The organism is Dechloromonas sp. ZY10 (assembly GCF_041378895.1).
Lineage (GTDB): Bacteria > Pseudomonadota > Gammaproteobacteria > Burkholderiales > Rhodocyclaceae > Azonexus > Azonexus aquae.
On record NZ_CP144212.1, the window covers coordinates 2173471 to 2231141 of the forward strand.

The following is a 57671-nucleotide window of genomic DNA, read 5'->3' on the forward strand; positions in this document are numbered from 1 at the left end:
ACGACGAACTTTACGGCGAACTGTGCCGCAGCGACCGGGAGCGCAAGATTCCCATCGAACACCGCCCCCTCCCCGGGGCCGACGCGGTACTGCGCGACTGGGCCGCAACGCCCGGACGGGTGGATTATTGAACTCACGCAGGCCGATTGCTGGGTTTTTTATCGAAAATCACGGTCGACCGTGAAAATCCGGCAAAAACACTCCTCGCCTCCCCGCCCCGTTTTTTGTAACTGACCGATGCGCCGCTTCCTGAAGAACCGCCTGCCCGACCCCGGCTCAATTGCCGAGAATCCCTGGCTGCGCCCATTCCGCAATTCGCTGCTGCATCCTCGGCTGTGGCACCTGAACCGCCATTCCGCCGCCGGCGCGGTTGCCACCGGGCTGGCCTGCGGGCTGATTCCCGGCCCTTTCCAGATGCTTGGCGCCGCCCTGTGCGCGGTCGCCTTTCGTGTCAATCTGCCCCTGGCGCTGTTCGTCACCCTATATACCAACCCGCTGACCATCGTCCCGCTATACCTGCTCGCCTACCAACTCGGCCGGCTGGCGCTGTTTGATGGCAACGGTTTTGTCATCCCGCCGGAACCCCGGCTGCTGCATCTGCTCGACTGGTCGCGCGACCTGCTGCACTGGATGCTCGGGGTCGGCAAGCCGCTTGGCCTCGGTCTGCTCTTGCTGGCGGCACTGCTCGCCGGCAGCGGCTATCTGCTCACTCGCGCCGCCTGGCGCTACCACCTGATCCGCCAGTGGCGTAAACGCCAACGGCGCCCGTAACAGGCGCCGTTGGTAGCCAAACTCCCGACCGCAAACTCCCTCAGGTACGGAAGCGTGCTACCTCGCTGCTGAGGGTCTCGGCCATCTGCCGCAGGCTGTCGGCAGTAGAGGCATTGGCACCGGCCGCAGCATTGTTTTCCTCTGCCATCTGGGCAATGCTCTCGACATTGCGAGCAATATCGGTGCTGGCAGTTGCCTGCTCGCGCAGCGAAATCGAAATTTCGGAGACCGCTGCCACCACCTGCTGCGACTGAGTCTGGACCTGGGCGATGGTCGCACCGGCTTCCTTGGCTTGCTCGACCCCGGCGGCAACGTCATCGACCCCGGCCTTCATGCTGACCACGGCAGTTTGCGTGCCTTGCTGGATCGCGGCAATCATCTCGGCAATTTCCTGGGTCGACTTTGTCGTCCGCTCAGCCAGCTTGCGCACCTCGTCGGCCACCACCGCAAAGCCGCGTCCGGATTCACCCGCCCGCGCAGCCTCGATCGCGGCATTGAGCGCCAGCAGGTTGGTCTGATCGGCAATATCCTTGATCGTGCCGACGATGGCAGAAATCTGTTCCGACTGCTGACCAAGGGATTCGACCGCAGCGGCCGAGGCATTGACGGTATGCGCGATGCTTTCGATCCGGCTGACCACCGCGCCGACCAGGCGAGCGCCGCGCCCGGCGACGGCGTCCGACTCGGTCGAGGCGCCTTGGGCCTGCTGGGCATTGCTGGCAATGTTGTCGATCCCGGTCGTCATTTCCTCGATGGCTGCCGCCATTGACGATGCCGAGTCGCTCTGCGCCCCGGTACTGCTCGAAATCTGCTCGCTCGACGAGGCCAACTGCTCGGCCGTCTCGCGCAAGCGATCGGCATCGCTCTTGATCCGCGCCAGCAGCGAACGCAAGGCTTGCGCCATCTGGTTGAAATCCTCGCCGGCCGCGTGCAGCTCGTCACGACCATCGGTGGAAAACTCGACGGTCATGTCGCCGGCCGCCATCCGGCGAGCGCCGCCGGAGAAGACTTCGATCGTCGCAATCACCGAGTAATAAGTGCCGACACCGAAATAGCCGACCACCAGCACCACGACAAAAGCCATCATGACGTTGAAGGTAAGCGAACGCTCGGCAGCCTGCTTGCGCAGCTTGAGCTGATGCTCGAACTGCGGGATCAGGGTCTCGAACATCACCTTGTAGCCGAGATCGATGATCTTCGTCGTCAGACCGAAGTATTCTTGCGGGTTGGTTTCGAATTTCTCACCCAGAATATCCTCGCGGACCAGTGTGAAAATCTTTTCCGCTCCGTCCGAAAACTCCTTGGCCGGCGCCGTCAGCGTGCCCTGCAGGGCCGGCGCGAAACGTGCGACCTTTTCGATATTCATGTTCTGCGCGCGTAGCGTTGCCTGCATCTGGGCAAGGGTCGCAGTCATGTCGATCCGCATCTGCGGCGCCAGCTCTTTCTTGGTCAGCACACCGGTGCCGCGTGCCCGGGTAATCCCCAGCGGCTCAAGCATTGCCGGCATTTTGCCGACCACGGTATCCATGAAATAGTAGGTATCCATCGCCGGATCGAGCGTCAGCGAAGTTTCATCGGCCAGCGTGACCATGAACACCAATACCTTGTCGATCATCTGGCTGTGGCGCTTGATGTTTTCCGGCGGCGTCCAGCTCAACCCCTGGGCGCGGATCGCCTCCCAATCGTCGCGAATCGCCTTCCACGCCGGCATTTCGCGCAGCACCGAGGACAGTGCGGCATCGGTCGCCAGCACGGCGTCAGCGACTTCCTTCTCCTTCGCCGCACGCTTTTCCTTCATCGCCTCGTTGCCGTTCAGCACGCCCGAGGAGAGGCCGCGATGCTGCTGCATGAACTGGACCATCTTGTTCATCGGCTTGAGCATCTGCAAGCCGTTGAGTTCGGCCTGAGCGGTTTCAATATCGCGGCTGAGGTTAACGAAGATGGTAAACAGCAGAGCCAGCATCACCACCCCGATCGCTGCGCCAAGCACCATGAATTTGGCAGGGTAGCGCAACCGGTTCATCAGGCCGATGGCAGGGCTGAACAGGGTTCTCATTTTTTCCTCACAGCGTCATTGAATGGCAATTTAGTTGATTTTAGCATTTTCAAGATACTACCAAGGTGATAACCATGCTATAGATCAAACTGCCCATCCGTTAAGTGCATTACTCGGTCGGCACGCTCGGCCAAACGCCGATCATGGGTCACCATCACCAGGCTACTGCCCTGCTCTCGGACCCGCTCCAGAAAGATGCCGAAAACGATGTCTGCGGTCTGACTATCGAGGTTGCCGGTTGGTTCATCGGCCAGCAGGCAGGAGGGACGGCACACCAGCGCCCGGGCAATCGCCGCCCGTTGCCGCTCGCCCCCGGAAAGCTCTCCCGGGCGATGTTCCAGACGATGCCCCAGCCCCACCGCACGCAAGGTTTCAGCCGCCTGCGCCAAGGCCTCTTCGCGCTGACAGCGGCGGATCAGCAGGGGCATTGCGACGTTTTCCAGCGCGGAAAACTCGGCAAGCAGATGATGAAACTGGTAAACAAAGCCCAAGTGGCGGTTGCGCCATTGCCCACGGTCAACCTCGCTCAAAGCCGAAAATGCCTGTCCCTGCAAATGGACCTCGCCGGCGCTCGGCGCGTCGAGACCGCCAAGCAAGTGCAGCAAGGTGCTTTTGCCCGAGCCCGAAGCGCCGACAATCGCGACGATCTCACCGGCATTGACCGTCAAATCGATTGCTGACAATACCGGCACCTCGAGCCCGCCGCCGCGAAACACCTTGCTCAGGCCACGTGCCTGCAACACCGGTACGGCCAGCACTGCCGTTTGCTCCAATCGATCATTCATAGCGCAGCGCCTCCGCCGGATTGACCCGGGCTGCACGCCAGCTCGGGTAAAGCGTCGCCAGCAGCGACAACACGAACGCAATCACGGTCACGCCCCAGACGTCGCCCCATTGCAGGTCAGACGGCAGTTCGGAAATGTAATAAACCTCCTTCGACAGGAAATGGATACCCAAGACCCGTTCGATGAAAGGGACGACCACGTCGATATTCAGCGCCAGCGCAACGCCGCCGGCGACCCCCATCCCCAGGCCGATGAAGCCGACCAGCGCCCCCTGCACGACAAACACCGCCATGATCGAGCCGGGACTGGCACCGAGCGTGCGCAGGATGGCAATGTCGGCCTGTTTGTCAGTCACCGCCATCACCAGAGTCGATACCAGATTGAAAGCGGCAACCGCAACGATCAGCGAGAGGATGATGAACATCATCTTTTTCTCGATCGCGACGGCGCGGAAGAAATTGGCGTGACTCCGGGTCCAGTCGCTGAGATAGGCATCAGCATTGATCATCCGCGCCAGTTCGCGGGTAATCCGCGGTGCCTCGAACAGATCGTCGACCTTGAGCCTGACCCCGCTGACCTGTTCGCCCAGCTGGTAGAGTTTCTGCGCATCGGCCAGATGGATCAGCGCCAGACCGGAATCGTATTCGTGCATCCCGACTTCGAAGATACCAACGACCTTGAAGGACTTCAGCCGGGGCACCACGCCGGCCGGCGTCACTGTGCCCTGCGGCGCGATCAACGTCACCTTGTCGCCAACGAAGACCTTGAGTGCCTGCGCCAGGTCGGCACCGAGGACAACGCCGAACTCCCCGGCCTTCAAATCGTCGAGGCTGCCGTTCCTGACCGTCTTGCGAAAATCGGCCACTTTATCCTCCAGGTCCGGCTCGATCCCGCGTACCAGGGCACCGCGCACCCCGCCCTCGACCGAGAACATCGCCTGTGACTGGACGAAGGGGGCGCTGGCACGTACCTCGGGATGTTTCGCCGCCTGGGCTGCAACCTGCGGCCAGTCGGGCAGACCGCCGTCCATGCCGGTAATCTGGATATGCGATGCAACCCCGAGGATGCGGGTGCGCAACTCCTTCTGAAAACCGTTCATTACCGACAGCACGACGATCAGCGCGGCAACCCCGAGGCCGATCCCGAGCATCGAAATCAGCGAAATGAAGGAAATGAAATGATTACGGCGCTTGGCGCGGGTATAGCGCAGGCCGATCAAGAGTTCGTAAGGCAGAGCCATGCGGCGGCGGGAGCAAAAAAAACGCTATGGTACACTCATTGGCCGAAGCGCTCCGGGCTGGCTGCCGCCGGCTCTCAACTGTTGCCGAAAAAGCAGTCAGCACATCGGCCGCGCTCACCTGTCTCACCGCATCCGACTTTCCCTGGTTACGTACCGTGTCATCCAACACCCCCGCCCGCCTGACCCTGATTGTTCCCGAGCTGCTCTGGCCCGAGCCGGCCGACCAGATGGCTTACGCCGGGCTGGAACGGGCTACCGCTGCCGGCTGGCTGCTCGCCCGCAGCCCCCTCGATCACGGCCCGCGCCGCTCTTTCGAAGCCGCGCTGGCGGCGGCCTTCGGCCTCGATGACCCGGCCCTGGCGGGATTCCGCCGACGCGGCGAAAGCGCCGCCCCCATGCCGCAGGCCGATCAACGCTGGCTGTGCGCCGACCCGGTCCATTTGCGCTTTCATCATGAAAGAATCGTGCTTGCCGACGCCGGCGCTTTCGCTCTCGAAATCGACGAAGCCGAGGCCATGGTCGACGACCTCAATCGCGAATTTGCCGAGGTCGGGGAATTTCACGCCGCCACCGCTCGCCGTTGGTATTTGCGCCTGAAGCAGCCGGTCAGCCACCGCAGCCAGCCGCTATCGGCCGTCGCCGGCCGCCGGGTGGACGGCGAACTGCCCGCCGAGGAAGCCGCATTGAGCCGCTGGCTCAACGAAGTGCAGATGTTCCTCCATCTTCACCCGGTCAATGAACGCCGCCAGCGCCAGGGCCAGCCGGCCATCAACAGCCTCTGGCTGTGGGGCGACGGCAGCCAGCAGACGCCGCCGCAGGGCCGTTTCGACCGCGTCTGGTGCGCCAGCGACAGTTCGCCGCTGGCCGCCGGCCTGGCCCAAGCCGCCGGCTGCCCGGTGGGAACCGACTTGCCCGAACCGGAGCAACTGATCGAGCACGCCCGCCGGGGTGAGCGCCAATTGCTGGTGCTCGATACGCTGCTGGCGCCGGTGCTTTACGAAAACAGCGAAGAGTGGAACCAGGCCTGGCACCAGCTCGATCGGCAGTGGTTTGCCACCGTCCGCACCCAGCTGGGCAAGGCTTTCTCTACGGTCGACCTGCTCGCCCCGACCATTTTCGGCGAACTGCGCTGGCATTTCAGTGGCGGCGAACGCTGGAAATTCTGGTCCGGCAGTCGCGATCTCGGCGCCCTGGCCCGCCAGTTGGCCGGACCGGAGATCGCGGCACGCTGAGATTCCAGCCACCCGCTTGCTTTCCCCTCTGTTTTACCCGTCCGTTGCAGCAGCTGCCCCCCTCGTTTTGCTTCATCACCCGCAAGGATCGCCGTGACCCGACTTGTCACCCGTAACAGCCCGCCGCGCACTGCCTGGCAACTCGAACAACAAGGCGTGCCGCCGCTGCTCGCCCGCCTCTATGCCGCACGTGGCGTCAGCGACCGCAGCGAGCTCGATTACGAACTCAAGTCGCTGCTGCCACCGGCCACGCTGACCCATGCCACCGATGCTGCCGTGCTGCTGGCCGACGCGATCGAAGCCGAAGCCAGGCTACTGATCGTCGGCGATTACGATTGCGACGGCGCCACGGCCACCGCCGTCGGCATGCGCGGTCTGCGCCTGCTCGGCGCCGAAGTCGATTTCCTGGTCCCGGACCGCTTCAAGTTCGGCTACGGACTGTCGCCGGAAATCGTCGACCTTGCCGCCGAGCAATCACCGGACATGATCGTCACCGTCGATAACGGCATCGCCAGCCTCGCCGGCGTCGCCCGCGCCCAGGAACTGGGCATGGCGGTGCTGATCACCGACCACCACTTGCCCGGCGATGAATTGCCGACTGCCGACTGCATCGTCAACCCCAACCAGCCCGGCTGCGACTTTCCCTCCAAGTGCATCGCCGGGGTCGGCGTGATGTTCTACGTGATGCTCGCGCTGCGCGCCGAACTGCGCACACGCGGCTGGTTTGCCGAGCGCCCTGAACCCAATTTCGCCAGCCTGCTCGACCTGGTTGCGCTCGGCACCGTGGCCGACGTGGTCAAGCTCGACCGCAACAACCGCATCCTGGTCAGCCAGGGCCTCAAGCGCATGCGCGCCGGCCAGATGCAGCCGGGCATTGCCGCGCTGTTCAAAGCCGCTGGCCGCGATGCCGGCCGCGCCACCGCCTTTGACCTCGGCTTTCTCCTCGGCCCCCGGTTGAACGCCGCCGGCCGCCTGGCCGACATGCGCCTGGGCATCGAATGCCTGATTACGGATGATCCGGCGCGAGCGCTGAATATTGCCCAGGAACTTGACCAACTCAACCGCGAACGCCGCGAAATCGAATCGGGCATGCAGGAACAGGCACTGATCCTGCTTGAACGCCTGGACCCCGACGATCCGGCTCCCGGCATCGCGCTGTTCGACCCGGACTGGCACGAAGGCGTGGTCGGCATCCTCGCCTCGCGGATCAAGGAAAAACTGCACCGCCCGGTGTTTGCCTTTGCCCGTGGCGAGGGCGGCATCGTCAAGGGCTCGGGCCGTTCGATTCCCGGCCTGCACCTGCGCGACGCACTCGATCTCGTCGCCAAGCGCGCCCCCGGTCTGCTGCTGCGTTTTGGCGGCCATGCGATGGCGGCCGGCGCAACCCTGGCCGAAGAGGATTTCCCGCGTTTCCAGTCGCTCTTTGCCGAGATCGCCGGCGAATTGCTGGCCCCCGCCGACCTCACCCGTACCCTGGAAACCGACGGCCCGCTCGAAGGCGGCTACATTTCGCTGGAAACCGCCCGCCTGCTCGAAAATCAGGTCTGGGGCCAGGGCTTCCCGGCGCCGCTGTTCCTCGACCAGTTCGAAGTCGAGCAGCAGCGCATCCTCAAGGACAAGCACCTCAAGCTGCGACTGCGCAAGGGCAACACCCGGATCGACGCAATCCAGTTCAACTACCTGCAGCAACCCGGTGCCCAAGCCCGGATCGCCTATCGGCTGGCAATCAACGAATATCAGGGTGTCGAAAGCCCGCAACTGATGATCGAGTATCTTGAATGAACGCTCCGCGCCGCCCCAAACCGCCGGTATCCCGGGTCAAGGCCGGCCCGGCCACGGCAGCCGCCGTCCGCCCCGATCTCCCGGCCCTCGCTGCCAGCTATCAGACCGCTGCCGTGATTCCCCACTGTACCCGCTGCACCCGGCCGTGCTGCAAGCTCGATGCGCTGGTGCTCGACCTCGACTGGCGCCAGGTCAAGACCCTGTGGCGGATTGAGGAAGCCCGCCCGGACTTCGACCGCCGCCTGCGCGCCGGCCAAGGGCCGAACGAAATCCGCGAGGCTCAGGGGCGCTATTACGTGCACACCAAGCCCTGCCCGGCTTATGACCAGAATGCCGGCATCTGCCGCGTCTATGGCCAGGACATCAAGCCGGTCGGCTGTTCGGATTTTCCAGTGTATGAAGACGAAGGCGAAGTCATCGCCGATCTGCGCTGCGAGGCGGTCGATCTCGACGCGCTCTGCGAGCACCTGCGCACCGCCGCCGGCCCGGCTTACCGGCTGCAGCAGCGCGCCGACCCGGACTTTCCCTTCCTGGTCACGCTGTCGTTGAAGAAAGCCGGGACGCGCCGCCGCTAAAGGCTTTTTTGCGGTTTATCACGGTCGACCGTGATAAACCGCAAAAATCACACTACCCGCTGCCTGCTTCAGCCGCCCCCCGGATGTGCGTTGAGATAGGCTGCCAGCGCTTCGACCGGCAGCGGCCGGGCAAACAGGTAACCCTGGAATTCCTCGCACCCGAGCGCATTGAGCACCGCCTGTTGCGACGGCCGCTCGACCCCCTCGGCCACCACCCGCAAACCCAGGCTGTGCGCCAGCGAAACGATGGCGCGGGTGATCGCGGTCGCTTCGGCGTCGCCGTCGCATTCGAGAACGAAGGAACGGTCGACCTTGAGGATGTCGATGGGAAAGCGCTTGAGGTAAGCCAGCGAAGAGTAGCCGGTACCAAAGTCGTCGATCGCGATGTCCACCCCCATCGCCTTGAGTTCGTGCAGTACCGCCAGCGAGCGTTGCACGTCACCCATCAGCATCCCCTCGGTAATTTCCAGTTCGAGGTTCTGCGGCGGCAGGCCGGCCTCGTCCAGCACCGAGCGGACCAGCGCCGCCAGATCACGCTCGCGGAACAGCCGTGGCGAGATATTCACCGCCACCCGCAGGTCGAGGTGCCCAGCCTTGCGCCAGTTGGCCGCCTCGTGGCAGGCCGCGCGCAGCACGAACCAGGTCAGCTGGCCGATCAGCCCGGTTTCCTCGGCCAACGGAATGAAACGCACCGGTGAAACGCTGCCGAATTCCTCGCTATCCCAGCGCACCAGCGCCTCGAAGCCGACGGCCCGGCCCAGGGCATTGACCTTGGGCTGGTAGACCACGTACAGATCTTCGTTGCCGACCGCCTTGCGCAAGGCCGACTCGAGCGCCAGCCGGTCGCGCGCCGCCGAGTTGAGCGCCGAGGTGTAGAACTGGAACTGCCCCTTACCCAGCCGCTTGGCGTGGTTCACCGCCGCATCTGCATGACGCAGCAGGCTTTCCATTTCCTCACCATCGTCGGGAAAGACGCTGACACCAATACTGCAATCAACCTGCAGTTCATGCCCTTCCAGTTCGAAGGGTTCGGCAATCGCCGACTTCAAGCGCTGCAATACCTGCAAGCCATCGCTCTGGCCATCGTAATCGCCGAGAATCAGCACGAATTCGTCGCCGCCATAGCGGGCCACCGTATCGGTATCGCGCAGACAGGCACGCAACCGCTGGGCAATCTCGACCAGCAGGCGGTCACCCGCACCATGGCCAAGGCTGTCATTGACGAACTTGAAGTTGTCCAGGTCGATGAAGGCGACGCCGCCACGCCGCCCCTGCCGGCGGGCACGCAGGACCGCCTGATGCAGGCGATCCTGCAGCAGGTTGCGGTTGGGCAAGCCAGTCAGCGGATCGTGGGTGGCCTGGTATTCAAGCTCGCGACGCGCCCGGTAACGCTCGGTAATATCCTCGACCGTGCCTTCGTAGTACAAGGCCTCGCCGTCCTGGTCATAAACGATGTGCGCGTTTTCCGAGATCCAGATGCGGCTGCCATCGCAGCGGTACACCTCGGATTCGAAATCAACCACCCGACCGGTCGCCACAATCCGCCGCTTGAACTCCTCGCGGCGTTCCGGATCGACATATAGCCGGCGCGCAATGTCCGACAGCCCGGCAATCAGGTCAGACGCGCTGGCGTAGCCGTAGAGCCTGGCCAGCGCACGGTTGGCGGCAAGATAGGCCCCATCAATCGAGGTCTGGAACATGCCGATCACCGAATCCTCGAAAATACTGCGATACCGCAACTCGGCATCGGCCAGCTGGCGTTCACGCATGACCTGCTCGGTCACCTCTTCGATAAAGCCTTCGAGTACATGCTCGCCCGATTCGTCTGCAACCACCGTGCCGCGTTCGAGCACCCATTTTTCGCTGCCGTCACGGTGAAAAATCCGGTATTGCACGCGATAACGCCCGGATGCCTCGAGTGCGGCACAAACTGCCTGCCGCACCTTGACCCGGTCCTCCGGGTGGGTGATCGCTTCGAGCGAAGTCAGCTGGCTGTATTCCAGTTCCTCCGGCGTATAACCGGTGAGTACCCGGCAGCCATCGCTGACAAAGTGAAAGGTCCAGTTTTCGTCAATCGCCGAGCGATAGACCATCCCTTCAAGGTTATCCACCAGCACCTGCAGCACCCGCCCGGAATCGATTCTGGACCAGGCCGAACGGCGCCGCAGGCGCGGTGCAAAGGCGGGGCGACAAAGCAGCTTCCCGGCGACCATCTGTTTCTCCCAGCGATATATATTGTTCTTCATCAATTCAGGACCGGCACATCCTGATGTGCATCGAGCCAGGATTGTCCGGCATGGAGCAGGCTCTCGCCGCTGCCGTCCATCCACGAAAAGACCAGGTCGATTGCCCGTGTCGCCAGTGCAAAATACTGCTCCGGCGGCAACTCGACTCGTCCGCTCAGCAACTCCTCGCGAATCCCGAGCAACATCCGCTGTACCGCCTGCCGCGCACTTTCCGCGCGACTGCCACTTTCCCCGGCCAGTGCCGACTGCAGCAGCGACTCGGCACGGCTGACCAGAAATACCAGACGGACCCGGGCGACCGGCGAGCAACGCCCCTGGGCAGCAACTCCGGCCCCGACTGCCCGCGCCTGCCCAAGGCACTCGCTCAATGCCGGCAAGCGGCTGGCGTAGTTCCGGGCCAGCCGCTGCAAACCGGCATCGGGAAATAACGGTTCGACCCGCGCTTCGCCCACGGCGGCAAGCCACGACAGCGGCCGTTCCAGCAACTCGCTGTGGCGGGCAATGCTTTGCTCCGGGGTATGACCGGCCAGTCCGTCGCGCAGTTTCTCCCAACGGAAGCGAAATAATTGCAGTTCGTTGGGCGTCAGGCAGGGATGTGCCTGCAGGCTCTCACGCTGTGCCAATTCGCGCAGGCGGGGCAGCAATTCGTCAATCTGCCGTGCTTTTTCCTCAAGCCGCCGCTTGAAGCCAGCATCCCCTGACAACCAGGCGGAAGACATTCCCCGATGCTGCTGCAGGCTGGCGATCAGATTGAGGAGAATTTCGCAGGCGGCCAGATTGGCCGACAGCGACTGCGCGGCAAGCAGCCAGCGACGGCGCCGCTGCACCAGGAAATAGACAAGGATCAGGGCAGCAAACAGGGCAGCCATTCCCGGCATCATCCATTGCATGATCGACCTCCGTTATTCGTAATCAAAATCGTTGAGCACCACGTTCAACTGCCGTGCCAACTCATCGAGGTAACGCGACAATTCGCTGTTGGCATGCACCAGATGCTCGTTATCATCGGCCAGTCGGGCCACCTGCTCGATCGCCCGGGCAATGCTGTGGGCCGCCTCGCTTTGCTCACGAACGGCCGCCGCAATATCGCGAATCAGGATCCGGGTCTCGCCAGCACTGCCTTCGGCCGCTTGTAACTCGGCGACCGCCTCCGCCGCCGCCTGCATACTCTCGGCAGCCTCTTTCGCAGTGGCATGCATGGCCCGTTCCATCACCTCGACTTCATGCCGGACGCTCGCAATCCGCTGCCCGATTTCACCGGTAGCCTGCCCTGTCCGCTCCGCCAGCTTGCGCACCTCATCGGCCACCACGGCAAAACCGCGCCCCTGCTCTCCGGCACGTGCCGCCTCGATTGCGGCGTTGAGCGCCAGCAGATTGGTCTGCCCGGCAATTTCGGCGATCAAATCGACAATCGAAGTGATTTCCTGCGAACGCTCCCCGAGTCTTTGCGCACCGCTGGCGGTCGCGTCGACGGTAGCCGCCAGTTGCTGCAAGCCGCCGGCCAGGGTCGTCACTCGCCCGGCAGCCGCCTGAGCCTGGACGCCTGACCGTTCGGCCACAGTCGCTGCACCCTGAGCGCTGTCGCTGGTCATTCCGAGGCTGACGGTCAATTGCTCAAGCGTTGCCGAGGATGACAAAGTCACGTCCCGCTGAGCGCGGACCCCATCATCGCCGCCGCTGGCATTGGCCCGGCCCTCGCCAGCGACGCTGTGGATTTCCTGGGCCATCCGCGCCAGCCCCAGCAGCATCCCGCACAAGGACCGTGCCATGCCATCCAGCCGCTCCCCCAGAGGTGCCAGTGCCAGGCAAGCCTCGCGGTTGATCCGCTGGCTGAGGCGCCCCTCGGACAAGGCCAGGGCGAGTTGATCGATGGCCAGACAGGCCCGCTCAAAACCACGCTGCATGCGCCAGGCCAAAGCGGCGGAGAGCAGCAGCAAGATTGCCCCGGTCAACAACAGCGACCACTCGGGACTGGCCGCCCAGGGCCGTGCCGCGCCGGCCAAGGCGCCTCCGGCCACGGCCAGCGAAGCAATCAGCAGGGCCTGCCCACGCTGACGGTGCAGGCAATCAAGCAGGGCGGGCGTCAAAGGATGGGATACGGACTCCTTGCTCATCACTCTCTCCCGGACTGGCATCCAACTTAAACATGGAATGAAATCAGCAAAATCCCTGCCATCTTCGATGGTTTTTATTTTTATCGTTTAAATTCATTTTGTTAGAGAACAAACAAAGGATCCGGAAAATTTTCAACAGGGATAATTTCACGATATGGAATCGAATATTCACTAATTTGGTGCATTCCCGCAGGACTTGTTGCTGCACCGCATCATCGTTGTGCAACGCAACAGCAGCCCCGGCCCCGGCTATAATTCGCGCCATTGCAACGCTTTAGTCACGGAACGAACATGGAAGCCGAACAACTCAATGCCATCTCCAACCAGCTCGACGACCTGGCGCAGCGCGCCGCCGAGCTACGGAGGTATCTTTGACTACGATCACAAGCGCGAACGCCTGACGCTGCTGTCGAAGGAAATGGAAGATCCCAAGATCTGGGATGAGCCGAAACGCGCCCAGGACATGGGCCGAGAGAAAAAATCGCTGGAAGACATCGTCCTCGTCCTCGAAGCGGTCGATGCCGGGATCAAGGACGGCCGCGAGTTGTTCGAGATGGGCCGCGAGGAAAACGACGACGATACGCTGCACGCCGTCGAGGCCGACTGCGCCGAGATCGAAAAGAAGATTGCCACCCTCGAATTCCGCCGGATGTTCAACAACCCGGCCGACCCGTCGAACTGCTTCCTCGAAATCCAGGCCGGTGCCGGCGGTACCGAAGCCCAGGACTGGGCCTCGATGCTGTTGCGCATGTACCTGAAATTCGGCGAAAAGAAGGGGTTCACCGTGGAAGTCATGGAAGAGTCCGAAGGCGACGTCGCCGGCATCAAGAGCGCCACGGTCAAGCTGTCCGGCGACTATGCCTACGGCACCCTGCGCACCGAAACCGGCATCCACCGCCTGGTGCGCAAGTCGCCGTTTGACTCCAACGCCCGCCGCCATACCAGTTTCACCTCGGTCTTCGTCTTCCCGGAAGTCGATGAGTCGATCGAAATCGCGATCAACCCGGCCGACGTACGCACCGACACCTACCGCGCCTCTGGCGCTGGCGGTCAGCACATCAACAAGACCGATTCTGCGGTGCGTCTGACCCACATCCCGACCGGCATCGTCGTCCAGTGCCAGAACGACCGTTCGCAGCACCGCAACCGCGACGAGGCCTGGTCAATGCTGCGCGCCCGCCTCTACGAACACGAGTTGCGCAAGCAGCAGGCCGAACAGCAGAAGCTCGAAGATGCCAAGTCGGACATCGGCTGGGGTCACCAGATCCGTTCCTACGTGCTCGACCAGAGCCGGATCAAGGATCTGCGCACCAACTACGAAGTCGGCAACACCCAGGCGGTGCTCGACGGCGACCTCGATGCCTTCATCGAGGCCAGCCTGAAGCAGGGCGTCTGAGCGAACGCCCACGAAGAGAACAAAGGGCGCCTTGCGGCGCCCTTTGTGTGTTTACCCCGGCAAACGGAATGCGTGGCGGTAGCGGGCCCGGCAGCGGCCCAAGCAGTCGAGCATGGTTGGCGATGAAAAATCGATTTCCAGCAACTCGCAGGCCAGCGGATTGATGCGGATCACCCGGTTGTTCGGCGACTCGGGAAGATCGAGCGCCCGGGTCAGTACCTCGGCGATCATCACCACAGCCTGCAAGCGGCTCTCCGGAGCATCGTCATCGTGATGCGTGGCGATTGCCCGCAACACCCCTTCCGGCAGATTCCAATGCTCGGCCAGCAGACAGCCGATCAGGCAATGATCGTAACCGAAGGCAGCCCGCTCATGCTCGATCAGCCGGCCATCGACTGCCGCCTGCTCGGCAACCGCGCGATATGCCTCGGGATCCAGAACATGGAAGCAGAGTTGGCCGATGTCGTGCAGGATGCCAGCGATGTAGGCATCCTCGAGCGACAGATCGTGCAGTGCCGCAAGCTCCTGCGCGACAATGGCAACCGCCAGCGAATGGGCATAGAAAAACGGGGTACTGCCTGCCGCCGCCTGGACAAAACGGTTCATTCCCGCACCAACCACAATCTGGCGTACCCGATTGAGACCGATCAGCGAAGCAGCGGCAAACGGGTCGCTAAGATCAGCCTGCAGACGGAGACGGCGCACATGATTGGCAACCGACAGGATCTGCCCGGCAATTACCGCATCGTTACGCGCCACCCGGGCCAGGGTTTCAATCGAGAGGTCATCATCGCGCAACAATTCGAGCATCTGCTGGACCACGCGGGGAAACGGTGGCAGCGCCGCTGCAAGACGGGGTACTTCAAGTGACAGGTCGGCCTGACTCAGCATAGACAGGGTCCCAGCTGGCGCAGTGCGGCGAGCAACTCAATACAACCCCGATCCTCCGGCTCACCGCCAAAGATCTGTTGCAGGCGTTGCTGGTATGCGGCCTCGGCAGTCGCCCATTCGGCATCGCCAGGACAGGCTTCAAGGACAGCCACGCACTCCACTCCCCGCGCGATCAACTGGGTAATGGTGCTCTCGGTCAACGTTGCACCGGCCCCGATCAGCAAGGTGGCACGACTGCCGTGCGCAGCCCGGGCCGGACGGGCGAGAACCATGCCGGCCTGCAGTTCGGTGACGGCCCGCCAGCAAAAATGCGCGGGCCCTTCCTGCTCGTCGTTCATCCCTCTACCCTTGGCGTCAACCAGTTGACAGAAAACGTTAATTTAACGCAAACACCATTATCCCGGATGACTTTTTAAGATTTTGCATGTTTTCAGTGACCAGTTACTGATAACGCAGCGCCTCGATCGGATCGAGCCGTGCCGCCTTGCGAGCCGGATACCAACCGAAGAACACCCCGACCGCAGCAGCGACACTGAATGCCACCAGCGCCGAACTGCCGGAAATCACCACCACCATGCCGCTCAGCAAGTTGATCAGCAAGGCGCCGCCCAGGCCGAGCAGCAGGCCGATCAGGCAACCGGCAAGCGAAATGATGATCGCCTCCAGCAGGAACTGGGTCAGAATATCGCGCTCGCGGGCACCAATAGCCATCCGGATGCCGATTTCCCGGGTCCGCTCGGTCACCGAAACAAGCATGATGTTCATGATCCCGATGCCGCCGACCAGCAGCGAAATCGAGGCAATCGCGCCAAGCAGGATCGACATCGTCCGCGTCGTTTCAGCTTCCGATTCAGCCGCTGCCGACAAGTTGCGCATGAAAAAATCGTCCGGCTGTCCGTCACGTAGACGATGCCGCTGACGCAGCAAGGCGGTTACGGCATCCATGGTTTTCTGCATATTTTCGCCGTGATCCGCCTGGACCATGATCATCCGTACCGAGCCCAGGAACGGCGTACCGAAAACCTTGCGCTGAGCAGTGCTGAGCGGGACGATTACGGTATCGTCCTGGTCGCGGCCATCCAGGTTCTGCCCCTTGCTGCCGAGCACGCCGATCACCACAAAGGGATTTTGCTGGATACGCATGGTCTTGCCGACCGGATCTTCTTCGCCAAACAGGTTATCGGCGACGGTCTTGCCGATCAGCGCGACCCGGGTTGCCGAGCGCACATCGGAGTCGGCAAAGGCCGCGCCATTGACGATGCTCCAGGCGCGCGCAGCAAGATATTCCGGTGTCGTCCCGATCACCTGCGCGCTCCAGTTTTGCGCGCCGTAGACAAGTTGCCGGGTTCCCTGATGGGTCGGTGCAACATTGACCACGCCTTCGAGTTCGGCTATCGCATCAGCATCGGCAAGATTGAGGGTTGGCGCACCGGCTGAGCCGCTGCGCACGCCCGAGGTGGTAAACGAGCCGGAGAGGACAATGAACAGGTTGGAGCCCATGGTGCTGATCGTCTGCTGTACCGCATACTGCGCCCCCTGACCGATTGCCAGCATAATTACCACGGCGCCAACCCCGATCACCATGCCGAGCATGGTCAGGGCCGTACGCAGCCGGTTGGCCCCCATCGCCTGCCAGGCTTCGGAGAGCATTGCGCGAATCATCGCCCCCTCCGCCAAGTGCTGTTTCGGGCTGCGTTCACGGTCGACCGTGAAATTGGCAAAAAAAGCTGCTTCATGCGCCGACCTCCTGCTCGCTGCGCTCGTCGCTGACCATCCGGCCATCGCGGAAACGCACCTGGCGCCGGGCATGCGCGGCAATATCGGGTTCGTGCGTCACCAGTACGATGGTGATGCCTTCGCGGTTGAGTTCACCGAACAGGCGCATGATTTCTTCGCTGGTCTGGCTATCGAGGTTGCCGGTTGGCTCGTCGGCAAGCAGCAATTGCGGCCGGTTCACCAGCGCCCGGGCAATCGCCACCCGCTGTTGCTGACCGCCGGAAATCCGGCTGGGCAAGGAATCGGCGTAGCGCCCAAGGCCGACCCTGGCCAATAATTCGGCGGCACGCGCCCGGCGAACCGGCTTCTCGATCCCGGCATACACCAGCGGTAGCGCAACATTGTCGAGCAGGCTCATGCGCGGCAACAGGTTGAACCCCTGAAAGACAAACCCCAGCAACTGGTTGCGCAACTCGGCCAGATGTTCGCGATCAAGTTGAGCGACGTTCTTACCGGCCAGGTAATAGTCGCCGGCACTCGGCGTATCGAGGCAGCCGAGCAGGTTCATGAAGGTCGACTTGCCCGAACCGGAAGGCCCCATGATCGCGATGTAGTCCCCCGCTTCGACCGCCAGATCAACCCCCTGCAGCGCAGTGAAATCACCGGCTGCGGTACGGTAGGACTTGGCCAGCCCGGCCACGCGGATCACCGGCTGCACGCCCATCAGAACATTCTCATGCCAAGCGACGAGGGCTTCTTGCTGGCCCCGTTCTCGCCGACGATGACCCGGTCGCCCGGCTTGAGTTCGCCGCCGATCACTTCGGTATTGCGGTTGTCGGTGATTCCGAGTTGCACGGCGACCGGCCGGATTTCATCGCCGAGCAGAACCTGAACGGTCCCCTGCTGGCCATCGCCGCGCTTGCCCTTGCGCCCCGCTGCCCCGCCGCCTTTGGCGGCGTCGCCCGCCGCCGGCTTGTCGGCATCTGGCCTGACATCGTCCGGCAACTTGAAGCGCAGCGCCGCATTCGGCACCAGCAGCACATCCTCGCGCCGGGCCACGGCAATATTGACGTAAGCAGTCATCCCCGGCAGCAATACCTGCTCGGGATTGGCCACGGTAATCCGCACGTTGTAGGTGACGACATTCTGCTGATTGGTCGGATTCAGGCGAATCTGCTGAACTTCGCCGGTGAAATTCCGGTTAGGAAAGGCGTCGACCGTGAATCTGGCCTTCTGCCCCTCGCGGATATTGCCGATGTCGGCTTCGGCAAAGCTGGTGTCGATCCGCATCTCCGAGAGGTCCTGGGCAATCTTGATCAGCACCGGGGTCTGGAAGCTGGCGGCCACGGTCTGCCCGAGATCGACAACCCGGTCCACGACGACGCCTGAGACCGGCGAACGAATCACCGTATTGCCATGGTTGACCTTGTCCTTCTGCCACTGCGCACGGGCCAGAGCGAGCTGGGCCCGCGCCGACTTGAGCGCCTGCTGCGACTGCTCGAATTCCTGCCGCGATACGTACTCCTGCGCGTACAGCGACTGCATCCGGGTAGCGTTGGCTTGTGCCAGCTCAAGCGCCGCCTCGGCATTGGCAACCCCCGCCTCGCTCTGCTTGGCCTGGGCTGCAAGCAAGGCATCGTCGAGTTCGAGCAAGGCCTGTCCGGCACTGACCTTATCGTTAAAATCAACATAGAGCTTGCGTACCGTCCCCGACACCTGGGTACCGACATTGACCAGTACCACCGGGTTCAGGGTGCCGTTGGCCGAAACGCTTTGCACCACCTCGCCACGTTCGACCGTCTGGCTACGAAACCGCTGCTCCGGACGGCCGGCCTCGCGCTGCTTCTGATACCAGCCAGCCGCGACCAAGAATCCCACGGTCAACAGCGAAAAAATCACGATTTTGCTTTTTGCTTTCATCACCATCCCTGCTCACCTGCAGCCGTCGCCAGCCACCCCGGCTCCAGTCGCCCCAGCGCCTGGGCCAGGCTTGCCCGTTGCACATTCCAGTCAAGTTCGCTCTGAATCCGCTGCTGCCGGGCGCTGGCCTCGGCCGCCTGCGCCGTCAGCAAATCAAGTACCGTCCCCACCCCGGCCTGGTAGCGCCCAAGCGCGACCCGCGCCGACTGCTCGGCACTTGCCAGCAGATCGCCACTTGCCTGCCAGGCCTGGGTGGCTGTCTGCAAACCGTGCCAAGCCTTCCACACGTCCAGCGCGACCTGGTTCGACTGGCGTTCCTGCTGCGCCTGCCGCAAGTCGCGCTGGGCTTCGGCCTGACGGACCCGCCAGGTATGCTCGAAGCCGGTAAACAACGGTACGCTCAGGGTCAGCCCCAGGCTGCTGACCTGCGTCTCGCGCCCGGCCAGCGACTGCCACTGCGGCCCGGCCCCCAGGCTCAGAGCAGGGCGGCCCTGGGCCCGAGCGGCGGCAACGGCTGCTTCTGCCGCCTGCACCTGCGCCTGGGCGGCCAGCAAGTCGGGACGGCGCCGCTGCGCCTCATCGATCAGGCGTTCGACATCGGCGCTGAAATCAGCCATGGGTGGCAGCGCCGCCAGTGGTGCCAGCATCAGGGGCTGGCTCGCGGAAAAACCAAGAGCATTGGCCAGCGTCCCACGTGCTGTCCGCGCTTCACCCTCGCTACGAATTCGCGCCAGCGTCGCCTGTGAACGCGCAGTCTGGGCCAACAGGCGGTCGGCCGGGGTAGCGCTGCCAGCGCGATACCGCGCCTCGGCCGCTTCCAGGCTGCGGCTTGCGGCTTTTTCGGCCAGCAAGGCGGCCGCCTGAGCCGCCTGCGTTGCCTGAGTGTTGTAATACGCCTGGACCGCAGCCAGGAACACGCCCTGCAGCGTCGCATCGCGGCTGGCTAGAGCCGCCGCCAGCAACTGCCGGGCATTTTCCTCGTTGGCCGCACGCAAGCCGAAGTCGTAGACCAGCCAGCTGAGACTAAGCTCAGCACTGCGCAGTTCGCTGTCAATACCGCCGCTACGCCGCTCTTGCCAACTGCCACGAGCATCAAGGCGGGGGCGCCAAGCCGCTTCACTGATCCCCAGTTGGGCCGCCTGCCCCCGGGCCTGCGCCCAGTATTCGCGGGTCAGAGGATGCCGGCACAGGGCCAGATCGACAGCTTCGGCCACGGTCAACGCGCGAGCCTCGGGACTTTTCCCACAAGCCGGCAAAGGGGGGAGCTCGGTCGCGGATACGTTGGCCGGCAGCCAGTTCAAGCCGAGCCCGACAACCAGTAAAACCCCCAGCGAATAATTAGCTTTCATCAATCGAACCCAAATCTCGGCCCGGATGCGGGCTACGCCGATAAACCCCGGATTTCTCAGGATCCGCCATCTAAGCTGCACCGTACAACCCCGGCCTCAATTTCTCGGGCTGGCCCCAAAACCCGAAATATCCCGGTCATCAGGCAAGCCGACCAGACTCATGCTGGCCAAGCCGCCAAACAGGTTATCCACCTTCTGGAAAAAATTGTCTGCCCGATAAAATGGGCTGACATGCTGCCACAACCGATAGCCGGCGGCGCGCAAGAGATCGGCACTGCGCACGGCATCCTCGGCGTTATCGGCATTCACGACCACGACGGGCTGCTGACCGGCAAGCAAGCGGCGCGCCCCGGCCAGTACTTCCGCCACGCAGCCCGGCGTATCAATCAGCAGGCAATCGATGGCGCCCCAAGCCTCGCCATCCAGGGCAATGCTGCGCACCATCTTGCGCCAGTCGTGCAAGGGCAACGGCTTGAGCATGCCGAAGTTACCACCCTCGTTACGGAATACCGGCTCCTCGACTTCAATCGCTCCCGGTAGCGGCGCCGCCTGAGCATGGACTACCCGCAGGTTATCGATCTGGTTGAGCGCCAGATTGGCATGCAGCAGATCGACCATCCGCCGCGACTGCTCGACGGCCGTAACCATCCCCTCGGCACCCACCAGGCGGGACAAGGGAATGGCATGCGCCCCGAAACCGGCCCCGACCTCTACAACATGCGCACCGGGAGAAAAGAGCCCGGCCAGCAACTGCAACAAGCCTTCGGTCCACTCTCCGTATTCGATCATGGATTTGGCGATATAGGCGTCATGTCGCGGCAACAGGAAATTTCCATGCCGACAGGCGTGCACCGCGAGCGAGTGAATCTCGTGAGCCGAACGCGGCGGCACCGGCTGGGTCAGACTCTGCTCAATCGCAGCCACCGATTCGTTGCGCTTGCGGTCGATCAGCATCGCATTGAAGTTAACACCGATCGCCCCCTGAAACTGTGCCAGGCTACGCACTCTGCCCATGCCGTATTTTTCAATTTCAATCAGCGCCTCCGGGTCTGCCGTCCGCTCGATCTCAAGAACATGGCGAATCCGGTTATAGGAGGCCCGGTTGATCTGCGACCATCCGGCCTTGTCGTCATCCCAGTGGCGTGGTGCGGCCTTGCGTTCGTAGTAGTGATGAATGACGCATTGATTAGGGGTGTAACCATCCCAGCCATGCGTGTAGTAACGCGCCGCATGCGTCACTTCTTCGCCGATGAAATAGATGTAGGGATCGTAAGGCACCTCAACGAACATCTCGCGCCGCCCGAACAGATAACCACCGGCCACCAGATGCGAAGGCAACGGTCGAGGCATGTCGAGCAACACCGAATTCATCGACATCACCCGTTCGAAGAACTTGACCGGAGTCAGGCGCGGGGTATTGAACCGGCGGTCATCCGGCGGCTCGTAACCAGCGGGGTAAGTGGATAGAAAAGCCTTGGGATTGCCGGTCTGCCGCCACATGTCGATCATCTGGACATCCCAGCCCGGAGCAAACCGCATGTGCGAATCGATCAGCAGGACAAACTCCTGCTCCCCAAGCAGCGACAGGGCCTTGGCCTTGGCCCAGCAAGCTCCTCGGGCATCCGCCAAGGCAACTTCGATCACCTGCACCTGTTCCGGACGCGGACAGGGTTCGCAGAAGCAGTCCTGATCCTGCTCAGGATCGAACTGCCAGCAGATTCCGACCTCGATACGCTCAGGAAAACTGGCTGCTACAAACAGATCCTTCAAGGTCCATTGGCATTCACGATCACGATAACTGGCAATGGCGACAAAAATACGTTCCATGGATATTCACTTTCCAGCCCGGGCTGAGAATCTGGCGGGACGCCGGCATTTCCGCCGCAGCGACCGGCACTCCTGCGATAATACAGGATCACCCGCCACCAACACCCGCAGGCGCATGCCCTGCCGACACTGCAGAATCCAGTCTCCATGAAATTTGGCCGCGCCATCACTTGGGAAGAGGTACTCGACACCTGGCGAAAAACCCCGGGGAGAACAGTTCCCAACCCCGACGTCTGGGAAGAACTGCCCAGCGGCTGCGCCTGGTTCGAATGTGAAGTCGAGGCAGTCGATATCGAGCGCATGTATGTGATCGGCTCATACGACTGGAGCGAAATTTTCGCCAGCTTTTCGCTTGCAGAAATTGCCCGGCACCCGCGCCAGGAAAGCGACCCCTACCGCCACATCGACAAGATTCGCGGAATCACCGCTGCCTACTTGTCCGGAATATCGCTCAAACCACCGATTCTCACTGCTTTTTCGGGCCAGGGGCCGTTTGTCGTGATTGAGGGCAATCATCGCTGCATTGCCCTGCTTCGACTCGAACAACTGATCGGCAGCCGTGTGCTGCTTGGCTGCCACCCGAAGATGGCCAGCGATTTTTTCTGGTTTCGCTCAGCCTTGAACAAAAGCGCGGCGTCCTAGCACCGGCAAGCCATCACCGATTACGACTCCGGCAATTGTTCGCAGGACCAGACGCCGAGCATTTTGTCTCCACCTTCGTAGTAGCTGAGCAAAGGGGGTGGCAGACAGAATGGGGGCGCCTGCAGATTAACCGGATGCCAATACCCGGTAGTCAGCCAACGATTCCTACTCTCTGCCTGCTGGCTGGTACTTGCGAACAGGTAACGAGCACCACTCTTGCGAAACTTCTCGAGCACCAGCATCGCAGCATCGAGCGAGAGATGCGACAGACAGTCGCGACACAGGACGGCATCGCTCTCCGGCAGCATTTCGGTGACCAGATCGGCCTCCGAGAAAAACATGTTGTTCCGGTTCCGATGCCGTTGCCGCAACTCTGCCACCAGCTCCGGAACAATGTCGAACCCCAGATACAAGCGTAAGCCTGGTGCCAGATGCTGCATCCAGTTGAGATCCCCGCAGCCCGCATCGGCAAGAATACGAATGCCGAGGAAACGCCAGGTCTGTTCCAGCCAGCTGCGCAAGCCGGCTGTTGCCGCCAGGGTCGAGCCGTGACCGGAGCGGGTTTCCTCACACCCCCATAAGTTACGGCGCCAGATGTCGGAAAAAATTCTCTGCCGCGCCGATAGCTGCGGCTCGATATCGGCTGCCGCAGCGGGCGCCATGGCAGGAGACCGGAGGTGCAACCGGGCGGAAAAATCCAGCCCGGAAAACTGCTCGTACTCAGACAATGAATGCGCACGCCCCAAAGAATACCGCTCGATTTCAATCAGGCTCTCCGTGCTACCGGCCCCAGCCTGTTGCAGCAGATAGGCAATGCGCTCCCTTGCCATGCGGTTGATTTCGCTCCAGTTTCCCTGATCTTTCCAGTGTCGAGGACGCTCTGGCTGCGGGCCATAGTTGTGGAAGGCAACCGCCTGATTGGGCTGACGAATATCCCAACCATGCGTCCACAAGCGAACGGCGAGCATGATTTCCTCACCTTCGAAGTACAAGTATGGATCGTAGGGAACCTCCACCATGCACTGCGCCGGTCCGAAAAGCATGCCGGCGCTGATGAAGGCGCTGCGAGCCGGAATTGAAGGTGCTTGTTCCAGTGCAGAGAGGGTTGAATTCAAAGTCAACACACCGTGGATATCGAACCCCTTGGGCCGCATTGTCACCAGTTGCTCGGCAGAAAACTGATCCGGCGGAGTAAATGCCAATGGGTAGGTCGACAATACGGTTCGTGGCTCCGGGCACAAACGCAGCATCGCCAATAAACGCTCGTCCCAGCCGGGAACCATACGCATATGGCTGTCAATCTGGAAGTAATAATCCTCTCCGCGATATAGCGTCTGTACCCTGGCTCTGGCCCAGCAGGCTCCCCGACTTTCTGCTGCGTGCACCTCAAGCACCCGAATCTGCCCCGGGTAAGCGTCCTGCAAATCAGCAGGGACACCGCAATCGGGATCATCGGCCGGAGAACGTTGCAGACAAATGCCAAGCCTCAGCCTGGCCGGATGGACAGCCTGCTCAAACAGGCTGCGAACGGTATTTCCGAGATCCGGATCGCGATAACTGGCAATAGACACGAAGATCGTCGGTCGCAGTGTTTCCATGCAACGAAATCCTGATGAAACCTGGCAAAAAAGACGCCTCCTTGCGGAGGCGTCTGATGACTTATGAATACTACCCGGTCTAAACAGGCATTACCACTGGATTTTATCGATGTTATCGAAGGTGATATCACCGTTTTCCGTATGGATCACACCGGCTTTGCCATTGGTATCGAAGATGCCGTGCTCGCTGGCATTGACCACCTGCTGCCCTTCAACCTCCAGCGTCCAAGCACCGGATTGCAACGAGGCCGCCGGACCTCCACCGATGTCGATCTCGATGACGTCGGTCCAAGCCCCCTTCCCGCCATCCACCGTTACATCACCTTCGAAATCACGGAAGAGGAAAGTATCGTTGCCATCCCCACCGTGCAGTTCGACATCGGTAAAGCTTCCGGCAAAAGTGTCATTGCCGGCTCGACCATACAGCGTGGCATCCTCAAAGGTTCCATCAAGGCTAACCGGTCGGATATCCGTGCTGCTACCGATATCGGGCTTGCTCCAGTTGAGATCATCCTCTGCAACCACCTGGACATTCCTACCGCCAAAAGTGGTGCCGCCGCCAGTCAGATAAGGGGAAAGCCCTTCGCTGGATGGGGTGATCTGGTGACCGTCCGCATCATAGAACCGGGTTCCGGCCTTGATGTAGTAATCGTTCACTTCACCACCATAAAGGCGCTCGACTTCTGCAACATAACCTTCCGGGTGCGCCGGATTCTTGATATCACCTCCGTAGCAATCGATCTTGACGGCCAAAACACTACCATCGGCCTTCTCGACCAACATCAGAACATTGGAAATGGCATACGGAATCTGCGTTGCCGTCGCAGGCATTGCATCGTCATCGATAATCGTTGTCACCACCGCAGTCTTGTCGTAACTGACCAGATCGTAGCTACCCGCATTGCTCCAGTCATTACCCAGCTTAAGCGTGAACTGCTCGTTACTGTCGGCATGCGCATCATCAATCACATTGATCCTGAAGGTGCTGCCCACCGTAGCCTTGAGCGTTGCTGCCGAGGCATAGTCAACCCCTAGGGTCGCGCTATTTCCAGCCCCTCCGACCTCGACAGTGACCGTTCCACCGGGCTGGCTCGCCAGCGGGTGACCAGCGGCATCCACGGCAAGAACCACATAACTGCCGGTGCTCGGGAAGACGCACGACTCACCCTGCTCAGCAAGGGTATTGGCATGCACGTACTTGCCATCAACCACCGCAAACAGTTGCAGATTAGCGCTGAGTTCAATCGGCGCATCCTTGCCGTCAATGTTGATCGTCAGCGTGCTGTCAACGCTGTCTCCATCCTTGTCGATCACCTTGTAGCTAAATGTATGCGTCAAATCCTGACCATTAGCCAACAGCACCTTGGTCTCCGGATTAAGCACAAACTTGTAGCCACCCTGCGCATCAACCTCCAGTGTCCCGTACGGATTCGAAAGGTCACCCCAGACAATTCCGCCCAGACCATCTGCTCCAGGCTTCGCACACACCGTGCCGCTCAACGATTCGGTTTCTGCGGTCGACTGAATGCTGCCGTAAATACCAAAGGTATTGTTTGCACCTTCGTTGGTATAGATCGTCTTAACGAAATTACCTGCGGCATCCTTGAAACCCTCAAGGTGGAAGGTATATTCCCGTCCCTCGATATTCACAACGACGTTGTCCTGCGGCAGCTTGATGATGTCTCGCGACTTCATCGCATCGCCACTGTTCGGTGTTTCAGTGTGATCGAGCAACAGATCCAGCGTGACCGGAACCACATTCGTCACCCCGTTGATCTCAACCTCGAGATCCAGCTTCAGGTGTACCGTGTCCAGCTGCGAACTGCTGGAAGTAATCGTCCAATTGTTGTGCGTGAAGTCGGCCAGTTTGAATACACTGCCCGCATCCACTTCAGCCCCCTGACCGGAAGCAAAGCTCGGGTTATCCACCAGCGTATAGCCTGATTGCTGTTGGTCTGGAGAGGCTTTCGTGCCCCAACTGAGCTTATCAACATAGGTATCCGCATCCGTATTCGTCGCCGTCACCTGACCGGTGCCGTTCTCGAATGCTGGACTGGTAAACCCTGCCTTCAGGTTTTTCACCACGATGTGGTCAAGTTCAACTTCCATCGTCCGCGAAGGCGTACATGCGACCGGTCGATCATCTTCCACCGTCACCGTCAGGCTGCCACTGCTGGTCGCCTTGCCATCACTTGCGACAATTCCTACGTTGAACGACACGGCATCTTCGCTACCCGTATTCGGATGATCAATCGGTGCCGACTGCTTGACCTGATAATTACCCTGATCGTCAATCGTGATTCGCATCACTTCGGTTCCAGCAGCCTTGCCTACCAGCAACTGCGAACCCTGCCCCTCCCAAACAACCGTCACGCCGCCCGAACTCAGGCTGCCGACCGGTTGATTCAGGCTCAATGCCACGGCATCGCCATCAGCATCCGAGAAAGTCACGACACCGGAAACCGTAGTCACATCGGTCGTATCGGGATTACCGGTTGCATCCTTGATCCCGCCAGCCAATCCTTCGTCCGAAACATGGACGGCCGCTGATCCAACCTTCGGGCCCACGTTGATTCCGTTGCTGCTCTCGTCAACAATCGTTGTCGTGACCTGACCACTGTACTTTACCGTATCGTACTGCCCGGCCTGACTCCAGTCGTTGCTCAGCGACAGCGAGAATTGCTCCTTCGCTTCGGCAACCATATCCCCAACGGCAGAGATGCTGAAGGTCGTCCCAACTGTGGCCTTCACCGTTGCCGCCGAAGCATAGTCGCTACCCAGTGCTGCCGTATCACCTGCACCACCGACTTTTACCGTAACCGTTCCGCCAGGCTGTGTCGTCAGCGGTTGGCCAGCACCATCAACTGCCAGTACCACATAGCTACCAGTGCTTGGCAAACCGCCTGACACCCCGGGCTCCGCAATCGCATTGGCATTCACATACTTGCCATCAACCACCGCAAACAGCTGCAGATTAGCGCTGAGTTCAATCGGCGCATCCTTGCCGTCAATGTTGATCGTCAGCGTGCTGTCAACGCTGTCTCCATCCTTGTCGATCACCTTGTAGCTAAATGTGTGCGTCAAATCCTGACCATTAGCCAACAGCACCTTGGTCTCCGGATTAAGCACAAACTTGTAGCCACCCTGCGCATCAACCTCCAGTGTCCCGTACGGATTCGAAAGGTCACCCCAGACAATTCCGCCCAGACCATCTGCTCCAGGCTTCGCACACACCGTGCCGCTCAACGATTCGGTTTCTGCGGTCGACTGAATGCTGCCGTAAATACCAAAGGTATTGTTTGCACCTTCGTTGGTATAGATCGTCTTAACGAAATTACCTGCGGCATCCTTGAAACCCTCAAGGTGGAAGGTATATTCCCGTCCCTCGATATTCACAACGACGTTGTCCTGCGGCAGCTTGATGATGTCTCGCGACTTCATCGCATCGCCACTGTTCGGTGTTTCAGTGTGATCGAGCAACAGATCCAGCGTGACCGGAACCACATTCGTCACCCCGTTGATCTCAACCTCGAGATCCAGCTTCAGGTGTACCGTGTCCAGCTGCGAACTGCTGGAAGTAATCGTCCAATTGTTGTGCGTGAAGTCGGCCAGTTTGAATACACTGCCCGCATCCACTTCAGCCCCCTGACCGGAAGCAAAGCTCGGGTTATCCACCAGCGTATAGCCTGATTGCTGTTGGTCTGGAGAGGCTTTCGTGCCCCAACTGAGCTTATCAACATAGGTATCCGCATCCGTATTCGTCGCCGTCACCTGACCGGTGCCGTTCTCGAATGCTGGACTGGTAAACCCTGCCTTCAGGTTTTTCACCACGATGTGGTCAAGTTCAACTTCCATCGTCCGCGAAGGCGTACATGCGACCGGTCGATCATCTTCCACCGTCACCGTCAGGCTGCCACTGCTGGTCGCCTTGCCATCACTTGCGACAATTCCTACGTTGAACGACACGGCATCTTCGCTACCCGTATTCGGATGATCAATCGGTGCCGACTGCTTGACCTGATAATTACCCTGATCGTCAATCGTGATTCGCATCACTTCGGTTCCAGCAGCCTTGCCTACCAGCAACTGCGAACCCTGCCCCTCCCAAACAACCGTCACGCCGCCCGAACTCAGGCTGCCGACCGGTTGATTCAGGCTCAATGCCACGGCATCGCCATCAGCATCCGAGAAAGTCACGACACCGGAAACCGTAGTCACATCGGTCGTATCGGGATTACCGGTTGCATCCTTGATCCCGCCAGCCAATCCTTCGTCCGAAACATGGACGGCCGCTGATCCAACCTTCGGGCCCACGTTGATTCCGTTGCTGCTCTCGTCAACAATCGTTGTCGTGACCTGACCACTGTACTTTACCGTATCGTACTGCCCGGCCTGACTCCAGTCGTTGCTCAGCGACAGCGAGAATTGCTCCTTCGCTTCGGCAACCATATCCCCAACGGCAGAGATGCTGAAGGTCGTCCCAACTGTGGCCTTCACCGTTGCCGCCGAAGCATAGTCGCTACCCAGTGCTGCCGTATCACCTGCACCACCGACTTTTACCGTAACCGTTCCGCCAGGCTGTGTCGTCAGCGGTTGGCCAGCACCATCGACTGCCAGTACCACATAGCTACCAGTGCTTGGCAAACCGCCTGACACCCCGGGCTCCGCAATCGCATTGGCATTCACATACTTGCCATCAACCACCGCAAACAGCTGCAGATTCGCCTGCGTCGGAACAGAGGCATAACTGGAGTCCATGTTGATCGTCAAAGTGGCATCCGAGCGGTCGCCATCCTTATCCAGGATCACATAATGGAATTGATCGTCGGCCACGCCAACTGCGTCGTATTTAACTCCTTTGACAAAATAGTCACTGCTATCCGCCGCATTAATCGCAGGATTTGCATAGGGTTTGGACGTAAAGACGAGGTATTGGAAATTCCCGCCATTGGCCAGTTCGATCGTCGCAAAACCTTGATGCTCGTTGTAGTACTCGACCGTCGAAGCATTGAGGGTTCCAGAACCGACAAGTTTCCCTGAAGAGTCAAATGCCTCCCAGCGTCCCTGCTCACTATCGCCAGCAACACCGCCATTGTCGTTTTTGTAGAGATTACTCAGTTCAACGACTGCTTTATTGGCTGATGTCTTGAGATCGACTGCCAAGGCCTCACTGGTTCCAGTCTTGCTGTCGTAGTTGATCTGCTCAGGAACAGGCATGTTGTTCTGAGTTCCAACGACGCCAAGACCACTCCCTTGGTGACTGACTGCGACATTGCTGTTGGCAAGATTCAGAGAACCATCCGCATTGGTATAACTTCTGCCAAAACTGAAGGCCTTCAGATCCACCGCCCCCCAACCAGCCTGTTCCGATACCGTATGCGTAGATACTGGCGGGTTGGTCACCTCATAGGTATAGCTACCATCGCGATAGACATGCAATACACCGTGATCACCAGCGATCTCAAGGTATTGCTTGCCATTTGCATCGACTTTTACATCAGCAGGATTATCAAAGCTGACCTGATGTCCGTTATGACTGACATCGACCAATTGGGCCTTGACATCCGGCCCCTGGCTATCCTGAACCAAATCTGCATCGGCATCGCCAGCGCCGGTAATCACATTTCCTACTGTAACGGCACCATCACGAGCCTCTACGTGATCAAGGTCGTCAAGTGCATCAGGAGCACCATCAAGAAGGTTGATTGACTGCTTGGCATAGAACAACTGGTCGCTACCTGCAGCTTTTGCGGCGTAGGTAAACCCTTCGCCGGCAAGCGAATCGGTCGCAGAGTGATCAGCACTTGCGGGAGGCAAGTACGTCCATGTCCCATCGGCATTGACTGTCAGAGCCCCTCCGTGCTCAGTCGTCACGGTTTCACCCGCGAGCGCCGTCGCAGTAGCACCTCCTTGGGCGGCGTACTGGAAGGACACGACTTCTGGATGAGTACCAAGGTGATCGTTATCTAGGACGTTACCAGTCAAACCAACCGAAGCACCTTCCTGTACCTGGGCCGCACTATCGTCGACTGCAGCGGAAGGCTCTGGCGTCGTCTCAGGCTTCGTCGTCTCAGGCTTCGTCGTCTCAGGCTTCGTCGTCTCAGGCTTCGTCGTCTCAGGCTTGGTCGTCTCAGGCTTGGTCGTCTCAGGCTTGGTCGTCTCAGGCTTCGTCGTCTCAGGCTTCGTCGTCTCAGGCTTGGTCGTCTCAGGCTTCGTCGTCTCAGGCTTGGTCGTCTCAGGCTTCGTCGTCTCAGGCTTGGTCGTCTCAGGCTTCGTCGTCTCAGGCTTGGTCGTCTCAGGCTTCGTCGTCTCAGGCTTCGTCGTCTCAGGCTTCGTCGTCTCAGGCTTCGTCGTCTCAGGCTTCGTCGTCTCAGGCTTCGTCGTCTCAGGCTTGGTCGTCTCAGGCTTGGTCGTCTCAGGCTTCGTCGTCTCAGGCTTCGTCGTCTCAGGCTTGGTCGTCTCAGGCTTCGTCGTCTCAGGCTTCGTCGTCTCAGGCTTCGTCGTCTCAGGCTTGGTCGTCTCAGGCTTGGTCGTCTCAGGCTTGGTCGTCTCAGGCTTGGTCGTCTCAGGCTTGGTCGTCTCAGGCTTCGTCGTCTCAGGCTTCGTCGTCTCAGGCTTGGTCGTCTCAGGCTTGGTCGTCTCAGGCTTGGTCGTCTCAGGCTTGGTCGTCTCAGGCTTCGTCGTCGTTGGGGTCGGCGTTGGAGTCTCAGTGACCGTCGGAGTCGGCGTCGGGGTCTCGGTGACCGTCGGCGTGGGCGTCGGAGTCTCGGTGACCGTCGGCGTGGGCGTCGGGGTTTCGGTGACCGTCGGCGTGGGCGTCGGGGTTTCGGTGACTGTCGGAGTCGGCGTCGGGGTTTCGGTAACCGTCGGCGTGGGCGTCGGGGTCTCAGTGACCGTCGGGGTCGGCGTCGGGGTCTCGGTGACCGTCGGGGTCGGCGTCGGAGTTTCGGTGACCGTCGGCGTGGGCGTCGGGGTCTCGGTGACCGTCGGAGTCGGCGTCGGAGTCTCGGTGACCGTCGGCGTGGGCGTCGGGGTCTCAGTGACCGTCGGGGTCGGCGTCGGGGTCTCGGTGACCGTCGGGGTCGGCGTCGGGGTCTCAGTGACCGTCGGAGTCGGCGTCGGAGTTTCAGTGACCGTCGGGGTCGGCGTCGGGGTCTCGGTGACCGTCGGCGTGGGCGTCGGGGTTTCGGTGACCGTCGGCGTGGGCGTCGGGGTCTCAGTGACCGTCGGAGTCGGCGTCGGGGTCTCAGTGACCGTCGGGGTCGGCGTCGGAGTCTCGGTGACCGTCGGGGTCGGCGTCGGAGTCTCGGTGACCGTCGGGGTCGGCGTCGGGGTTTCGGTAACCGTCGGCGTGGGCGTCGGAGTCTCGGTGACCGTCGGCGTGGGCGTCGGAGTTTCGGTGACCGTCGGGGTCGGCGTCGGGGTTTCGGTAACCGTCGGCGTGGGCGTCGGGGTCTCGGTGACCGTCGGAGTCGGCGTCGGAGTCTCGGTGACCGTCGGCGTGGGCGTCGGAGTTTCGGTGACCGTCGGGGTCGGCGTCGGGGTCGGCGTCGGGGTCTCAGTGACCGTCGGGGTCGGCGTCGGAGTCTCGGTGACCGTCGGGGTCGGCGTCGGGGTTTCGGTAACCGTCGGCGTGGGCGTCGGGGTCTCAGTGACCGTCGGAGTCGGCGTCGGGGTCTCAGTGACCGTCGGGGTCGGCGTCGGAGTCTCGGTGACCGTCGGCGTGGGCGTCGGAGTTTCGGTGACCGTCGGCGTGGGCGTCGGAGTTTCGGTGACCGTCGGGGTCGGCGTCGGGGTTTCGGTGACCGTCGGCTTCGGGGCATCAGTAGCCGGGGGCGTGGGCGTTATGCTTGGCCCTACCGGAGGATTCGCTTGGGCAGTTGTCTGTACAGCATTACCAAGATCCTGCGCCGACACAACCTCGGGCGTATTTTCCGGTTCCCCTTCAGCAGGCAAAGGGACTACTGTTTCGAATACCCTAGGATCTCTTTCAGGACCATTCCTTGGCGGCTCGTTCTGAAAATCGATCTCGGCCGCTGGTAGCGGCTGATCCACCAATGGCACGGGAATTTGCGCGCCAGCGGATCCATCATCAAAAATCGGAGGCCGCTTGCCAGCCTCTACGCCAGTAGGGTCAATGGCCAAGCCTTCGTCCGGAATCACAAACGGATCAACCACCCCCGCCCTGGTTCCATCCTCAAGGTAGCCCGTATCAGTCTGGAGGTTTTCCAGCCCGCTGTCTTCCGCTGCGGAAGGCGCCTTGATTACATCATCAACAGACTCGGCAGCCTTCCCCTCCTGGCGGCTAAGCACCGTCATCTCGTCAAACAGCAGCGACTCCTGCTGAGTGTTATTTTGTGACGTGAAATCGTTTTGTTGATGTTGTTCGGCCATGATCGTAGTCCCTGAGCGCAATACTCGATACGCTCATGCTAAGACACAGCCGCACAACACCAAAGACAGCCGAAAGTTATAGCCCTTACTAACCTATCGCTCGTGGAAAGAGCGGGACATTGAATCCACCAAAGGCTTGGTCAGATAAGCCATGAAAGTCTTCTTGCCTGTAATGACCTCGGCCTCAATACTCATCCCCGGCTGCAAAGGGTAGCGCCCAGGTTGCGAGCCAACATACGACTTATCGAGACTGACCCAGGCACGATAGTAAGTCTTGTTGTCACGATTATCCTCGGCAGTCACGCTTGAGGCTGAAATGCGCTCCAACTTTCCCGTAGCGTAGCCAAAACGGGTGTAATCGTAGCTGCTGACCCGCATATTCACCGTCTGACCGGTGCGAACATGCCCAATGTCCTTGGGAGAGATCCTGACCTCCGCCTCCAACGGTGCATCGTCAGGAACGATCTGCATCAGCAATGCACCCGGCTGAATTACCTGGCCCACCGTCTGCACCTTGAGATCCTGTATGTAGCCTCGGTGCGGAGCCTTTACCACCAGACGGTCGACCCGAGCCTGAAGGCGCAGGATCGACTCCTCGACCTCCGCGATTTCTGCGCGCACGCTGCCCAACTCCGAAAAGGCCTCGCGCTGCAATTGATTGAGGGTATCGGCACGCCGATTGCGAAACTCGGCCAATTCCTGGCGGACCACATTGATTTCTTCGTTGATACGGGCCACTTCACCGTCTGCGGTAATTTGCGCCCGCTTGGTTTCAAGCAAGACGGTACGATTGACCAGGCGACGCGACGCCAAATCTTCGCGCATGTTGGTCAATTCCGCAGTGATTTTCTGCTGCTCCCGAGCAGCCTTCAGGGCCTCTTCCAGCTGCGCCAACCGGCGGGTACGCTGCTCAATCTGGCGATCCTGAATCGAAGTGGTGGAATCCCTGGCCGCTTGCTGTGCACGGAAAGCATCCTGCTGCCCGGCCAATAGCTGAGCAAAACCATTGCCGGAATCGGAAAACTGGGGTTTGCGCCCCTCGGCGAATGCCTCAAGGCGTTCCGCACGCAAAGACAGCGCAGTGCGCCGCGCCTCCATCTGCGCCAAGTCGGCATTGGCCTGAGAACCATCGATCTTCAGCAGAACCTGCCCGGCCTGTACCAAACTTCGTTCCTGGACCGCGATTTCCGAAACGACGCCACCATCCATATGCTGAACCACCTTGATTTTACCGACCGGCAAAATCTCTCCCGGGGCTCTGGCGACTTCGGTAATCTCGGTGACTGCGGCCCACAGGATGAAAGCGCTGACGGTAACCGCCGCAACGCTGAGCAAAGGACGAACAAAGGAGGGGACCACCTCCTCCTCGATCTGCGCGGTCTCAGACAGCAAGCGACGCTCGCGGCTGCCCAAGGCTGCTTTACCCTGCATTTTTTCCGGATTGTTCTGTTGTTTCTTGAAAATCATTTGCCCGCTCCCATCGAGAGCTTTCCTTTGACACTATCGTAATTCCCCATTGCGACAATGGAGCCCTGATTCATGACCACCACCATATCCGCCAAGCGCATATGACTAGGACGATGTGAAACGATGAGCAATGTTGCCCGCCCTCGCAACCACTCAATGCAATGCTGGAGATAAGCTTCACCCACATCGTCCAGCCCGGTACCCGGCTCATCAAGCATGACCACCGGTGCCGGCCGCAGAATTGTTCTGGCCAGTACCAGACGCTGCTTGAAGCCGTTCGGAAGCTGATCAGCCCGACTGCTCGCAATCCGGGTGTTTAATCCTTCCGGCAAAGCCTCGATATCTGAACGCAAGCCCGTCATTTCGATTGCCCAGACCAACTCCTCGTCCGTCGCTGCGGGATTCGACAAGCGGAGGTTTTGCGCCACTGTCCCATAGAACAATTCACACTGCTGGGGCATGTAGCTGATCTGACTACGCAAGTCGCTGATCTGCATCTGGCGAATATCAACGCTATCGAGTCTGATTGTCCCTGCTTGCGGAACAAAGGCACGCGTCAGCAATTTAAGCAGGGAGGACTTGCCGGATGCGTTGGGTCCCGTAATCACCACCACCTGCCCCGGTTCGACATCAAAGCTCACCCCCAGCAAAGCAGGATCGGCATCGGTGGTGTAACGGAAAGAGACTCGTGAATAGCTGATGCTACCCTGGGTAGGAGGTCGGATGGTTTGCCGGACTCCGGTATCGTGTTCGGCCTGCATCCGCATCAATGCCTCGACCTGCTGCATGCTTGAACGGATCTTGATCAACGAGGTGGCGGCCGAGAAGAAATTCTGCATTGGACCGGTCAGGCGCCAAACCAGCATCATGGTGGCAATCATGACACCACCGGTAACAACCCCTTCAATCGTCATGTAGGCAGCCGTCGCCAGAGTCCCCAAGCCAGTCGCCGTTCCCAACGCCTGGCTGATGCCGCTGATCCGAGCCTGGGACTGAGCATCGCGATAATTTTCCTTGACCGCCCTGGCACTCAGTTGCCGGAAGCGCTCCAGCCAAACCTCACGACACCCTACTGAGCGGATGGTCCGGATTTGCGAAACGGTTTCGTTCAAGAACTCCGAACGAGCGGTTACCGCATGCGTGGAAACATTCAGCAAACGCTGCTGGGTGGTATGACTGAACCAGGCCAACCCGGCAAACATCATGCCGGTTATGAAAACAACAATCAGCGCCTGCGGACAGAGAATGGCGATTGCAACCAAAATCACAATATTGGCCGGCATGTCAAAAGCCATCACCGAAAGGGGCCCGAGGAAGAACTCCCGCAAGCTTTCGAAGCTGCGAATACGGCTGACCTGTTTGTTCACCGAGGCACCTTCGGTTGCAGCCACCGGCAAATTGATAATCTTGCGGAAGACGCTGGTTCCCACAACAAACTCTGTCCTGCCTCCGACATAGGCACTGACCTCACCCTTCAAACGACAAAGAACGAAGTCGAGGACGAGAACCAGCAACACCCCCAACAGCAGATAGAACAACATTTCCGTATCCTGCGTCGGCAAGACATGGTCGAAAATGCTTTTTACAAACAAGGGCGGAGCCAATGCCAAAATCGTGTTGAACACGGTCAACACGAAGGCGAGCAAAATATGCTTGCGGAACCGGAACAGCAGATTCCCAAACCAGGAGCCGCCGACCGCTGGCTTGTTTTTGCTGGCATGCGGGTCGATTTTTGGGAAGACGTACAGATGCCCGGCCAGTTTTTCCGGCTCGATCAAACGTTCCTCCATCACGCCACCGTCGAAACAACGCAACCGCCCGTCCGGCATTCGTTCCAAGATGACCAGAGCAGGCTGCGCATCCCCCGAAAAGAGACAAGGGAAGAATCTTTCGTCCAGACGATCAAGATGAGTTGCAATGTGCCTGGGCGGCAAATCGAGATTGGCCATCACCGAGCACAGCCCCGAGATGTCCAGGCGCGGCAGCATATGCGGCAACGCCTCTGCCAGTTGCTTCACGTCGCCTTGCCAGCCCAGGGCCTGCAATAGTTTTGGCAGACAGCGGGAGTAATCATTGGCCTCAGGGAAATGATTCGAAACAATCTGTTCCAAACCTAAAATCGTTGCCGGCCGGTCCGCGGCACGCAGCTCGATCCGCTTGTTTTCAGCGCTTTCGGTCAAGTCATGATTCGATTTCGGGGTGGCAGTCAGCTGCCCTTCCTCCAGGAAGAGAACCCGATCCGCCATGCTCAACAAAGATGGCCGATGAGTCACCAAAATCAGGGTAGATTCTCCCTTGCGCTTTTCGAGATAACTACGCAATGCCTGATCCCCCGGCATATCCAGGGTGATATTGGCCTCATCGAAAAGAATGACACTAGGGTTCCGGATCAACACCCGAACAATCGAGATCAATTGCTTGATCCCTGCCGGCAGGGTATCGGCATTACTTTCCCCCAGCGGCGTTTCATAACCCATACGCAAACCGGCAACCACGCGGTCGAGCCCCAACTGCTGCGCCATCTCAAGTGCAGCCGCATTCAGGCTGCTGTCGAACATGGTCATGTTCTGCAAGATCGTGCCACTGATGATGCTGCCATTTTGATTCAACAAACCAATTTGGCAGTGCACACTCTCGATATCGAATTCCGACAACAGGCGGCCATCCACCCTGACCTCGCCGCTATCCGGCCAGTCCAGACCGTTCAGCAAGGCCAGCAAGCTACTCTTGCCGCTGCCGCTGTCGCCGCGAATGGCAACGCACTCGCCAGCCCTGACCGATAGTGACAGACCATCAAACAACGGAGCATTTTTGCCATAGCGCAAGCTGATGTCGAGCAGTTCCAAACGCTCCTTCATCGGTGGCATCGCCGGCCGCTTGCCTTCGTCCTCCGCCGGCATATCGGCAATTTCCTGCAGGCGACCACGCGCATTCAGGAAGGACTGGTACCGCAACCAGATCGCCAGCCCTCGCCGCAAGGGCTGCAGGGAACGCACCGACAGCATCATGCAGGCAGACAAGCCGCCCGGCGTCATATCCCCGGCGAGAACCCCCCAAACACTGGCAAACACGACACCGACCACCATCAACTGCGAGAACAGGCTGCCGATCGCCCCGCCCAGCGCCGTTCCGCGCGCCAGGCGTTCGCCCATTTCAGCGTTGCTTGCCTGCAGCAATTCGTAGCGCCGCTCCATCTGGTTTTCCATCGACATGGTCTTGACCGTGTGAATCCCGGAGAGCACCTCGATCAGGAAATTGAACCGGCGGTCATCAAAAACCTGCCGTTGCTCGACAAGATGGCGAATCCAGTTGCCGAAACGGACAATCACGAAGGCAAACACCACCAGCAGCACAATCGGAATGGCAACCACCCAGCCTCCGATCACGTAGGTCAACAGCAGGAACAGCAGGACGAACGGCAAATCGAAAAGAACCAGCAAAGCCTGCCCGGAGTAAAAATCCGCAACCTTGGCCGAAGCAGCAATCCGCTCTGCATGCACTCCGGGCTCTTCCATCTGCAGCCGCCGCAGAGGGACGCGCAGGAGATGGCGCAAGGCACCGACACTCGCCGAATGCTCGAAGCGGGCCCCCAGCCAACCGGTCAATGCGCCGTTCAAGGCACGCAGGAACTCCTCCAGCATCAGGCCGCAAAGAACGCCGATCACGATGAACGCCAGCGTCCCCAACGACTGATTGATCACCACCCGATCCATGATCTGCAAGATCGCCAGCGGTAGTGCAAAAGCCAGAATGTTGTACAACAGCGCAGCCGTCACCACCCCGGGCAAGACTCGCCTTAAATCCGGCGACTGGAAAATTTCCCGCAATGGGGAAAGATCAAGCCTATCGCCTTTGGATTTTGAGAAAAACGGAGCTAAATGCAGCGACATGATCAAGAGATTTCCGATTGTAAGATTGCTTGGCGCAATAAGGGATGAACAAAAGCCAAACGGCCCTGATCACCACGCCGTAACACTCCGGCGCTGACTGCCTGCTCGATCTGGATCGACAGCACTTCAGCCGAGACACCGATTTTTCCGGCCAGTTCGGCCCCTTCCCGGCACCCTGCCGACTCCCCTTCGGAGCGGGCGACCTGGCGTAGCAGAAGCCGGTCCAGGCCCATCGGGTCAAGTCGTGCCGCAATTGCCAGCCGCAATGCCAAAGTCAGCCCGGCACCAGGTTCGTGCAGATTTGCTCGCGCCATTTCGCAGGCGAATAGAGGAACCCCACACGCCATTTCAGCCAATTCGCCCCAGGATATCTGCCGCCCCCCTAGCGCAGCCGCTTCGGCCGCATACCGAGTGGCCGCAGCCTGCAGCAACGCCGCCGTGGCCTCGGGGGCAAGCCGTCCCAGTCGGAGTGCCGCATCCGGATTCCCAATAGACTCGGGAAAACGCCGTCCGGCCAACAGCAACAAGCGCCCCTGGCGGATACAGGCCTCGACCAGACTCGCGAGAACCGGACCGGGAAGCAGATTGGCATCGTCGATCAGCAAAATTTCGGGAACATCGGTCGGCAAGCCTGCAGGTTCGTCACAGACTGATTGCGGCGCAACCGGCAACCCCTCGGGTAACTGGCGCAGCGACGGCCCATCCAGATCGTGCAGCGCGAAAAAATGGCGCAAGCGCCAACCGCGCGACCATCCCTCATGAGCGATACGACGGCACAGGGTTGATTTCCCCATCCCGATCTCACCCTCAAGCAGGAACAGTCCGCGCCGCCTGAGCAGGCTTTGCGCTAACCATGCTGCAATCTGCCGCAACTCGCGGCTACGCCCGAGCAAACCGGAGGCCACCGGAGGATCGCCGCCAATTTCTTGCCAAACCAGATGGTCGACCGTGGAAAAATGCAGGCAATCGGTTTCTGGCCCAAGTGGAACGGGACCCAGCGCATTCAGGATCGCTCTTGCCTGGGGTGACAATTGCAAGCCCCCCGCAGAACCGGAGGCCGCCATGTCGCGAGCGTCGGCAATCGCGCTGCTGGCCATCGCCTCTCCCGACCAGGCACCGCGCCGATTGATACTGACTACCGCCAGGCCCGCCGTGATGGCACCGCGCAAACCTTGCGCCAGCCGCCCATCCGACGCTGCGACCGCGCGGTAGACCAAGCGTGCCGCAAGCACGGCTCGATACACGTCCTGGGTACAAGCACTGCGGATACCGAAAATCAGATCGCCAGCACACTGGTGCCGAGCAAGGAAAACGGCATCGTGATCGAAGGCATAGGCAGCCAGTGACTGATGCAGCAAACGCATCAACGCCTGATGTTCGCCTCCCTCCCCCCCTTGCTCGGGTGCCAGCAGCAAACTCAGAACCACGCAGGGGCGGCGCTCCAGCAGCCCGGTAGCAAATACCGGCGCCTCAGACTCAGTCTGCCCCCGCTGCAAATCACAGGAAACGGCTGCCGCACGATTGCGAACTTTAAGCTTCTTGAAAATCGCGACAATATGCTGCTTGACCGTTCCCAAGCCGATCCCGAGCTCATTGGCGATCTCTTTGTTCACCTTGCCGACACGCAGCAAGTCAAGAATCTGCCTCTGCCGGGGAGACAACTCGGGTGCGTCGTCGAGAGGCAATTCAGCCATGATCATCGAGCTTCTCAGCGAATCAGGACACGGGGGGCCGGCAAACCGTCAGCATCAACCAGGACACTGACCGGATAAACCAGAACACCCTCCCTCTGGCGAATACGCTCGCACTGCTCGGAGGCGTCGATCGCATTGCCATAGACCCCGGTACGCAAGGTATAGGAAATCCCGCCGGAAGCAGTCAAGAGCGGATAGACATACGCGGTATAGCCCTTGCGCACCCAGGCAGCCTTGACCTTCTCTGCCTCCGCGGCATCCCTGGCACTCCCCAACTGCACCGAGTGCGCAGAACGCAAACCGGTCGCTGGCAGTACCACCACCTTGGCATCGGTCGTCACCGCCGCCTTCGCCCCCCCACGCACTTCGCCACCTGAAGCCGCGAGAAGTCCGGCGGCACCGGCTGCGGCATCACGGGCAGGCAATGCGATTTTCACATCCGTCGGGCGGTCGACCGTGGCCGCATCACGCTTGGCACGCTCCGGCTCGGCCATTGCCACCCGGAACTGCTCATCCTGTGCGGCCAGAGGCCGGCAACGCATCATCCCCGCCTCGAGGATACGGCAAAAATCCAGGGCTCCCGCCTGGTCGCCAAACGCCCCGACAAAAACCCGGTACCAGGTTGCCCGCTCTTCATTATTACTGGCCACCCGGCCCTGCAAACGCGGGAAAAACTTTTTGTCGCCGAGGGCAGTCGGAAAACGCTGGCGCAAGTCGCGCCAGACATGCACCACGCCCTGCCGATCCTGCAACCCGGCCAACTCGACCAACCAGGGCGCATCCTTGTTTTCGAGAGCCGCCGCCCGCCAGTCGATTGCCGCCAGATCCTCATCGGTCACTGGCGCATTGCCACCAGCCGCAAACCGCGCCGGACGAGCCCCTTTGCCGGGTAGCGCATCACCTACCGGAATCCCGCCCCCCATGGCCGCAAACAGAGAGACGACCCCCCGGAAGCGTTCCATTCGCACCCGATGCAACTCATCCAGATTGCGATGATAGGTACGCTGGGTATCAAGCAAAGTCAGATAATCGATCGCCCCTGCATCGTAAGCCTCGGCACTCAGCTTCCAGGCACGCTCGGCGGAATCAGCTGCCTGCTGCTGCGACTGCTCCCGCTCGCCATTCATCTGGGCAGCGGCAATTCCATCCTCGGTCTCGCGAATCGCGGTGTAGATCACCTTGACATAGGTTTCGACCAGTTCTTCGTAAACGGCCTTGGCATACACCGTTTCATTGGCCCGCTTGCCATAGTCAAAAATGGTGGCTGACAAATTGGCTACCGCGTTCCAGAACAGATTGCTTGACTGAAACAGCCGTGAAAAGCTCAGGCTGCCATAACCGACCTGGGCGGTCAGGTCGAGGGGCGGCAAGATCCGCGTTCGCGCGACATCGATATCGGCATCGGCCGCCAACAGCCGCGCCTCGACCACCCGCACATCAGGGCGGCGCACCAACAAGCTGGCGGGCAAGCCCGGGAGCACCGCCGGCAAATTCAGCGAAGCCAGCCCTTTTTCCTCCAGCGCCAGCGATACCGGCGGCCCGCCGGCAAGGATCGCCAAGCCGTTGATGACGTTTTCACGCTGCAGCAACAAAGCCGGGATGGTTGCCTGAACCGAATAAACAGCCGCTTTCTGCTGCTCGAATTCGGTCGCGGTGGCATCACCCACCTCCATCCGGGAACGCACCGACGAAAGCATGTCGCGCAATACCTTTTCCGTATCGCGAGCAACCTTCACCCGGTCGTTCAACGAGAGATACTCGACATAAAGCGCGACGGTATTGGCCACCAGCGTGCGGCGCGTATCGTCGCGCTGATATGTGGTTCGCCACAGCTGCATATCCGCCGATTCGGCAAGCGCGCTGCGCTCCCCCCACAAATCAACTCGCCAGTCGATACGCGGACCAATCTGATAAGTTTGCCGCGACTCCAGAGGCGCCCCCGGCAAACGCCGCCCGATACCCTGCAACGGCGCCTCGATCTTGGCTTGATAAGGAAGACTGACGGTTGGCAACTCGTCCGCCACAGCCTGTTCCATCCTCGCCCTTGCCTGGGCAATCCGCGACGTGGCAATCCGCAGATCGTGATTATTCGCCAATACCCGATCAACCAGCTGATCAAGATCAGGTGAATTCAGCAAACGCCACCATTCACCCAGTTGTGACTCGGTCAATGCCTCGCCATCAACAGCACGCGGCTCGGAAGCGGCAACAGCCGCATCCCCTTCAATTGGCGCCACTGTCGCCTCAACCTGCTTGAAGCTTCCGGTCATCGGCACAGAAGGCAGGTCATATTGACTGCGTTTTGCCGCGCAGCCGGCCAGCGACATCAGCGCCAGCGATACACATAGAGGACGAAGAATTGGACGCATGAGATTACCCACCAAACAATCTACAAGATGACAATGCGCCACCTAAGCAATTAGCGTTCCTCGACTTAACGACAAAACCCCGGAAAACTTTAATTTTTTCTTTTTAAATCATCAATTAAGTTAATTTTTTGTTGAAACAACATGAAGTTTACACCCCCATCCAATGACCAATACACAAAAGCGAAATTCAATGGTATTATGGGGAGTTATGCTCTATCCATTAATCAGAAAATTCTTCTTTGCCCTTGATGCCGAAACCGCCCACGGTATCGGCATGAGCGGCATTTCCTTCCTCCACTCGGCAGGTTTTGCCGGTTTACTGACCAAACCCGTTGCCCCCTGCCCGGTTGAAGTCATGGGGCTGAAGTTCCCCAATCCGGTGGGACTGGCGGCCGGCCTCGACAAGAATGGCGACCATATCGACGGCCTGGCGCGACTCGGTTTCGGTTTCATCGAAATCGGCACGATCACGCCCCGCCCACAGGACGGCAACCCGCGTCCCCGCCTTTTTCGGCTCCCCGAGGCCCAGGGAATCATCAACCGGATGGGCTTCAACAATGCCGGCGTGGATCGCTTGCTGGAAAATGTTCGCCGCGCCGAATTCCCCCGCAATGGTGGAATTCTCGGAATCAATATCGGAAAAAATGCGACGACGCCGATCGAGAAGGCCGCAGAGGATTACCTGACCTGCCTGGAAAAGGTATACAACGACGCCAGTTACGTTACGGTCAATATTTCTTCGCCCAACACCAAGAACCTGCGCGAACTGCAAAAGGACGATGCCCTCGACGACCTGCTGGCGCAGCTTAAGGCCCGCCAGGAGCAACTCGCCGAACAGTACGGCAAGTACGTACCAATGGCGCTAAAAATCGCCCCTGATCTCGACGACACGCAGATCACCGCAATTGCCGATGCCCTGCGCCGCCACCGGATCGACGGGGTGATTGCCACCAATACGACCCTATCCCGCGAAGGCGTCGAAGGTCTGCCCAATGCAGACGAAACCGGCGGCCTGTCGGGTGCCCCCGTCTTCCGCAAATCCACCGATGTACTGCACAAGCTTTCGGCCGCCCTGGCCGGCGAACTGCCGATCATCGGCGTCGGCGGCATCATGGGAGGCGAGGATGCGGCGGAAAAAATCCGTGCTGGCGCCAGTCTGGTGCAGTTCTACAGCGGCTTCATCTATCGCGGGCCGGACCTGGTCAGCGAAGTGGCGGACACACTCGCCAAAATGACGCGCCCCGAAAGTCGCTAGTTTCCATTGATTCCCACGGGCAGCGCAGGGTTGAATGTGCTGTCGGTGGGGACGATAATCCCGAATTCACATCCCCGGCACCGATCATGTCCCACTATCTCTTCATCCTCGTTGGCGCGGTCCTGGTCAACAACGTCGTGCTGGTGAAGATTCTCGGTCTCTGTCCCTTCATGGGCGTCTCCAAAAAACTGGAAACGGCTTACGGGATGGGGGCAGCCACGACCTTCGTGCTGACCGTTGCGACCGGTGCCAGCTACATCATCGATCATGCCTTGCTGATTCCCTTCGGTCTGGAATATCTGCGCACCCTGTCGTTCATTGTCACCATTGCTGCGATCGTACAGCTGACCGAAATGGTCATCGCCAAAACCTCCCCGGCGCTGCAGCAGACACTGGGCATTTACCTGCCGCTGATCACCACCAATTGCGCAGTACTCGGTGTTCCACTGCTGAATATTGCCAATGGCTACAACTTCGTTGAGTCGCTGCTGTTCGGAGCTGGCAGCGCGGTCGGTTTCACTCTGGTGCTGATCCTGTTTGCCGGCATCCGCGAACGGATCGAAGGTGCCAGCGTGCCCGCGCATTTCCGCGGCGCCGCCATTGCAATGGTCACCGCCGGTCTGATGGCGCTGGCCTTCATGGGTTTCGCCGGTCTCGACAAATACCAGTAAGCGATCATGGAAATCCTTGCCGCCATTGCCATCATGGCCCTCGGGGCCGTCGTTCTCGGCGCCGCCTTGGGCTTTGCGTCGATCAAGTTCAAGGTCGAAGGCGACCCGCTGGTCGAAAAGATCGATGCGATTCTGCCGCAAACCCAATGCGGCCAGTGCGGCTACCCCGGCTGCAAGCCCTACGCCGAGGCCATTGCCAATGGCGAGGAAATCAACAAATGCCCGCCCGGCGGCATGGAAGGAGTCCAGCGTCTGGCCGACCTGCTCGGCCGCGAGGTCAAGCCGCTCGACGCAGAGGAAAAGCCCAAATCCATCGCCATCATTGATGAGAACACCTGCATTGGTTGCACCCTGTGCATCCAGGCTTGCCCGGTGGATGCGATTGTCGGTGCAGCCAAACAAATGCACACCATCATCGAAGCCCAATGCACCGGTTGCGAGTTATGCCTGCCCCCCTGCCCGGTCGAGTGCATCCGGATCGAAGCAATCGCTGAAAGCATTGACAACTGGAAGTGGAAATACCCGGTACTCGAGCTCAAGCCTGAAATGCGCAAGGCCGCAGACGCCAAAGAGGCCGCCTGATGTTGTTCAACCTGTTCAAGTTCAACGGCGGGGTCAAGCCGCCGACCAACAAAGCCCAGTCCCTTACCCTGCCAATTGCACAAGCCCCGTTGCCGTCGCGGCTGGTGGTTCCGCTGCACCAGAGCATCGGCGGTACGCCGAAGCCGGTGGTGCAGGCTGGCGAGCGTGTACTCAAGGGACAACTGATTGGTGAGGCCGATGGCTGGATTTCATCGGCAGTGCACGCACCGACCTCGGGTATGGTTGTTGAAGTCGGCATGCACATGCAGCCCCACCCCTCCGGCCTGGATGCCCTTTGTGTGGTGATCGAGCCGGATGGCCACGACGAGTGGATCGCCCGCGAGCCCCTAGACTATCGGACGCTGCCACCCGAAGCAGTGCGCGAACACCTGCAGCGGGCCGGCGTGGTCGGTCTGGGCGGCGCAGTTTTTCCCACCCATGGCAAGTTGACCGCGTCAAAGACGGTACCGATGCAGGAATTGGTGATCAACGGTGCCGAATGCGAGCCCTTCATCACCTGCGATGACCTGCTGATGCGTGAACGCGCCGAGGACGTGGTTCGCGGTATCGGGATTTTCCGCGATCTGCTGCAACCGCAAAAAGTGCTGATCGGGATCGAGGACAACAAGCCGGAAGCCATCGCTGCCATGCAGGCGGCGGTTGCCGCCGTGGGCGAAGACTTCGCGGTAATCGCAGTGCCGACCCGCTACCCGGCGGGCGGTGCCAAGCAGTTGATCCGCGTCCTCACTAGCAAGGAAGTTCCGGCATCGAAGCGCTCGACCGACCTCGGCGTGCAGTGCTTCAACGTCGCTACCGCCTACACTGCTTGGCGAGCGATTGCCCACGGTGAGCCGGTCATTTCACGCCTGGTCACGGTCACCGGCAACGTCGACACGCCGCGCAACTACGAAGTCCTGATCGGCACGCCAATGGACGAACTGCTGGCACTGGCCGGCCCGCAAGCCGACACCGACGGGATCGTGATGGGGGGCCCGATGATGGGTTTCCTGGTCCCCGACACCACGGTGCCGGTGGTCAAGGCCACCAACTGCCTGATCGCCCACTCACCCAAGCTGTTCCCGCCCAAGGCGCCGGAGATGCCGTGCATCCGCTGCGGCTCGTGTGCCCAGGCCTGCCCGCACGAATTGCAGCCGTTCGAGATGTACTGGCACGCGCGCTCGAAAAACTTCGGCAAGACTCAGGAGTTCCACATTTTCGATTGCATCGAATGTGGCTGCTGCTCCTTCGTCTGCCCATCGCGGATTCCGCTGGTGCAGTATTTCCGCTTCGCCAAGAGCGAAATCTGGGCTCGGGAACGCGAGAAAAAGGCCGCCGATACAGCCAAGGATCGTTTCGAATTCAAGCAGTTCCGTGAAGAGCGCGAAAAAGCCGAGAAGGCCGAGAAGCTGGCCAAGGCCGCTGCCGCCCAAGCCGCCAAAAAGGCTGCGGAGGCTGCCGCTGCAGCTGCCGCCGAAGCCGGTGGGGCCGACACGGGCACCAGTGCACCGGCATCTACGGTCGACAGCGAAATCGACCCGAAAAAGGCTGCGATCGCTGCGGCCATGGCGCGCGCCAAGGCCCAGCGCGAAGCCGCCCAACCGAAAAATACCGAAGCCCTGACGCCGGAGCAGCAAAAGGAAGTCGCCGAGATCGAGGCCCGCCGTCAGGCCGGCCAGCCTGCGACCGCCGCGTCCGAACCGCCGGCATCCGGCGCCTAACTATTGCCTTCTGGACTCTGACACCGTGTTTGCCCCCGCTCCCTACCTCCTGAAGGACGCCAGCGTCAGCAAGGTGATGACGCAAGTCTGCCTGGCACTGCTGCCAGGTATCGCCCTCTACGCCTGGCTGCTTGGTCCGGCGATCCTGATCCAGTTGCTGCTGGCGAGTGCCAGCGCCCTGGCCGCCGAGGCGCTGATGCTGAAGCTGATGCACAAGCCGCTCGGACTGTTCCTCGGCGACGGGTCGGCCCTGGTCACCGCCTGGCTGATCGCGCTGACCTTTCCACCGCTCGCGCCCTGGTGGCTGATCGTGGTCGGCACTGCGTTCGCGGTGATCATCGCCAAGCATCTCTACGGCGGCCTCGGCCAGAATCCATTCAACCCGGCGATGGTCGCCTTCGCCGTCTGCATCGTCTCCTTCCCGGCCTTGATGTCGCAATGGCCTGCCCTGGGCCTGCATCTGTCCTTCGGCGAACAACTGCAGGTTGTTTTCGGCCTGGCCCCACGGATTGATGCACTGTCTGGTGCGACCCCCCTCGACACGCTGAAGACGGGGCTAAAGCTTGGCGAGAACGTCGATGTCGCACAATTGCTCGCCAATCAGGAAATCTACGGCCAGTTCGCCGGCCGGGGCTGGGAACTGATCACCGGCGCCTACCTGCTCGGCGGCCTCTGGCTGTGCTGGCGCGGGATCATCACCTGGCACGTGCCGACCGCCTTCATTGTCGGCCTGGGCTCGCTGGCCGCAGCACTCTGGCTGTACAACCCGGCCCAGTTCGCCAGCCCCTTGTTCCATCTGTTTTCCGGCGGTGCCATGCTTGGCGCCTTCTTCATCGCCACCGACCCGGTTTCTGGCTGCACGACGCCGCGCGGCAAGCTGATCTTCGGTGCCGGCGCCGGCATTCTCGCCTATCTGATCCGCGTCTTTGGCGGTTACCCGGACGGGATCGCCTTTGCCGTGCTACTGATGAATTTGTGCGCGCCGGTGATTGACCTGCTCACCCAGCCAGCGATCTTCGGGATGAAGGACAAGTCATGAACGCCGCCCGCGAAATCACTGCCACCGGCATGGCAACGCGCACTGCCGCGATTCTTTTCGTCTTCGTCATCATTTTTACCGGCCTGCTCTCGGGGGCCTACTTGTGGACCAAGCCGGCCATCGAAGCCTCGGCGATCGAGGAAAAAATGAAGCTGATCGACGAAGTGCTCCCGCGCGGCGAATACGACAATGCCTTGTTGAGCGACACGGTCAACCTGCCACCCACACCTGAATTGGGGCTCAGCGAAGCGTCGACCGTGTATCGTGCCCGCCAGGGCAATACCCCGGTTGCGCTGATCTTCGAAACCGTCGCCCCGGATGGCTACGCTGGGAAGATCCGGCTGATCGTCGCGGTACGCAACAACGGTGCCGTTGCCGGTGTGCGCGTGACGCAGCACAAGGAAACCCCGGGCCTGGGCGACTACATCGAGGTCAAGAAAGACAAGAACAAGGCCCGGCCGTGGATCACCCAGTTCGCCGGCATGAGCTTGGCTGAAGTCAGCGAGCGCGACTGGAGGGTCAAAAAGGACGGCGGGCGGATCGACTATTACGCCGGCGCTACCGTGACTCCGCGCGCAGTCAGCAAGGCAGTACACAAAGCTGTCCAGTGGGCGGAAAAGAATGGCGCCCAACTCTTTGCCGGAGCAAACCCATGATCAGCCGCGAAGAACTAAAGACCATTGCCGGTAACGGCATCTGGAAACAAAACACCTCGATTGCCCAGATTCTTGGCCTTTGCCCGCTACTGGCGGTGACCACCAACGCAGTCAACGGCATCATGTTGTCGCTGGCGACGATTCTGGTGATGGCGCTCTCCAACGTTGCGGTGGCCTCGCTACGCAACCTGATCCCGCACGAAATCCGGATTCCGGTCTTCATCCTGATCGTCGCGGCCTTGGTCACCGTCGTCGACCTGCTGTTCAACGCCAATCTGCACGAACTGTATCTGGTGCTCGGGATCTTCATCCCGCTGATCGTCACCAACTGCATCGTGCTTGCCCGCGTCGAGGCCTTTGCAGCCAAGAACCCCCCGCTGCACTCGATGTTCGACGGCGTGTTCATGGGTGTCGGGATGCTGTGGACCCTGGCCCTGCTCGGCGGCATGCGTGAATTGCTGGGTAGTGGCACGCTGCTCGGCGGTATCGACATGGTTTTTCCCGGTCTGTCGCCGATCCAGTTGTTGCCGGAGAGCTACCCGGGCTTCCTGCTGGCGTTGCTGCCCCCCGGAGCCTTCATCCTGCTGGGCTGCATGATTGCCTGGAAAAACTGGCTGGATGCGCGCGCGGCCGAACGCGCCAAACTGCAAGCCCCACCGCCGGTCACCTCCGGTGGTTGCCACCCGACTGCCTGAGCCCGGCCTGCGACTGTCTCAGGCTGCCACGACGCAGTTCTTGCCCCGCCCTTTGGCGGCATAGCAGGCTTCATCGGCACAGCGCACCAAATCCTCGCCGGACTCGCCCGCATTCAGTTCGGCGACCCCAATACTGACCGTACAACGTAATTCGGCCGCCGTTTCCGTCGTCACGGTGGCGGCAGCGAATTGTTCGCGCAGGCGTTCGGCAAGTTGTACTGCTGCGGCCAGGTCGGTTTCCGGTAACAACACAACAAACTCCTCACCGCCATAGCGATAGCCGCTATCGGTTCGCCGCATCCCTCCGGAGATGATCCTGGCCAGTTGCTGCAGTACCTTGTCACCTTCAAGGTGGCCGTGGGTATCGTTGATCCGCTTGAAATTGTCGCAATCGAGAACCAGCAACGCGAGCGGCCGTTGATAGCGTTGCGCGCGCTCGACCTCGACCTGCAAACGTTCGCGCAGGTGCCGCGAATTGAAGAGGCCGGTCAACGAATCGGTCAGGCTAAGCAGACGGTAACGTTCTTCGCTCTCGCGCAAAGCCTCTTCGGCCCGCCGCCGCTCAGTCACATCCTGCAGGGTCTCAATCGCCCCGACCACTTCTCCCCGCGCATTCCGCACCGGAGCCGCCGTAAAGTAGAGCCAGCGCCCGTCGCTGCCCAGGTGGGGAAAGAAATCCTCGGCCTCATAGCCGCCATCGACCAGCCGGGAGCGCCGGAAGCGCCCGTGGTAAAAGCGGTCAACCAGGTTTTCCATCGCCCCATCGAGGACCAGATCGGCCATGATCGGGCGAGCTGCCGGGTAAAAACTCTTCCACTGATTGCAGGTACCGAGCGCCTCGCTGGCCGGAATCCCGCTCATCACCTCAAGCGCGCGATTCCAGTGAGTGATCCGGTGCTCGGCATTGATCACCAGCGTCGCCACCGACAAGCCATCAACCACTTGCTGCAGGTAGGCCTCGCTGTCGCGCAAGGCTGCCTCGGCCTGGCGCCGCTCGGTCACATCCTGCAGGGTCTCGATCGCGCCAACGATCTGCCCTTCCGCGTCCCTGACCGGCGCAGCAGTGAAATACAGCCAGCGCCCGTGTTCGCCAAAATTCGGGAAAAAATCCTCCGCCTCGTAAGCACCGGCGATCAAAGCCGAGCGCCGGTACTTGCCCTGATAGAACTGAGCAACCTCGCCGTCCAGGGCGCCGTCGATGATCAGATCGGCAAGAATCGGGCGTGGAGTCGGATAAAACGCCCGCCACTGCTCCCGAGTGCCGATCATTTCCGCGGAGGAAACCCCGGTCAATACAGCACAGGCGCGATTCCAATGCGTCACGCGATGATTCGCATCGACGACAATGGTAGGAACCGGATTGCCAGCCACCAGCTGGGCGGGATCGATATGGGCATGCATATTCTTGGGAGCAGACCGTCAGCCTGCGCGAGGTCGGGTAAAATGCAGTGTCACTACTATCGTATATTACTTTAGTAATATCAAGCTTAAATATCGTGCGCCGTTCCGAGATCGAAACCTTTTTCGCCCGTTTGCAAGCCGCCAACCCGGCACCGACGACCGAACTCGACTATGCCACCCCATTCCAGCTATTGATCGCGGTGATTCTCTCGGCGCAAGCCACCGATGTCGGCGTGAATAAGGCGACAGCCAGGCTTTTCCCCGTAGCGCCGACAGCGGAAAAGATGCTGGCTCTCGGTGAAGAAGGCCTCGCCGAATACATCAAGACCATCGGCCTCTACCGGACCAAGGCGAAAAACGTGATCGCTACCTGCCGCCAATTGCTCGAACGCCACGGCGGCGAGGTGCCGGCAGAGCGCGACGCGCTCGAAGCCCTGCCCGGGGTCGGCCGCAAAACTGCCAACGTGGTGCTCAACACCGCCTTCGGCCAGCCGACCATCGCCGTCGATACCCATATTTTCCGCCTCGGCAACCGGACCGGCCTGGCGCCGGGAAAAACCGTGCTCGACGTGGAAAAGAAGCTGCTCAAGGCGACCCCTGCGCACTATGCCAAGGATGCACACCACTGGCTGATCCTGCACGGGCGTTACGTGTGCAAGGCGCGCAAGCCCGAATGCGCCCGCTGCATCGTCGTCGATCTCTGCAAATTCAAGGGCAAGACGGTCTGACCGAACGCCCGCCTCAGGAAGTCCAACATGTTCAATCCCTCCCGCGATCAGGTCCGCCGCTTTTTTTGCGATGCCTGGAACAAACACTGCCAGCGCCTGCCGCTGGTTGGCGCCGAAGTGACTGCGGCCGATCTGGCGGCCCGCCACCCTGAATACCACGCCTTGCTGAGCAACCCGGAACAGGCGCTGGAGCAGGACTGGACGCCGGAAACGGGGCAGATGAATCCCTTCCTGCATCTTTCGCTGCATCTGGCCATCCACGAACAGGTCAGCATCGACCAGCCACCGGGGATTCGTGCCGCATTCGACAGCCTGCGCACGCGAATGGACCCGCACGCGGCCGAGCACATCCTGCTCGAATGCCTGGGCGAAACCATCTGGCAAGCTCAACGCCAAGGCACGGCGATGGATGCGCTGGCCTATGTCGATGCGGTCAAACGCAAGGCCAGCAGCCTGTTCTGACGGAAAGCCACGATTTTTTGCGTTTTTCACGGTCGACCGTGAAAATCGGGATTTTTCACCAGCCCCCCGGGGTCACGCCAAGGAGTCCGCCATGCAACGTCGCCGTATCCTGCAAGCCAGCGCGGCCCTCGCCGCCCATGCCGTACTGCCGGCCTGGAGTGCCGGCAGCAAGCTGCCACCACCGGGCCTGCACCGGGTGCGCGGCGAAGTTCGTGTCAATGGACAACCGGCAACGGCAGGCATGCCGATCAAGGCGGGTGACACAATCACCACCGGGGCGGGCGGCGAAGCCATCTACATTGTCGGCAACGACGCCTGGCTGCAGCGCGACAACTCGCAAGTGACGCTCAATGGCGATGGCCTGAAAGCCGGCTTGCGTATCCTGCACGGCAAACTGTTGTCGGTTTTCGGCAAAGGCGACAAATCGCTGGAAACCTCGACCGCGACTATCGGCATTCGCGGCACCGGCTGCTATATCGAAGCCGAGCCGGAGCGGGTCTATTTCTGTCTTTGCTATGGCGTGGCCGACATCGTCAGCCACCACCGCCCGGAACAGCGCGAAACGATCCAGACCTTTCATCACGACCGGCCGCTGTACCTGCTGGCCAATGGTGACAAGGCAGCGGTTCCGGCATCGGTGCAGAACCATGGCGATGCCGAACTGATCCTGCTCGAAGCCTTGGTCGGACGGGTTCCGCCTTTTTACGGTCAACCGGGCCTGAGCAGTAAATACTAAGACCTTCCCCCCCGGGCAGTAAGTAAGCTCAGACCTCGTCGGCCGGTGGCGCAACCTTGATCACCTCATCGAGCGAAGTCAGCCCTTGCGCCACCTTCATTGCGCCAGAAATACGCAGTAACCGCATGCCTTCGCGGCAAGCCTGCTCGCGCACTTTCACATGATCAGCACCGGGTTTGAGCAGTTTACGCACCTCGGGACTATTGAGCAGGATTTCATAAAGTCCGACCCGGCCACTGTAGCCGGTCATCCTGCACTCCAGGCAACCGACCGGCTGCCATAGTTGCGCCGGTACCGCCGACTTCCAGGGGGCAACCAGAGCCTGCCAGGCAGCCTGCTGTTCATCGCTGGTCGGGGCCGATTTTTTGCAATGCGGGCACAGCGTGCGCACCAGCCGCTGAGCCATGATCCCGAGCAGGGTCGAGTTGATCAGATAGGCCGGGACCCCGAGATCGAGCAGGCGGGTAATCGCGCTGGGAGCATCGTTGGTGTGCAGCGTCGATAACACCAGATGCCCGGTGAGCGCCGCCTGAATCGCCATCTCGGCAGTTTCCAGATCGCGGATCTCGCCGATCATAATGATGTCCGGATCCTGCCGCATCAGCGCCCGCACCCCGTCGGCAAAACCGATGTCGATGGCCCCCTGAACCTGCATCTGGTTGAACGCCGGCTCAATCATCTCGATCGGATCTTCGATGGTGCATACATTGACCTCCGGCGTCGCCAACTGCTTCAAGGTGGTGTACAGCGTCGTCGTCTTGCCCGAACCGGTCGGCCCGGTGACCAGCACGATCCCGTGCGGTGCCTGGGTCATCTGCTGCCAGCGCGCCTGGTCGTCGTCGGAAAAACCGAGCGAGCGGAAATCGCGGACGAGCACCTCGGGATCAAAAATCCGCATCACCAGTTTTTCGCCGAAGGCGGTCGGCAAGGTAGACAAGCGCAGTTCAACCTCCTGCCCCGACGGGGTCCGGGTCTTGATCCGACCATCCTGCGGCCGCCGCTTCTCGATCACGTCCATTCGCCCGAGCAACTTGATCCGGCTGGTCATCGCCGCCATCACCCCCATCGGAATCTGGTAGACCTGATGCAGCACGCCATCGATGCGAAAGCGCACGATCCCGAGATCGCGGCGCGGTTCGACATGAATGTCGGATGCCTTCTGATCGAAAGCGTATTGCCATAACCAATCGACAATGTGGACGATATGCTGGTCGTTGGCATCGAGTTGCCGATTGCCGCGTCCGAGTTCGACCAATTGCTCGAAGCTTGACAAGCCCGACGCCGTGTCACCGCGAGCTGAAGCCTTTTTGACCGACTTGGCCAGTGAGTAAAACTCGACCAGGTAACGCGAAATATCTTCGGGACTAGCCAGCACCCGCCGGATTTCCTTGCGCAGGATGGGCTGCAGTTCGTTCACCCACTCGCGGATAAAAGGTTCAGCCGTTGCCACCACCACTTCGCGCGTGGTCACCTGCACCGGCAGGATGCCAAAGCGCGCAGCATAGGCGCTCGACATCACATCGGCCACACCGGTGAAGTCGATCTTGAGCGGATCGATATGCAAATAGTCTAGACCGCAACGTGCTGCCAGCCACTCGGTCAGTGGCTCCAGCGCAAGGATGCGCCCGGGTGCGCGCGGATCGCGCCATTTGCGGTCGGCAATTACCACCAGCGGATGCGCCTTGGCCCCGTGCAAGCGCCGCTCCACCGCCAGGGCATCGGCATCCTCACGGCTGACCAGGCGGTCGGCAACCAGCCAGTTGAGCAACTCGGAAAGGCTCAGCTTGTGCTCGGAAACGGATTGTTCTTTCATCCCCGGACTATAGCGCGAAAGGTCTCCTACTGGCCTCGCCGGCGCATTTAGAGCCGATTCCCTACGGGATTTTTACCATTTTTTACGGTCGACCGTAAAACCGGATCAAATTCGTTGAGCTTGGCCGAATTCAATTTGCTGCGGCCTGTCACTGGAGAGGTTGGCAGTCTTCACCGCTATCAGGTTTCGCTACGCCGACGCAAAGGAAGCAGCAGATCGCGGAGATTGTTGTGGTCGATTTCGTACATCAGAGCCAGCAAGCGGCCCAACTCACCCCGAGGGAATCCTTCCCGGGCAAACCAACCAAGGTAATGCCCCGGCAGATCGGCAAGCATCCGGCCCTGGTACTTGCCATAAGGCATCGGGTAGATCACAAGGCGTTGCAGGTCTTCGGCTTGCATCGGCAGACTCCAGAAAAAATGGGGCACGCGGCCCCATTTTCGTTGCGCGGCGAAAAACCGCTTATTTGCCGGACAAGGCCAGCATCAGATCGTTGATACGCCGCACGAAGCCGGCCGGATCGTCGAGTTGGCCGCCTTCGGCCAGCGTCGCCTGTTCGAACAGCAGGGCTGCCCAATCGTCGAAACGGCTTTCCTCGTACTTCAAACGCTGCACCGCCGGATGATTGGGGTTGATTTCGAGGATCGGCTTGGCGTTGGGCACCTTCTGCCCGGCGGCCTTGAGCATCCGTGCCAGGTTGCCGGACGGGTCGTATTCGTCGGATACCAGGCAGGACGGCGAGTCGGTCAGGCGATGGGTGACGCGCACGTCCTTGATCTTCTCATCCAGCGCGGCTTTGACCTTCTCCAACAGCTCCTTGTATTCGTCGGCAGCCTTTTCGGCTTCCTGCTTCTCGGCCTCATCCTCAAGCTTGCCGAGATCAAGGCCGCCCTTGGCGACGGACTGCAGTGCCTTGCCTTCAAACTCGGTCAGGTGACCGACCACCCATTCGTCGACGCGATCGGAAAGCAGCAATACCTCGATCCCCTTCTTCTTGAAGATTTCAAGGTGCGGGCTATTCCTCGCCGCATTGAAGGAGTCGGCGGTAACGTAGTAAATCTTTTCCTGACCATCCTTCATCCGAGCGATGTAATCAGCCAGCGATACGGTCTGCTGTTCGCCATCGCCGTGGGTCGAGGCAAAACGCAGCAGGCCGGCGATCTTTTCCTTATTGGCATGGTCTTCGCCGACCCCCTCCTTGAGCACGGCACCGAAGGCATCCCAGAACTTGGCGTATTTTTCCTTGTCGCTGCCGGCCATGTCCTCAAGCATGCTCAGCACCTTGCGTGTGCAACCGTGGCGGATGGCATCGATATCCTTGCTCTGCTGCAGAATCTCGCGCGAGACATTCAGCGGCAGATCGCTGCTATCAACCACTCCGCGCACAAAGCGCAGGTATTGCGGCATCAGTTGCTCGGCATCATCCATGATGAAGACGCGACGGACATAGAGCTTGACGCCGTGGCGAGCATTGCGATCCCACATGTCGAACGGCGCACGCGCCGGCACGTAGAGCAACTGGGTATATTCCTGCTTGCCTTCAACACGGGCATGCACCCAGGACAACGGGTCGTCAAAATCGTGGGCGACGTGCTTGTAAAACTCCTTGTACTGCTCTTCGCTGATCTCAGATTTGCTCCGCGCCCACAGGGCATTGGCCTGGTTGACCGTTTCCACCTCGTCGGTCGGCACCTGTTCGCCGTCCTTCCACTCTTCCTTCTGCATCACGATCGGCAAAGTGATGTGATCGGAGTATTTGCGAATGATGGACTTCAGCTTCCAGCCACCAAGGAATTCATCCTCACCTTCACGCAGGTGCAGGATTACGTCCGTGCCACGCCCAGCCTTTTCGACCACCTCAACCGAATAGTCGCCCTCGCCGGCCGATTCCCACTTCACTGCCTGCGTTGCATCGACCCCCGCACGGCGGGAAATCACCGTCACCTTGTCGGCAACAATAAACGACGAATAAAAGCCGACGCCAAACTGGCCGATCAGGTGGGCATCCTTGGCTTGATCACCGGTCAACGCGGAAAAGAATTCGCGAGTACCCGACTTGGCGATGGTCCCCAGATGCACAATCGCCTCCTCGCGCGAAAGGCCGATACCATTATCCGAAATGGTCACGGTGCGCGCTTCCTTGTCAAAGCTGACACGGATTTTCAGCTCCGAATCATCGCCATACAAGGCGGCGTTATTCAGTGCCTCAAAGCGCAGCTTGTCGCAGGCATCGGAAGCATTGGAAACCAGTTCGCGCAGGAAAATCTCCTTGTTGCTGTACAAGGAGTGAATCATCAAATGCAAAAGCTGTTTGACTTCAGCCTGGAAACCCAGGGTTTCGCGGTTTGCGGTCGCGGATTCGGACATGCTTGAAACTCCCAATCGGTACGTTCAAAAGGACAGAGACCGATATAAGGGCAGGAGAAGCAATTTCAAGCGGCTAGGTGATTTTTTATCGGAGAAATTTTGCGCAACCAACCCGAGAGAAAGGCCTCGGCGAGCAGTCCACGACAGGACACAAGCTGGCTAAAGGAGTATTTCAGCGTGCCATAAAGCGAAGAACCCCTCGCTACGGTTGTGTAGGAGGGGTTCTGAATGGGATGTCTGGCGGTGACCTACTTTCGCGAGCGAGGTGCTCACTATCATTGGCGCTCATCTGTTTCACGGTCCTGTTCGGGAAGGGAAGGGGTGGTACCAGAAGGCTATTGCCGCCAGACGGAAACTGGTTGTATTCCGAATGTTGCTATTCGGTGTATTGGAAGAAGGTATTAGTGATTGCGTTTATTGTGTTGCGTGCATTATCAAGGTTATAGGATCAAGCCGCACGGGCAATTAGTACTGGTTAGCTTAACGCATTACTGCGCTTCCACACCCAGCCTATCAACGTCGTGGTCTTCGACGACCCTTTAGGGAGTTCAAGACTCCGGGAAATCTCATCTTAAGGCGAGTTTCACGCTTAGATGCTTTCAGCGTTTATCTCTTCCATTCATAGCTACCCGGCGATACGACTGGCGTCATAACCGGTACACCAGAGGAATGTCCACTCCGGTCCTCTCGTACTAGGAGCAGCCCCCTTCAAATTTCCAGCGCCCACGGCAGATAGGGACCAAACTGTCTCACGACGTTTTAAACCCAGCTCACGTACCTCTTTAAATGGCGAACAGCCATACCCTTGGGACCGGCTACAGCCCCAGGATGAGATGAGCCGACATCGAGGTGCCAAACACCGCCGTCGATATGAACTCTTGGGCGGTATCAGCCTGTTATCCCCAGAGTACCTTTTATCCGTTGAGCGATGGCCCTTCCATACAGAACCACCGGATCACTATGACCTGCTTTCGCACCTGCTCGACTTGTGGGTCTCGCAGTCAAGCACGCTTTTGCCATTGCACTTTATGGGCGATGTCCGACCGCCCTAAGCGTACCTTCGTACTCCTCCGTTACCTTTTGGGAGGAGACCGCCCCAGTCAAACTGCCTACCATGCACGGTCCCCCGCCAGGATTCACTGGCGTAGGTTAGAACCTCAAATAAATCAGGGTGGTATTTCAAGGACGACTCCACCGAGACTAGCGTCCCGGTTTCACAGTCTCCCACCTATCCTACACAGACCGATTCAAAGTCCAATGCAAAGCTACAGTAAAGGTTCATGGGGTCTTTCCGTCTTGCCGCGGGGAGATTGCATCTTCACAAACATTTCAACTTCGCTGAGTCTCAGGAGGAGACAGTGTGGCCATCGTTACGCCATTCGTGCAGGTCGGAACTTACCCGACAAGGAATTTCGCTACCTTAGGACCGTTATAGTTACGGCCGCCGTTTACCGGGGCTTCGATCAAGGGCTTGCACCCCATCACTTAACCTTCCGGCACCGGGCAGGCGTCACACCCTATACGTCCACTTTCGTGTTTGCAGAGTGCTGTGTTTTTATTAAACAGTCGCAGCCACCATTTCACTGCAACCCAT

At 60.2% G+C, this 57671-nt stretch carries 41 protein-coding genes and 2 rRNA genes (2 of these 43 only partly in view); 18 read left to right on the forward strand and 25 right to left on the reverse strand.

Annotated elements, in window-relative coordinates:
• Positions 1–131, forward strand: the final stretch of a protein-coding gene (locus VX159_RS09925; RefSeq protein WP_371322728.1) for a nucleoside deaminase. 343 nt of this gene lie to the left of the window's left edge; 131 of the gene's 474 nt are visible here — the last part of the coding sequence; its start codon lies off the left edge, out of view; the stop codon is at positions 129–131.
• A gap of 106 nt (positions 132–237) precedes the next feature.
• Positions 238–771, forward strand: coding sequence for a DUF2062 domain-containing protein (locus VX159_RS09930; protein WP_371322729.1), 534 nt, complete (start codon positions 238–240; stop codon positions 769–771).
• Between the two features lie 40 nt (positions 772–811).
• Here the strand turns inward: VX159_RS09930 and VX159_RS09935 are convergent, their stop codons facing one another.
• The 3 genes from VX159_RS09935 to VX159_RS09945 all read right to left on the reverse strand — a co-directional run bounded on the left by VX159_RS09935 (position 812) and on the right by VX159_RS09945 (position 4852).
• Positions 812–2827: a methyl-accepting chemotaxis protein gene (locus VX159_RS09935; protein ID WP_371322730.1), complete on the reverse strand. Its 2016-nt coding sequence runs from the start codon at positions 2825–2827 to the stop codon at positions 812–814.
• A gap of 77 nt (positions 2828–2904) precedes the next feature.
• Complete coding sequence (lolD, locus tag VX159_RS09940; RefSeq protein WP_371322731.1) at positions 2905–3612, reverse strand: lipoprotein-releasing ABC transporter ATP-binding protein LolD; 708 nt, start codon at positions 3610–3612, stop codon at positions 2905–2907.
• Positions 3605–4852: a lipoprotein-releasing ABC transporter permease subunit gene (locus VX159_RS09945; RefSeq protein WP_371322732.1), complete on the reverse strand. Its 1248-nt coding sequence runs from the start codon at positions 4850–4852 to the stop codon at positions 3605–3607. Before VX159_RS09945 ends, lolD begins: the two co-directional genes overlap by 8 nt.
• 155 nt (positions 4853–5007) lie before the next feature.
• On the opposite strand from VX159_RS09945, the gene VX159_RS09950 reads away from it, so the two are divergent.
• The 3 genes from VX159_RS09950 to VX159_RS09960 all read left to right on the forward strand — a co-directional run bounded on the left by VX159_RS09950 (position 5008) and on the right by VX159_RS09960 (position 8441).
• Positions 5008–6084, forward strand: coding sequence for a hypothetical protein (locus VX159_RS09950; RefSeq protein ID WP_371322733.1), 1077 nt, complete (start codon positions 5008–5010; stop codon positions 6082–6084).
• 93 nt (positions 6085–6177) lie between these two features.
• Positions 6178–7866 (forward strand): single-stranded-DNA-specific exonuclease RecJ, encoded by a 1689-nt coding sequence (recJ, locus tag VX159_RS09955; protein WP_371322734.1) that lies wholly within the window; start codon positions 6178–6180, stop codon positions 7864–7866.
• Positions 7863–8441: a hypothetical protein gene (locus VX159_RS09960; RefSeq protein ID WP_371322735.1), complete on the forward strand. Its 579-nt coding sequence runs from the start codon at positions 7863–7865 to the stop codon at positions 8439–8441. Before recJ ends, VX159_RS09960 begins: the two co-directional genes overlap by 4 nt.
• Positions 8442–8509: 68 nt before the next feature.
• Here VX159_RS09960 and VX159_RS09965 read toward each other — a convergent pair whose 3' ends face one another.
• From VX159_RS09965 to VX159_RS09975, 3 genes are read right to left on the reverse strand one after another with little or no spacing between them, the layout of a single operon-like run.
• A complete protein-coding gene (locus VX159_RS09965) occupies positions 8510–10687 on the reverse strand; it encodes a putative bifunctional diguanylate cyclase/phosphodiesterase (RefSeq protein WP_371322736.1) in 2178 nt (725 codons plus the stop codon).
• Positions 10687–11577: a nitrate- and nitrite sensing domain-containing protein gene (locus VX159_RS09970; protein WP_371322737.1), complete on the reverse strand. Its 891-nt coding sequence runs from the start codon at positions 11575–11577 to the stop codon at positions 10687–10689. The genes VX159_RS09965 and VX159_RS09970 overlap by 1 nt, the downstream gene beginning before the upstream one ends.
• Before the next feature lie 12 nt (positions 11578–11589).
• Entirely contained in the window at positions 11590–12801 is a 1212-nt protein-coding gene (locus tag VX159_RS09975; RefSeq protein WP_371322738.1) for a methyl-accepting chemotaxis protein, read from the reverse strand.
• 291 nt (positions 12802–13092) lie between these two features.
• On the opposite strand from VX159_RS09975, the gene prfB reads away from it, so the two are divergent.
• Positions 13093–14197, forward strand: a protein-coding gene (prfB, locus tag VX159_RS09980) for a peptide chain release factor 2 (protein ID WP_371322739.1) whose coding sequence is annotated in 2 segments (ribosomal slippage) — positions 13093–13173 and positions 13175–14197 — 1104 coding nt in all. Because the reading frame shifts where the segments join, the coding sequence is not laid out codon by codon here.
• 51 nt (positions 14198–14248) lie between these two features.
• On the opposite strand, the gene VX159_RS09985 is transcribed toward prfB, so the two are convergent.
• The 7 genes from VX159_RS09985 to VX159_RS10015 all read right to left on the reverse strand — a co-directional run bounded on the left by VX159_RS09985 (position 14249) and on the right by VX159_RS10015 (position 21900).
• Entirely contained in the window at positions 14249–15088 is an 840-nt protein-coding gene (locus VX159_RS09985) for an HDOD domain-containing protein (RefSeq protein WP_371322740.1), read from the reverse strand.
• Entirely contained in the window at positions 15082–15426 is a 345-nt protein-coding gene (locus tag VX159_RS09990) for a hypothetical protein (protein ID WP_371322741.1), read from the reverse strand. The genes VX159_RS09985 and VX159_RS09990 overlap by 7 nt, the downstream gene beginning before the upstream one ends.
• 103 nt (positions 15427–15529) lie before the next feature.
• A complete protein-coding gene (locus tag VX159_RS09995) occupies positions 15530–16750 on the reverse strand; it encodes an ABC transporter permease (protein ID WP_371322742.1) in 1221 nt (406 codons plus the stop codon).
• Positions 16751–16820: 70 nt separating this feature from the next.
• A complete protein-coding gene (locus VX159_RS10000; protein WP_371322743.1) occupies positions 16821–17528 on the reverse strand; it encodes an ABC transporter ATP-binding protein in 708 nt (235 codons plus the stop codon).
• A complete protein-coding gene (locus VX159_RS10005; protein WP_371322744.1) occupies positions 17528–18724 on the reverse strand; it encodes an efflux RND transporter periplasmic adaptor subunit in 1197 nt (398 codons plus the stop codon). The genes VX159_RS10000 and VX159_RS10005 overlap by 1 nt, the downstream gene beginning before the upstream one ends.
• Positions 18724–20073, reverse strand: a complete 1350-nt coding sequence (locus VX159_RS10010) for a TolC family protein (protein WP_371322745.1) — start codon at positions 20071–20073, stop codon at positions 18724–18726. The genes VX159_RS10005 and VX159_RS10010 overlap by 1 nt, the downstream gene beginning before the upstream one ends.
• A 96-nt stretch (positions 20074–20169) precedes the next feature.
• The gene (locus VX159_RS10015) at positions 20170–21900 is read right to left on the reverse strand and encodes an FkbM family methyltransferase (protein WP_371322746.1); all 1731 of its coding nucleotides are present in this window, start codon (positions 21898–21900) and stop codon (positions 20170–20172) included.
• Between the two features lie 147 nt (positions 21901–22047).
• Between VX159_RS10015 and VX159_RS10020 the strand changes: the two genes are divergently transcribed.
• A complete protein-coding gene (locus VX159_RS10020; protein ID WP_371322747.1) occupies positions 22048–22542 on the forward strand; it encodes a hypothetical protein in 495 nt (164 codons plus the stop codon).
• Between the two features lie 20 nt (positions 22543–22562).
• Here VX159_RS10020 and VX159_RS10025 read toward each other — a convergent pair whose 3' ends face one another.
• Both VX159_RS10025 and VX159_RS10030 read right to left on the reverse strand, forming a co-directional pair.
• Entirely contained in the window at positions 22563–24140 is a 1578-nt protein-coding gene (locus VX159_RS10025; RefSeq protein ID WP_371322748.1) for a GlcNAc-transferase family protein, read from the reverse strand.
• A 90-nt stretch (positions 24141–24230) separates the two neighbouring features.
• On the reverse strand, positions 24231–30125 hold the full coding sequence (locus tag VX159_RS10030) for a choice-of-anchor K domain-containing protein (RefSeq protein WP_371322749.1): 5895 nt from the start codon (positions 30123–30125) through the stop codon (positions 24231–24233).
• A gap of 136 nt (positions 30126–30261) precedes the next feature.
• Here VX159_RS10030 and VX159_RS10035 point away from each other — a divergent pair, with 136 nt between their 5' ends.
• Entirely contained in the window at positions 30262–32160 is a 1899-nt protein-coding gene (locus tag VX159_RS10035) for a hypothetical protein (protein ID WP_371322750.1), read from the forward strand.
• Positions 32161–32627: 467 nt separating this feature from the next.
• Here VX159_RS10035 and VX159_RS10040 read toward each other — a convergent pair whose 3' ends face one another.
• The 4 genes from VX159_RS10040 to VX159_RS10055 are packed head-to-tail and all read right to left on the reverse strand — an operon-like array spanning position 32628 to position 41954.
• Positions 32628–34001 carry an HlyD family type I secretion periplasmic adaptor subunit gene (locus tag VX159_RS10040; protein WP_371322751.1) on the reverse strand — a complete coding sequence of 458 codons (1374 nt, stop codon included), beginning with the start codon at positions 33999–34001 and terminating at the stop codon, positions 32628–32630.
• On the reverse strand, positions 33998–37891 hold the full coding sequence (locus VX159_RS10045; RefSeq protein WP_371322752.1) for a peptidase domain-containing ABC transporter: 3894 nt from the start codon (positions 37889–37891) through the stop codon (positions 33998–34000). Before VX159_RS10045 ends, VX159_RS10040 begins: the two co-directional genes overlap by 4 nt.
• Positions 37892–37893: 2 nt before the next feature.
• Positions 37894–39585 carry a LuxR C-terminal-related transcriptional regulator gene (locus VX159_RS10050; protein ID WP_371322753.1) on the reverse strand — a complete coding sequence of 564 codons (1692 nt, stop codon included), beginning with the start codon at positions 39583–39585 and terminating at the stop codon, positions 37894–37896.
• Positions 39586–39599: 14 nt separating this feature from the next.
• Positions 39600–41954: an efflux transporter outer membrane subunit gene (locus VX159_RS10055; RefSeq protein WP_371322754.1), complete on the reverse strand. Its 2355-nt coding sequence runs from the start codon at positions 41952–41954 to the stop codon at positions 39600–39602.
• 208 nt (positions 41955–42162) lie between these two features.
• Between VX159_RS10055 and VX159_RS10060 the strand changes: the two genes are divergently transcribed.
• The 7 genes from VX159_RS10060 to VX159_RS10090 all read left to right on the forward strand — a co-directional run bounded on the left by VX159_RS10060 (position 42163) and on the right by VX159_RS10090 (position 48570).
• The gene (locus VX159_RS10060) at positions 42163–43209 is read left to right on the forward strand and encodes a quinone-dependent dihydroorotate dehydrogenase (protein WP_371322755.1); all 1047 of its coding nucleotides are present in this window, start codon (positions 42163–42165) and stop codon (positions 43207–43209) included.
• An 86-nt stretch (positions 43210–43295) separates the two neighbouring features.
• Positions 43296–43880, forward strand: coding sequence for an electron transport complex subunit RsxA (gene rsxA / locus VX159_RS10065; protein WP_371322756.1), 585 nt, complete (start codon positions 43296–43298; stop codon positions 43878–43880).
• 12 nt (positions 43881–43892) lie between these two features.
• Entirely contained in the window at positions 43893–44462 is a 570-nt protein-coding gene (gene rsxB, locus VX159_RS10070) for an electron transport complex subunit RsxB (RefSeq protein ID WP_371325511.1), read from the forward strand.
• On the forward strand, positions 44462–46180 hold the full coding sequence (rsxC, locus tag VX159_RS10075; protein WP_371322757.1) for an electron transport complex subunit RsxC: 1719 nt from the start codon (positions 44462–44464) through the stop codon (positions 46178–46180). The genes rsxB and rsxC overlap by 1 nt, the downstream gene beginning before the upstream one ends.
• A 76-nt stretch (positions 46181–46256) precedes the next feature.
• Positions 46257–47219 (forward strand): RnfABCDGE type electron transport complex subunit D, encoded by a 963-nt coding sequence (locus VX159_RS10080; RefSeq protein WP_371325512.1) that lies wholly within the window; start codon positions 46257–46259, stop codon positions 47217–47219.
• Positions 47216–47875 carry an electron transport complex subunit RsxG gene (rsxG, locus tag VX159_RS10085; protein ID WP_371322758.1) on the forward strand — a complete coding sequence of 220 codons (660 nt, stop codon included), beginning with the start codon at positions 47216–47218 and terminating at the stop codon, positions 47873–47875. Before VX159_RS10080 ends, rsxG begins: the two co-directional genes overlap by 4 nt.
• Complete coding sequence (locus VX159_RS10090; protein WP_371322759.1) at positions 47872–48570, forward strand: electron transport complex subunit E; 699 nt, start codon at positions 47872–47874, stop codon at positions 48568–48570. Before rsxG ends, VX159_RS10090 begins: the two co-directional genes overlap by 4 nt.
• An 18-nt stretch (positions 48571–48588) precedes the next feature.
• Here the strand turns inward: VX159_RS10090 and VX159_RS10095 are convergent, their stop codons facing one another.
• Positions 48589–49971, reverse strand: coding sequence for a diguanylate cyclase (locus tag VX159_RS10095; RefSeq protein WP_371322760.1), 1383 nt, complete (start codon positions 49969–49971; stop codon positions 48589–48591).
• Between the two features lie 95 nt (positions 49972–50066).
• Here VX159_RS10095 and nth point away from each other — a divergent pair, with 95 nt between their 5' ends.
• The 3 genes from nth (at position 50067) to VX159_RS10110 (ending at position 51897) form a co-directional block, all read left to right on the forward strand.
• Positions 50067–50699 carry an endonuclease III gene (gene nth / locus VX159_RS10100; RefSeq protein WP_371322761.1) on the forward strand — a complete coding sequence of 211 codons (633 nt, stop codon included), beginning with the start codon at positions 50067–50069 and terminating at the stop codon, positions 50697–50699.
• Positions 50700–50726: 27 nt separating this feature from the next.
• Positions 50727–51161, forward strand: coding sequence for a DUF1841 family protein (locus VX159_RS10105; protein WP_371322762.1), 435 nt, complete (start codon positions 50727–50729; stop codon positions 51159–51161).
• A 91-nt stretch (positions 51162–51252) separates the two neighbouring features.
• Entirely contained in the window at positions 51253–51897 is a 645-nt protein-coding gene (locus VX159_RS10110; protein WP_371322763.1) for a hypothetical protein, read from the forward strand.
• A gap of 28 nt (positions 51898–51925) precedes the next feature.
• Here the strand turns inward: VX159_RS10110 and VX159_RS10115 are convergent, their stop codons facing one another.
• The 5 genes from VX159_RS10115 to VX159_RS10135 form a co-directional block, all read right to left on the reverse strand.
• Positions 51926–53710 carry a GspE/PulE family protein gene (locus tag VX159_RS10115; RefSeq protein ID WP_371322764.1) on the reverse strand — a complete coding sequence of 595 codons (1785 nt, stop codon included), beginning with the start codon at positions 53708–53710 and terminating at the stop codon, positions 51926–51928.
• 179 nt (positions 53711–53889) lie between these two features.
• Complete coding sequence (locus VX159_RS10120; protein WP_371322765.1) at positions 53890–54111, reverse strand: DUF3820 family protein; 222 nt, start codon at positions 54109–54111, stop codon at positions 53890–53892.
• Positions 54112–54172: 61 nt separating this feature from the next.
• The gene (gene htpG / locus VX159_RS10125; protein ID WP_371322766.1) at positions 54173–56077 is read right to left on the reverse strand and encodes a molecular chaperone HtpG; all 1905 of its coding nucleotides are present in this window, start codon (positions 56075–56077) and stop codon (positions 54173–54175) included.
• A gap of 235 nt (positions 56078–56312) precedes the next feature.
• Positions 56313–56426, reverse strand: a 5S ribosomal RNA gene (gene rrf, locus VX159_RS10130).
• Between the two features lie 95 nt (positions 56427–56521).
• Positions 56522–57671: ribosomal RNA gene (locus tag VX159_RS10135) — 23S ribosomal RNA — on the reverse strand (it continues 1728 nt past the right edge of the window).

Bases quoted from the DNA above. Each gene is read 5' to 3' on its own strand.
- VX159_RS09960 (WP_371322735.1), top strand. From the start codon at position 7,863: ATGAACGCTCCGCGCCGCCCCAAACCGCCGGTATCCCGGGTCAAGGCC.
- VX159_RS09965 (WP_371322736.1), bottom strand. From the start codon at position 10,687: ATGAAGAACAATATATATCGCTGGGAGAAACAGATGGTCGCCGGGAAG.
- VX159_RS10000 (WP_371322743.1), bottom strand. From the start codon at position 17,528: ATGGGCGTGCAGCCGGTGATCCGCGTGGCCGGGCTGGCCAAGTCCTAC.
- VX159_RS09945 (WP_371322732.1), bottom strand. From the start codon at position 4,852: ATGGCTCTGCCTTACGAACTCTTGATCGGCCTGCGCTATACCCGCGCC.
- VX159_RS10120 (WP_371322765.1), bottom strand. From the start codon at position 54,111: ATGCAAGCCGAAGACCTGCAACGCCTTGTGATCTACCCGATGCCTTAT.
- VX159_RS10090 (WP_371322759.1), top strand. From the start codon at position 47,872: ATGATCAGCCGCGAAGAACTAAAGACCATTGCCGGTAACGGCATCTGG.
- htpG (WP_371322766.1), bottom strand. From the start codon at position 56,077: ATGTCCGAATCCGCGACCGCAAACCGCGAAACCCTGGGTTTCCAGGCT.
- VX159_RS09995 (WP_371322742.1), bottom strand. From the start codon at position 16,750: ATGATTCGCGCAATGCTCTCCGAAGCCTGGCAGGCGATGGGGGCCAAC.
- rsxG (WP_371322758.1), top strand. From the start codon at position 47,216: ATGAACGCCGCCCGCGAAATCACTGCCACCGGCATGGCAACGCGCACT.
- VX159_RS09930 (WP_371322729.1), top strand. From the start codon at position 238: ATGCGCCGCTTCCTGAAGAACCGCCTGCCCGACCCCGGCTCAATTGCC.
- VX159_RS09985 (WP_371322740.1), bottom strand. From the start codon at position 15,088: ATGCTGAGTCAGGCCGACCTGTCACTTGAAGTACCCCGTCTTGCAGCG.
- VX159_RS10010 (WP_371322745.1), bottom strand. From the start codon at position 20,073: ATGAAAGCTAATTATTCGCTGGGGGTTTTACTGGTTGTCGGGCTCGGC.
- VX159_RS10115 (WP_371322764.1), bottom strand. From the start codon at position 53,710: ATGAAAGAACAATCCGTTTCCGAGCACAAGCTGAGCCTTTCCGAGTTG.
- rsxA (WP_371322756.1), top strand. From the start codon at position 43,296: ATGTCCCACTATCTCTTCATCCTCGTTGGCGCGGTCCTGGTCAACAAC.
- VX159_RS10015 (WP_371322746.1), bottom strand. From the start codon at position 21,900: ATGGAACGTATTTTTGTCGCCATTGCCAGTTATCGTGATCGTGAATGC.
- VX159_RS09970 (WP_371322737.1), bottom strand. From the start codon at position 11,577: ATGCAATGGATGATGCCGGGAATGGCTGCCCTGTTTGCTGCCCTGATC.
- VX159_RS10040 (WP_371322751.1), bottom strand. From the start codon at position 34,001: ATGATTTTCAAGAAACAACAGAACAATCCGGAAAAAATGCAGGGTAAA.
- VX159_RS10045 (WP_371322752.1), bottom strand. From the start codon at position 37,891: ATGTCGCTGCATTTAGCTCCGTTTTTCTCAAAATCCAAAGGCGATAGG.
- VX159_RS10055 (WP_371322754.1), bottom strand. From the start codon at position 41,954: ATGCGTCCAATTCTTCGTCCTCTATGTGTATCGCTGGCGCTGATGTCG.
- VX159_RS09935 (WP_371322730.1), bottom strand. From the start codon at position 2,827: ATGAGAACCCTGTTCAGCCCTGCCATCGGCCTGATGAACCGGTTGCGC.
- VX159_RS10005 (WP_371322744.1), bottom strand. From the start codon at position 18,724: ATGAAAGCAAAAAGCAAAATCGTGATTTTTTCGCTGTTGACCGTGGGA.
- lolD (WP_371322731.1), bottom strand. From the start codon at position 3,612: ATGAATGATCGATTGGAGCAAACGGCAGTGCTGGCCGTACCGGTGTTG.
- VX159_RS09990 (WP_371322741.1), bottom strand. From the start codon at position 15,426: ATGAACGACGAGCAGGAAGGGCCCGCGCATTTTTGCTGGCGGGCCGTC.
- VX159_RS10110 (WP_371322763.1), top strand. From the start codon at position 51,253: ATGCAACGTCGCCGTATCCTGCAAGCCAGCGCGGCCCTCGCCGCCCAT.
- VX159_RS10095 (WP_371322760.1), bottom strand. From the start codon at position 49,971: ATGCATGCCCATATCGATCCCGCCCAGCTGGTGGCTGGCAATCCGGTT.
- VX159_RS10050 (WP_371322753.1), bottom strand. From the start codon at position 39,585: ATGGCTGAATTGCCTCTCGACGACGCACCCGAGTTGTCTCCCCGGCAG.
- VX159_RS10060 (WP_371322755.1), top strand. From the start codon at position 42,163: ATGCTCTATCCATTAATCAGAAAATTCTTCTTTGCCCTTGATGCCGAA.
- VX159_RS10080 (WP_371325512.1), top strand. From the start codon at position 46,257: ATGACGCAAGTCTGCCTGGCACTGCTGCCAGGTATCGCCCTCTACGCC.
- rsxC (WP_371322757.1), top strand. From the start codon at position 44,462: ATGTTGTTCAACCTGTTCAAGTTCAACGGCGGGGTCAAGCCGCCGACC.
- VX159_RS10025 (WP_371322748.1), bottom strand. From the start codon at position 24,140: ATGGAAACACTGCGACCGACGATCTTCGTGTCTATTGCCAGTTATCGC.
- VX159_RS10020 (WP_371322747.1), top strand. From the start codon at position 22,048: ATGAAATTTGGCCGCGCCATCACTTGGGAAGAGGTACTCGACACCTGG.
- VX159_RS10105 (WP_371322762.1), top strand. From the start codon at position 50,727: ATGTTCAATCCCTCCCGCGATCAGGTCCGCCGCTTTTTTTGCGATGCC.
- VX159_RS09975 (WP_371322738.1), bottom strand. From the start codon at position 12,801: ATGAGCAAGGAGTCCGTATCCCATCCTTTGACGCCCGCCCTGCTTGAT.